Source organism: Bacillus sp. FSL K6-3176, from assembly GCF_038003325.1.
Taxonomy (GTDB): Bacteria; Bacillota; Bacilli; order Bacillales; family Bacillaceae; genus Bacillus; species Bacillus altitudinis.
The window spans coordinates 980,418-1,038,088 of record NZ_JBBOOX010000001.1; the positions used below are offsets into that span (position 1 = coordinate 980,418).

At 41.0% G+C, this 57,671-nt stretch carries 51 protein-coding genes and 1 pseudogene (1 of these 52 only partly in view); 35 read left to right on the top strand and 17 right to left on the bottom strand.

Annotated features, from left to right (window positions below):
* Positions 1-36: 36 nt before the first annotated feature.
* Both serC and MHB38_RS05015 read right to left on the bottom strand, forming a co-directional pair.
* A complete protein-coding gene (serC, locus tag MHB38_RS05010) occupies positions 37-1,116 on the bottom strand; it encodes a 3-phosphoserine/phosphohydroxythreonine transaminase (RefSeq protein ID WP_007497164.1) in 1,080 nt (359 codons plus the stop codon).
* A gap of 158 nt (positions 1,117-1,274) precedes the next feature.
* Positions 1,275-1,703 carry an HIT family protein gene (locus tag MHB38_RS05015; RefSeq protein WP_008348883.1) on the bottom strand — a complete coding sequence of 143 codons (429 nt, stop codon included), beginning with the start codon at positions 1,701-1,703 and terminating at the stop codon, positions 1,275-1,277.
* A 487-nt stretch (positions 1,704-2,190) separates the two neighbouring features.
* Between MHB38_RS05015 and MHB38_RS05020 the strand changes: the two genes are divergently transcribed.
* From MHB38_RS05020 to MHB38_RS05030, 3 genes are read left to right on the top strand one after another with little or no spacing between them, the layout of a single operon-like run.
* Complete coding sequence (locus tag MHB38_RS05020; protein WP_008348877.1) at positions 2,191-2,931, top strand: ABC transporter ATP-binding protein; 741 nt, start codon at positions 2,191-2,193, stop codon at positions 2,929-2,931.
* Positions 2,924-4,144 carry an ABC transporter permease gene (locus MHB38_RS05025; RefSeq protein WP_046527139.1) on the top strand — a complete coding sequence of 407 codons (1,221 nt, stop codon included), beginning with the start codon at positions 2,924-2,926 and terminating at the stop codon, positions 4,142-4,144. Before MHB38_RS05020 ends, MHB38_RS05025 begins: the two co-directional genes overlap by 8 nt.
* A gap of 54 nt (positions 4,145-4,198) precedes the next feature.
* Entirely contained in the window at positions 4,199-4,906 is a 708-nt protein-coding gene (locus tag MHB38_RS05030; RefSeq protein ID WP_202734593.1) for an EcsC family protein, read from the top strand.
* Positions 4,907-4,934: 28 nt separating this feature from the next.
* Here MHB38_RS05030 and MHB38_RS05035 read toward each other — a convergent pair whose 3' ends face one another.
* Entirely contained in the window at positions 4,935-6,122 is a 1,188-nt protein-coding gene (locus tag MHB38_RS05035; protein WP_017360310.1) for a M20 family metallopeptidase, read from the bottom strand.
* 143 nt (positions 6,123-6,265) lie between these two features.
* Here MHB38_RS05035 and MHB38_RS05040 point away from each other — a divergent pair, with 143 nt between their 5' ends.
* Positions 6,266-6,559, top strand: coding sequence for a hypothetical protein (locus MHB38_RS05040; protein ID WP_224562986.1), 294 nt, complete (start codon positions 6,266-6,268; stop codon positions 6,557-6,559).
* A gap of 58 nt (positions 6,560-6,617) precedes the next feature.
* Here the strand turns inward: MHB38_RS05040 and MHB38_RS05045 are convergent, their stop codons facing one another.
* The gene (locus MHB38_RS05045; RefSeq protein ID WP_202734591.1) at positions 6,618-7,103 is read right to left on the bottom strand and encodes an antibiotic biosynthesis monooxygenase family protein; all 486 of its coding nucleotides are present in this window, start codon (positions 7,101-7,103) and stop codon (positions 6,618-6,620) included.
* A 127-nt stretch (positions 7,104-7,230) separates the two neighbouring features.
* Here MHB38_RS05045 and MHB38_RS05050 point away from each other — a divergent pair, with 127 nt between their 5' ends.
* The 7 genes from MHB38_RS05050 to MHB38_RS05080 all read left to right on the top strand — a co-directional run bounded on the left by MHB38_RS05050 (position 7,231) and on the right by MHB38_RS05080 (position 17,481).
* Positions 7,231-9,366, top strand: coding sequence for a transglycosylase domain-containing protein (locus MHB38_RS05050; RefSeq protein ID WP_007497179.1), 2,136 nt, complete (start codon positions 7,231-7,233; stop codon positions 9,364-9,366).
* A 124-nt stretch (positions 9,367-9,490) separates the two neighbouring features.
* Positions 9,491-10,549, top strand: coding sequence for a uroporphyrinogen decarboxylase (gene hemE, locus MHB38_RS05055; protein WP_007497181.1), 1,059 nt, complete (start codon positions 9,491-9,493; stop codon positions 10,547-10,549).
* A 32-nt stretch (positions 10,550-10,581) separates the two neighbouring features.
* Complete coding sequence (gene hemH / locus MHB38_RS05060; RefSeq protein ID WP_045034863.1) at positions 10,582-11,520, top strand: ferrochelatase; 939 nt, start codon at positions 10,582-10,584, stop codon at positions 11,518-11,520.
* 22 nt (positions 11,521-11,542) lie between these two features.
* Complete coding sequence (gene hemY, locus MHB38_RS05065) at positions 11,543-12,955, top strand: protoporphyrinogen oxidase (protein WP_025207039.1); 1,413 nt, start codon at positions 11,543-11,545, stop codon at positions 12,953-12,955.
* Positions 12,956-13,130: 175 nt separating this feature from the next.
* Entirely contained in the window at positions 13,131-13,709 is a 579-nt protein-coding gene (locus MHB38_RS05070) for a TetR/AcrR family transcriptional regulator (RefSeq protein WP_026050070.1), read from the top strand.
* Positions 13,710-13,773: 64 nt separating this feature from the next.
* A complete protein-coding gene (locus MHB38_RS05075; protein WP_341002637.1) occupies positions 13,774-16,083 on the top strand; it encodes a YhgE/Pip domain-containing protein in 2,310 nt (769 codons plus the stop codon).
* Positions 16,084-16,431: 348 nt separating this feature from the next.
* Positions 16,432-17,481 (top strand): M42 family metallopeptidase, encoded by a 1,050-nt coding sequence (locus tag MHB38_RS05080; protein ID WP_052321050.1) that lies wholly within the window; start codon positions 16,432-16,434, stop codon positions 17,479-17,481.
* Between the two features lie 32 nt (positions 17,482-17,513).
* On the opposite strand, the gene MHB38_RS05085 is transcribed toward MHB38_RS05080, so the two are convergent.
* Positions 17,514-18,803 carry a cation:dicarboxylate symporter family transporter gene (locus MHB38_RS05085; protein ID WP_008348850.1) on the bottom strand — a complete coding sequence of 430 codons (1,290 nt, stop codon included), beginning with the start codon at positions 18,801-18,803 and terminating at the stop codon, positions 17,514-17,516.
* Positions 18,804-19,142: 339 nt separating this feature from the next.
* Positions 19,143-19,280 carry a protein YhfH gene (gene yhfH, locus MHB38_RS05090; protein ID WP_206116117.1) on the bottom strand — a complete coding sequence of 46 codons (138 nt, stop codon included), beginning with the start codon at positions 19,278-19,280 and terminating at the stop codon, positions 19,143-19,145.
* A 155-nt stretch (positions 19,281-19,435) separates the two neighbouring features.
* Between yhfH and MHB38_RS05095 the strand changes: the two genes are divergently transcribed.
* The 3 genes from MHB38_RS05095 to MHB38_RS05105 all read left to right on the top strand — a co-directional run bounded on the left by MHB38_RS05095 (position 19,436) and on the right by MHB38_RS05105 (position 22,897).
* The gene (locus tag MHB38_RS05095; protein ID WP_029575465.1) at positions 19,436-20,179 is read left to right on the top strand and encodes an MBL fold metallo-hydrolase; all 744 of its coding nucleotides are present in this window, start codon (positions 19,436-19,438) and stop codon (positions 20,177-20,179) included.
* Positions 20,180-20,181: 2 nt separating this feature from the next.
* The gene (locus MHB38_RS05100) at positions 20,182-21,171 is read left to right on the top strand and encodes a lipoate--protein ligase (RefSeq protein ID WP_008348846.1); all 990 of its coding nucleotides are present in this window, start codon (positions 20,182-20,184) and stop codon (positions 21,169-21,171) included.
* 172 nt (positions 21,172-21,343) lie between these two features.
* On the top strand, positions 21,344-22,897 hold the full coding sequence (locus MHB38_RS05105; protein WP_025207044.1) for a fatty acid--CoA ligase family protein: 1,554 nt from the start codon (positions 21,344-21,346) through the stop codon (positions 22,895-22,897).
* A gap of 210 nt (positions 22,898-23,107) precedes the next feature.
* Here MHB38_RS05105 and MHB38_RS05110 read toward each other — a convergent pair whose 3' ends face one another.
* Positions 23,108-23,524, bottom strand: coding sequence for a hypothetical protein (locus MHB38_RS05110; protein WP_052320801.1), 417 nt, complete (start codon positions 23,522-23,524; stop codon positions 23,108-23,110).
* A gap of 177 nt (positions 23,525-23,701) precedes the next feature.
* Here MHB38_RS05110 and MHB38_RS05115 point away from each other — a divergent pair, with 177 nt between their 5' ends.
* Entirely contained in the window at positions 23,702-24,985 is a 1,284-nt protein-coding gene (locus MHB38_RS05115) for a M48 family metallopeptidase (protein ID WP_025207046.1), read from the top strand.
* A gap of 46 nt (positions 24,986-25,031) precedes the next feature.
* Here MHB38_RS05115 and MHB38_RS05120 read toward each other — a convergent pair whose 3' ends face one another.
* The 4 genes and pseudogenes from MHB38_RS05120 to MHB38_RS05135 all read right to left on the bottom strand — a co-directional run bounded on the left by MHB38_RS05120 (position 25,032) and on the right by MHB38_RS05135 (position 30,129).
* The gene (locus MHB38_RS05120) at positions 25,032-26,177 is read right to left on the bottom strand and encodes a serine alkaline protease SapB (RefSeq protein ID WP_008348814.1); all 1,146 of its coding nucleotides are present in this window, start codon (positions 26,175-26,177) and stop codon (positions 25,032-25,034) included.
* Positions 26,178-26,563: 386 nt separating this feature from the next.
* Positions 26,564-27,148: a histidine phosphatase family protein gene (locus MHB38_RS05125; RefSeq protein ID WP_144716554.1), complete on the bottom strand. Its 585-nt coding sequence runs from the start codon at positions 27,146-27,148 to the stop codon at positions 26,564-26,566.
* A 61-nt stretch (positions 27,149-27,209) separates the two neighbouring features.
* A pseudogene (locus MHB38_RS05130) lies at positions 27,210-28,517 on the bottom strand (globin-coupled sensor protein); the annotation flags it as partial.
* Positions 28,518-28,596: 79 nt separating this feature from the next.
* The gene (locus MHB38_RS05135; RefSeq protein ID WP_341002645.1) at positions 28,597-30,129 is read right to left on the bottom strand and encodes an FAD-dependent oxidoreductase; all 1,533 of its coding nucleotides are present in this window, start codon (positions 30,127-30,129) and stop codon (positions 28,597-28,599) included.
* Positions 30,130-30,271: 142 nt separating this feature from the next.
* Between MHB38_RS05135 and MHB38_RS05140 the strand changes: the two genes are divergently transcribed.
* Positions 30,272-31,132: an SDR family oxidoreductase gene (locus MHB38_RS05140; RefSeq protein ID WP_046343106.1), complete on the top strand. Its 861-nt coding sequence runs from the start codon at positions 30,272-30,274 to the stop codon at positions 31,130-31,132.
* A 58-nt stretch (positions 31,133-31,190) separates the two neighbouring features.
* On the opposite strand, the gene MHB38_RS05145 is transcribed toward MHB38_RS05140, so the two are convergent.
* Positions 31,191-31,427: an IDEAL domain-containing protein gene (locus MHB38_RS05145; RefSeq protein WP_008348804.1), complete on the bottom strand. Its 237-nt coding sequence runs from the start codon at positions 31,425-31,427 to the stop codon at positions 31,191-31,193.
* 289 nt (positions 31,428-31,716) lie between these two features.
* On the opposite strand from MHB38_RS05145, the gene MHB38_RS05150 reads away from it, so the two are divergent.
* The 3 genes from MHB38_RS05150 to MHB38_RS05160 all read left to right on the top strand — a co-directional run bounded on the left by MHB38_RS05150 (position 31,717) and on the right by MHB38_RS05160 (position 34,329).
* Positions 31,717-32,295: a competence protein ComK gene (locus MHB38_RS05150; RefSeq protein ID WP_017366958.1), complete on the top strand. Its 579-nt coding sequence runs from the start codon at positions 31,717-31,719 to the stop codon at positions 32,293-32,295.
* Between the two features lie 143 nt (positions 32,296-32,438).
* Entirely contained in the window at positions 32,439-33,545 is a 1,107-nt protein-coding gene (locus MHB38_RS05155; RefSeq protein ID WP_080995747.1) for an alanine racemase, read from the top strand.
* 301 nt (positions 33,546-33,846) lie between these two features.
* Complete coding sequence (locus MHB38_RS05160) at positions 33,847-34,329, top strand: hypothetical protein (RefSeq protein WP_007499155.1); 483 nt, start codon at positions 33,847-33,849, stop codon at positions 34,327-34,329.
* Positions 34,330-34,359: 30 nt separating this feature from the next.
* Here MHB38_RS05160 and pdxR read toward each other — a convergent pair whose 3' ends face one another.
* Positions 34,360-35,799, bottom strand: coding sequence for a MocR-like pyridoxine biosynthesis transcription factor PdxR (pdxR, locus tag MHB38_RS05165; protein WP_172673030.1), 1,440 nt, complete (start codon positions 35,797-35,799; stop codon positions 34,360-34,362).
* Between the two features lie 143 nt (positions 35,800-35,942).
* On the opposite strand from pdxR, the gene MHB38_RS05170 reads away from it, so the two are divergent.
* The 7 genes from MHB38_RS05170 to MHB38_RS05200 all read left to right on the top strand — a co-directional run bounded on the left by MHB38_RS05170 (position 35,943) and on the right by MHB38_RS05200 (position 42,317).
* The gene (locus MHB38_RS05170) at positions 35,943-37,112 is read left to right on the top strand and encodes an MFS transporter (protein WP_052320886.1); all 1,170 of its coding nucleotides are present in this window, start codon (positions 35,943-35,945) and stop codon (positions 37,110-37,112) included.
* Between the two features lie 62 nt (positions 37,113-37,174).
* Positions 37,175-37,453, top strand: coding sequence for a barstar family protein (locus MHB38_RS05175; RefSeq protein WP_025207101.1), 279 nt, complete (start codon positions 37,175-37,177; stop codon positions 37,451-37,453).
* Between the two features lie 158 nt (positions 37,454-37,611).
* Positions 37,612-38,562, top strand: a complete 951-nt coding sequence (locus MHB38_RS05180) for an ABC transporter permease (RefSeq protein WP_017366964.1) — start codon at positions 37,612-37,614, stop codon at positions 38,560-38,562.
* Positions 38,555-39,505 carry an iron chelate uptake ABC transporter family permease subunit gene (locus MHB38_RS05185; protein WP_008348643.1) on the top strand — a complete coding sequence of 317 codons (951 nt, stop codon included), beginning with the start codon at positions 38,555-38,557 and terminating at the stop codon, positions 39,503-39,505. Before MHB38_RS05180 ends, MHB38_RS05185 begins: the two co-directional genes overlap by 8 nt.
* Positions 39,496-40,254, top strand: coding sequence for an iron ABC transporter ATP-binding protein (locus MHB38_RS05190; RefSeq protein ID WP_052320885.1), 759 nt, complete (start codon positions 39,496-39,498; stop codon positions 40,252-40,254). Before MHB38_RS05185 ends, MHB38_RS05190 begins: the two co-directional genes overlap by 10 nt.
* Before the next feature lie 22 nt (positions 40,255-40,276).
* Positions 40,277-41,221: a siderophore ABC transporter substrate-binding protein gene (locus MHB38_RS05195; protein ID WP_052320884.1), complete on the top strand. Its 945-nt coding sequence runs from the start codon at positions 40,277-40,279 to the stop codon at positions 41,219-41,221.
* Positions 41,222-41,360: 139 nt separating this feature from the next.
* Complete coding sequence (locus tag MHB38_RS05200) at positions 41,361-42,317, top strand: LCP family protein (RefSeq protein WP_008348636.1); 957 nt, start codon at positions 41,361-41,363, stop codon at positions 42,315-42,317.
* A 35-nt stretch (positions 42,318-42,352) separates the two neighbouring features.
* On the opposite strand, the gene MHB38_RS05205 is transcribed toward MHB38_RS05200, so the two are convergent.
* Both MHB38_RS05205 and MHB38_RS05210 read right to left on the bottom strand, forming a co-directional pair.
* Positions 42,353-42,787 (bottom strand): hypothetical protein, encoded by a 435-nt coding sequence (locus tag MHB38_RS05205; protein ID WP_039167431.1) that lies wholly within the window; start codon positions 42,785-42,787, stop codon positions 42,353-42,355.
* An 85-nt stretch (positions 42,788-42,872) separates the two neighbouring features.
* Positions 42,873-43,235: a hypothetical protein gene (locus MHB38_RS05210; RefSeq protein WP_008348633.1), complete on the bottom strand. Its 363-nt coding sequence runs from the start codon at positions 43,233-43,235 to the stop codon at positions 42,873-42,875.
* 158 nt (positions 43,236-43,393) lie between these two features.
* Between MHB38_RS05210 and MHB38_RS05215 the strand changes: the two genes are divergently transcribed.
* Both MHB38_RS05215 and lepB read left to right on the top strand, forming a co-directional pair.
* Positions 43,394-44,011 (top strand): TVP38/TMEM64 family protein, encoded by a 618-nt coding sequence (locus MHB38_RS05215; protein ID WP_017360223.1) that lies wholly within the window; start codon positions 43,394-43,396, stop codon positions 44,009-44,011.
* Positions 44,011-44,523 (top strand): signal peptidase I, encoded by a 513-nt coding sequence (gene lepB / locus MHB38_RS05220; RefSeq protein ID WP_007499139.1) that lies wholly within the window; start codon positions 44,011-44,013, stop codon positions 44,521-44,523. The genes MHB38_RS05215 and lepB overlap by 1 nt, the downstream gene beginning before the upstream one ends.
* 239 nt (positions 44,524-44,762) lie before the next feature.
* On the opposite strand, the gene MHB38_RS05225 is transcribed toward lepB, so the two are convergent.
* Positions 44,763-45,905 (bottom strand): AbrB family transcriptional regulator, encoded by a 1,143-nt coding sequence (locus MHB38_RS05225; RefSeq protein WP_019743342.1) that lies wholly within the window; start codon positions 45,903-45,905, stop codon positions 44,763-44,765.
* Between the two features lie 276 nt (positions 45,906-46,181).
* On the opposite strand from MHB38_RS05225, the gene MHB38_RS05230 reads away from it, so the two are divergent.
* From MHB38_RS05230 to MHB38_RS05240, 3 genes are read left to right on the top strand one after another with little or no spacing between them, the layout of a single operon-like run.
* Positions 46,182-46,604 (top strand): BlaI/MecI/CopY family transcriptional regulator, encoded by a 423-nt coding sequence (locus tag MHB38_RS05230; protein ID WP_007499135.1) that lies wholly within the window; start codon positions 46,182-46,184, stop codon positions 46,602-46,604.
* On the top strand, positions 46,597-47,436 hold the full coding sequence (locus tag MHB38_RS05235; RefSeq protein ID WP_224559573.1) for a M56 family metallopeptidase: 840 nt from the start codon (positions 46,597-46,599) through the stop codon (positions 47,434-47,436). Before MHB38_RS05230 ends, MHB38_RS05235 begins: the two co-directional genes overlap by 8 nt.
* 57 nt (positions 47,437-47,493) lie before the next feature.
* On the top strand, positions 47,494-47,904 hold the full coding sequence (locus MHB38_RS05240; RefSeq protein WP_008348626.1) for a DoxX family protein: 411 nt from the start codon (positions 47,494-47,496) through the stop codon (positions 47,902-47,904).
* Between the two features lie 191 nt (positions 47,905-48,095).
* Here MHB38_RS05240 and MHB38_RS05245 read toward each other — a convergent pair whose 3' ends face one another.
* Positions 48,096-48,542: a ferritin-like domain-containing protein gene (locus tag MHB38_RS05245; protein WP_007499129.1), complete on the bottom strand. Its 447-nt coding sequence runs from the start codon at positions 48,540-48,542 to the stop codon at positions 48,096-48,098.
* 166 nt (positions 48,543-48,708) lie between these two features.
* Between MHB38_RS05245 and addB the strand changes: the two genes are divergently transcribed.
* The 4 genes in view from addB to sbcC are tightly spaced (at most 25 nt apart) and all read left to right on the top strand, a layout consistent with a single transcriptional unit that may run on beyond the window.
* Entirely contained in the window at positions 48,709-52,218 is a 3,510-nt protein-coding gene (addB, locus tag MHB38_RS05250; protein ID WP_341002670.1) for a helicase-exonuclease AddAB subunit AddB, read from the top strand.
* Positions 52,196-55,900 (top strand): helicase-exonuclease AddAB subunit AddA, encoded by a 3,705-nt coding sequence (gene addA / locus MHB38_RS05255; protein WP_341002673.1) that lies wholly within the window; start codon positions 52,196-52,198, stop codon positions 55,898-55,900. The genes addB and addA overlap by 23 nt, the downstream gene beginning before the upstream one ends.
* Positions 55,901-55,925: 25 nt before the next feature.
* Complete coding sequence (gene sbcD, locus MHB38_RS05260) at positions 55,926-57,101, top strand: exonuclease subunit SbcD (protein ID WP_341002676.1); 1,176 nt, start codon at positions 55,926-55,928, stop codon at positions 57,099-57,101.
* Positions 57,098-57,671 carry the beginning of an exonuclease subunit SbcC gene (sbcC, locus tag MHB38_RS05265; RefSeq protein WP_202734578.1) on the top strand. It continues 2,822 nt past the right edge of the window, so 574 of the gene's 3,396 nt are visible here — the first part of the coding sequence; the start codon lies at positions 57,098-57,100; its stop codon lies off the right edge, out of view. Before sbcD ends, sbcC begins: the two co-directional genes overlap by 4 nt.

The window sequence follows — 57,671 nt, forward strand, 5'->3', positions numbered from 1 at the left end:
ATTATAACAAATTTATTTCACGATAGAAAAGCCTTTTTACTCATTTTCTTGCTGGAACTTTTTCATAAAGTCCGCAAGCTTTTGGCAGTCTTCTATAGAGACGGCGTTGTAAATCGAGGCTCTGCATCCGCCAACAGAACGATGGCCGGCGAGTCCAACCATTTGTTCTTGTTTTGCTTTCTCCACAAAGGATGCAGTGAGTGCATCATCACGCAGGGTAAACGTGACATTCATATGCGAACGGCTGTCAGCACGTGCATGTCCTTTGTAAAAACCGCCGCTTTGATCAATCGTATCATACAGAAGTGCTGCTTTTTGTTCATTGCGTTTTTCTGCTGCTTCTACACCGCCCGCCTGTTTCACATGCTCCAGGACAAGGGACAGCATATAAATCGCAAAAGTCGGTGGTGTGTGATAAAGAGAATTGGCTTTGGCATGTGTTGAATATTTTAAAATTTTAGGTGTGCCGCTTTTTTCTTTCTCTAATAAACGTTTGCGCGCGATCACAATCGTGATACCAGAAGGCCCTAGATTTTTTTGTGCCCCGGCATAAATGAAATCAAATGAAGACACGTCTATTTTTTTGCTGAGAATATCACTGGACATGTCGGCAATAAGCGGGAGTGACGTGTTCGGGAACGTTTTCCACTGAGTACCGAAAATGGTATTGTTCGATGTGATGTGCAAGTAAGCCCCGTCATTTAAAACGGACGCATCCACATCTGGAATATACGAATAGTTGTCGTCTTCACTTGAGGCAAACACTGATGTTTCACCAAACCCTTTTGCTTCTGACAAGGCTTTCTCTGACCAAGCACCTGTTTGGATGAAATGAGCCGTTTCGCCTTCATGTAAGAAGTTCATCGGAATCATTGCAAATTGAAGACTTGCCCCGCCTTGTAAAAAGAGGACCTCATAATCTTCTGGAATGTCCATCAATTCTACCAAGAGTGCTTTCGCTTTATTGTGGACTTCTTCATACTCACCGCTGCGATGAGAAAGTTCCATCACAGACATCCCGGTTTGTTTAAAATCAACAAGTTCTTCCTGTGCTTTTTGAAGCACTTCTAGCGGCAACGCCGCCGGACCAGCATTAAAATTCGTCGTTCGCTTCATCACAATCTCTCCCTATTTCTCGCGTTAATGGATCAAAAGATAAAACCATCCTATCACAAATTTGAAGCATTTGGACAAAAAATTTGAATCGTCCTAAATATCTTACGATTCAGAGGATAAGCACAGAAAAGAGGTGGAAAAAAGGAAAACCTCATCCATTAAGATGAGGTAAGGCGCGTATGGATGGCAGAAGAAATGTCTTTTAAATCCTCTGATGTATATTGATCTTGGTGAGATTTCCATACGGCACCAAAACCGTCGCCTTTGCCATAACGCGGAATGATGTGCATATGGTAATGGAACACAGATTGTCCGGCTTTTTCACCGTTGTTGTTTAGAAGGTTTAAACCAATTGGTTCAAATTCTTGTTTGATGGCTCTAGCGATTTTTGGAATCGCTTGGAAGTAATGATTAGACACTTCTGGTGTCATGTCATAAATGTTTTCTTTATGTATTTTCGGGATTACTAGGGTATGTCCTTTCGTTACTTGGCTAATATCAAGAAAAGCCAATACATGCTCGTCTTCATATACTTTTGCACATGGAATGTCTCCATCAATGATCTTGCAAAAAATACAGTCGCTCACGCCATGTCACTCCTCATTATTTTTCCTTTATCGTATCACAAAAAGAAGCAAAAAAGAAAACAGGACAAGCGAACTCCTTTGGTCGCTCATCCTGCTCCTGCAGAAGAAATGCTGATGCTTTCATTTGATATGCCTTTTGAATTCTCTATTTACTGAAATAAAGAATTCATATGCCTGCTATTTCTGCCGTAAACACCTCATTTGACGTTTTGGTTCGTCGTATACATATTTGTATAGGACACAAAAATCAAGAATCAGTGAAGCAAAACAGAAGCTAAGGTTTTTAGATGAAAAACCAATTTGTCATGCGGTTATTGCCTTTAACAAACACCTCATTTACGTATTGGTCATCAAGTTCATTTCTTCTACATACATTATGATGACCAGTATGCCTATGTTTTATTCATGAGTTGTCTATAGGTAAACATTTCAAATTGTCTTTCGTTTTTGGTACTATAAAGGAAAAAAGAAAGAAAGGAACGAACTGATGTCCCTTCTAACTGTAAAAGATGTAACGGGTGGATATACAAAGAATCCCGTTCTGAAAAATATTTCATTTGAATTAGAAAGAAACCAAATCGTTGGTCTCATTGGCTTAAACGGGGCGGGAAAAAGTACAACCATTCGTCATATTATTGGATTAATGAAACCTCATAAAGGGGTCATTGAGCTGAACGGACGAACCCTTCAAGAAGATCAAGAGGCGTATCGTTCACAATTTACGTTTATTCCAGAGACACCTGTCTTATATGAAGAATTAACGTTAAAAGAGCATTTAGAGCTGACAGCGATGGCTTACGGCCTTTCAAAAGAACAATTAGAAGAACGTCTGCCGTCTTTGCTGAAGGAATTCCGAATGGAGAAGCGATTGAAATGGTTCCCTGCTCATTTTTCTAAAGGGATGAAGCAGAAGGTGATGATTATGTGTGCGTTTCTTGTGGAGCCAGAGTTGTATATTATCGATGAGCCGTTTTTAGGGCTTGATCCGCTTGCGATCAACGCACTATTAGAACGTATGAATGCGGCGAAACAAAATGGCGCAAGTGTTCTGATGTCAACGCATATTTTAGCCACAGCGGAACGTTATTGTGATTCCTTTATTATTTTGCATGAAGGGGAAATTAGAGCGAAAGGAACACTGACAGAACTAAGAGAGCAGTTCAACATGAGAGATGCGACACTCGATGATCTTTATTTGGAATTAACAAAGGAAGAAAGCTATGAGTAAAACAACGCAAACCATTTGGAAATCACGATTAGAAGAACACGTACAAGAAACAAGAAAATATTTAAAATATATGTTCAACGATCATCTTGTGATTGTGCTCATTTTTTTCCTTGCAGGCGGGGCGAGCTGGTACAGTAATTGGCTGAAGCATATTCCAGCTCACTTCCCATCCTATTGGGTGATGGCAGTTGTTTTCTCATTGGTACTGACTAGTTCTTACGTGCGAACGTTGATCAAAGAGGCAGATCTTGTGTTTATGCTTCCTTTGGAAGCTAAGATGGACCCTTATTTAAAACAAGCGTTTAACTTTAGCTTCATTTCTCAGTTATTTCCTTTGATTGCCGTGTCCATTATTGCACTTCCGCTATATTCGGCTGTCTCCTCAGGCGATCTGATGCTATATGTGCTCATTTTGGCGCAAATGATCTTAATAAAAGGTCTGAATACAGCAATTCAATGGAGAATCACTTATTTTCAAGGGAAACATGTCAGATGGATTGATGCAGTGATTCGTTTTCTGCTCAATACAATGTTAATGTATACCGTTTTACAAGCAGCTTATGCCATTGCCATTGTTTTTTATCTTTTATATGCTGTCTATCTCATTTATCTAACAAATGCAGTAAAAAAACAGCCCTTTCAATGGGAATTGCATATTTCTGATGAGTTAAAACGAAAACAGCGTTTTTACCGCTTGGCAAACTTATTTACGGATGTCCCTCATCTAAAGAAACAAGTGAAAAGAAGGGCGTATATGGACTGGGTCTTGCAGTTTGTCCCTTATGAACAGAGTAAAGCTTTTTCTTATATGTATGTGAGGGCGTTTTTACGTTCAAATGACTATTTTGGTCTTGTGTTTAGGTTAACGGTCGTGTTTGTGCTCATCCTCTTGTATACGGGTGCAGCAGGCTGGGTGGGTGCATTACTTGTCTTGTTTACGGTCTTTATCACAGGTGTACAGCTTGTCCCGTTAACAAAGCACTTTGCTCATCTGTCGTTACAGGCACTTTATCCTGTGTCTCAGCAAGAAAAAGATCGAAGCTTTTTTGTTCTCGTACGAAATGTACTCATCATCCAGTCAATTGTACTGAGCTCCGCCGTTTTCCCAGCAGGTGGATGGAAGGGAAGCGGACTTGCTCTTCTCATTTCATTGGTATTTGTGCTTGTCCTATTCAAGCCTTACGTACAAAGCAGATTAAAAAAGATGAGATAAGCGGAGAATTGTTTTTTACAGCGAGCGTATGATGTCACCAAGGAGGGAACTGGGATGAATGCAGCTGAACGGGAACTGTATGAAGAGGCCATTTTTTTTCAAATGCGTTTTTTAAGAAAACCATCCAAGATCGAGCGGTTTTCAAAAGGTGTTCAGCAGCAAGTGAATCGCCGAATCCCTGCTCGATTTCATCAAGTCATCACAAGTGCGGTGAAAACAATGGTTGAATCCACCGTATCAGGAAGCCATTTTACTTCATTTACAGTCATTGATGAACAATTGTCTATTGTAGAGCGAAATGAGCTGGCAAAGGAAAAGGTGACATATTATCAAAAGGCCGCTGCGATTGAAGGAATTGGCACAGGTGCGGGTGGATTGTTTCTCGGAATGGCGGATTTCCCTCTACTTTTGAGTATTAAAATGAAATGTCTATATGAACTTGCTTGTATATATGGATTTGACTTGTCTCAAAAAGAGGAAAGGCTCTTTTTGCTTTGTATTTTTCAACTCGCCTTTTCAAGCAGTGCACACCGTCAAAAAATGATGAAACTCATTGAAGAATGGGAAACAACCCGGGAAGAAATTGATTGGTATAGCTTTCAGCAGGAATATCGAGATTATATTGATCTTGTGAAGCTGTTTCAATTAATGCCTGTGGTCGGTGCCGCTGTTGGCGGGGTGGCAAATCATCAGCTGACAGGACAGCTTGGTGAAGTCGCACGCCATGTGTTTCACTTGCGTGTGTTGAAAGAATTGAAATAGAAAAGCCGCTGGTGGCAGCGGCTTTTTTTCATTCATCGTAGGAAAGGACGGCATGAGCGAGTACCTTTGCTGCGACAGGCATTGCGTTTTCGTTAATATCAAATTTCGGATGGTGATGTGGATACACATCTTGGCTGTTTTCTGGCATAGCGCCTGTGTAGAAGAAAGTACCAGGAACATGCTGAAGGTAGTAAGCAAAGTCTTCTCCGCCCATTTGGGTTTCTGCTTCTTTTACTTCTGTGACTCCTTCTGTCTGTTTGGCTATTTCTGCTATATATTCAGTTGGTGCAGGGTGATTTTTGACTGCAGGATAGCCTCTTACATATTCATAAGTATAAGAGGCATCGTGCATGTGGCAGACACCTTTCACCACCTGTTCAATTTCACGTTCAATGATATGGCGTGCACTCTCTTCAAAGGAACGTGCAGTACCTGTTAGCACGGCCGAATCTGCAATGACGTTAAAGGCATTTTCAGCGACAAATCCCCCTACAGATACCACCGCAGAATCAATCGGGTTGACTTTACGGGCCACGACCTGCTGAAGATTGGCTACAATTTGTGAACCGATGAGTACGGCATCTTTCGTCAGGTGCGGCTGTGCGCCATGTCCGCCTTTCCCTTGCACTTGAATAGAGAAACGATCGGCGGCTGCCATAAAGTTCCCGCTTTTATAAAGAACAGTGCCGCATGGCTCTGAGGACCAAAGGTGGGTGCCGAAAATGACGTCAACACCGTCTAAACAGCCATCTTCAATCATTGGTTTCGCACCGCCGGGGGCATATTCTTCAGCGTGTTGATGAATGAGGACGATTTTTCCTTTTAATTGATCTCGGTGCTCATGTAAGATCTTCGCTAAGACGAGAAGTGTTGCTGTGTGGCCATCATGACCGCATGCGTGCATGACGCCAGGTTTTGTTGAACGGTAAGGTACATCCTTTTCATCATGAATGGGAAGTGCATCAAAATCAGCTCTCAGTGCAATGGTCGGTCCAGGGGAAGCTCCTTCAATAAAAGCGAGTACACCATGTCCGCCTACATGTGTGCGTGTTGGGATATGTAATCTGTCATAATATTGAGCGATGTAAGCAGCTGTTTCCTCTTCCTGAAAAGAAAGTTCTGGATTCATATGGAGATAGCGTCTAATTTCAACCATTTCCTCATAATGTTCATCAAGACGTTCATTGATCCTTTTGTGTAAAGTGGATACTGTCATTGATCCGAAAACCTCCTTTAGGCTCTTTTACTGATTGTATGGTAATTGTTAGAATCTTTCAACAGAAGAGGATGTCGAGAATGATAGAAAAGGTCATTTTACATAAAAGTCGAAGGTTAAGTATGAAGCTTGAAAAAGGGGGAGTGGCATTGGGAAGCTGTCCAAATTGTTCAAAAGCATTTTCTTTCGTCGAAAAATTTCATTTATCGCATACGAGAATGATGCTTTGTCCAAGCTGCCGGCATCAAATCAAAGAAACGTTCGTTTCAAAGATGAGCTTTTTGATGATTTGTTTGATTCCACTGTTGGTACTACTTATTCAGATGAAAGGTGCTTCACCTATGCTCAAATGGCCCATCTTATTAGGATGGATCTTGCTGAATTTTTATGTACTTCAGCCAATCATTCATCGGTACGAGCTTAGAGATAAGCGTTGAAAGCCCAGCAGAAGGGCTTTTTTTTATGAAAAAAAGAAGTGCGAAGAGTAGCACTTCCTTAATGGTCTATGACGGCATGATAGGATGTCAGATAGGCAGGACGAGAGAAGATGGAGCCAGTATCCTCGTGCGGCTGAAAGAACGCTTCTGACTCTTGAAAGTCTTGAAATAAGTCTTCAGATTCCCAAAGGGTCAATATCAAGTACACTTCTTCATCCTTTTTTGGTCTTAACACACGAAGCGCCTGAAAGCCGCGCTGGTGCTCTGACAGGTTTGTTTTTTTCTGAAAGGTGGATTCAAAAAGTGCTCTGCTTTCGAGCTTTACAGGGATATGATTCAGCGTGACAAAGCCAGATTGGACGAGCTCACCTTTTGTATAAATCACATCATAGGCATGGGGGGCTTTAAAGACTGTCTCACCCTCCGTTTCATGAAAAAGAGCCGCTTGTTCCTTACCGACCGTATAAAGCAGATTTTCAAGATGATGTTTTTTTGCGATTTTTTGCAAAAAGTCTGCTGTTCCATATGTAATATAGAAATTCATCTAAACCGCCTCCTGCTTGATAGTATAACAAAAGAATGATATATAATTCTTTGGTAGTCAATCCATAAAACATATTATGAAGCAATACATCCCATACTATCCGTATAAAGGAATGAGGTGACCTAATTTGAAGAAAAAGAAGATAATCATTCCATTAGTCATTGCAGGAAGTACAATCGTGCTTTCATTTATTGGCTATCTGACCATTTTATTTTTAGGACATTATGTCATAGATGAGAAGAAGCTCGTTTTTCACGCTTCCTCGAAAATCATTGATCAGAATGGAAAAGAACTCACAAGCATGTATTCAGAAAATCGGGACCCTGTGTCATTAAAAGAGGTCCCAGATAAAGTGGCGAAAGCTTTTGTTGCTGTAGAGGACAAGCGCTTTTATGAGCACCACGGAATTGATGCACAATCGATTTCAAGGGCGGTTTATCGAGATATATTAGCAGGTGGAAAGGTAGAAGGCGGCAGTACCATCACCCAGCAGCTCGCCAAAAATATCTTTCTCACAAATGATAAAACGTTTCTTCGAAAAACAAAAGAAGTCATTATTGCGATCAATTTAGAAAGAGATTATTCAAAGGACAAGCTGCTTGAAATGTATTTAAATCAGCTTTACTTTGGTCATGGCGTCTATGGAATCCAAGCAGCGGCCAATTACTATTTTAGTAAAGATGTAAAAGATCTCACTGTCAGTGAAGGAGCTACACTTGCTGCCATGCCAAAGGCACCTTCAACGTATTCCCCTGTTCTACACCCAGATAAAAATAAACAAAGACGGGATACCATCCTGAATTTAATGAATGAACAAGGATATTTGTCTTCTACAGAAACAGTTGAAGCAAAAGGAAGAACACTAGGTATTCATTTAAAAAAGAAATCAGAAACCCCTTGGGTGGACAGTTATGTAGATCTCATGATTAAAGAAGCAGAATCACAGTATTCGATTTCGCATGAACAATTGCTTCAAGGCGGCTATACCATTACGGTACCAATCGATATGAATTTGCAAAAAGTTGCCTATGATGCAATGAAAAACAATCGTTATTTCCCGGGAAAAAGCGGGTCACCTGAAGGCAGCGCTGTGTTTATTGACAACGCATCTGGTGGTGTAAAAGCAGCAATAGGCGGACGAGAATATCAGGCAAGAGGCTATAACAGAGTCACAGCTGTTAGACAGCCTGGTTCTGTCTTTAAGCCGATCGCAGTATATGGTCCAGCGATGCAGGAGAAAAAATTCAGACCGTATTCACTGCTTGAGGACAAGGAAAAAAGCTATGACGGCTATTCTCCAAAGAACTACGATGGACAGTACGAGGGCAGGGTCACGATGGTAGATGCTCTCATGAAAAGTAAAAATACATCTGCCGTATGGACGTTAAGCCAGCTTGGCATCGATACGTCTAAATCCTATCTTGAGAAAATGGGGATGGATATTTCGGATAAAGGACTTGCCATAGCGCTTGGTGGTTTAGAAAAAGGGGTTTCTCCATTGCAGATAGCTGGAGCATTTCATACATTTGCAAATGAAGGCGTCTATAAAAAGCCGTTCTTCATTCAGAAAATCACGAATGATGATGGAGAAACCGTTGAAAAAAATCGAAACAAAGAAGAACGAGTGTTTAGCGTACAAAATGCTTGGAATATGACAAGAATGCTTCAACAGGTCGTCAAAGGCGGAACCGCTCAGAGCGGATCATACGCTGGAGATTTGGCTGGTAAAACAGGTACAACTACGTATTCCGGTGTCAAAGGGGCAACGAAAGATGCTTGGTTTGCTGGCTACACGCCTAGTACAACAGGGGCAATCTGGATGGGGTATGACAAAACGGATAACAGTCATTATTTAACTGGCGGCAGTCAGTATCCAGTGCAGTTAATGAAAGATATTTTAACGACAGCCCAAATAACCAATGAAACATTCCAAAAACCAGAGGGAATTAAAGAACTTCAATCGCCAATCCATTTAGAAGGACTGTCAGGCTTTGAAGCACGTTATGCATTTAAAATCAAAGGGCTCTTTACATTGGAGCTGTCATGGGATGAACAGGAAGACAAACGCGTTGAATATCGTATTTATGAAAAGAGAAATGGAAGCGAGACCCTGATCGATTCTGTAACAGGAACAAACAGCTACACAATGCCGTATGCAAATGTGTTTTCAGATGCGCAGTATAAGGTTGTTCCATACAATACTCAAACACAAGAAGAAGGCGAAGGTAGTGCTTATATCAAGCCAGAGGCTTTTGGACGTTAATATTCGGCGATTTTTTGAACATTGAGCCGCTTTAGTATACCGAGCCCTGAAAAAGCGGTATAGTAAAAGCAGTGTTTGAGCCTTATACAAAGAGAGTGTGAGGCGAAAGGTGGAATGAAAGGTAATGGGAAAAACGAAGGCTTTTAATGACACGTTCTTAAAGGCGTGCAAAGGGGAAAAAACAGACCATGTACCAGTTTGGTATATGAGACAGGCAGGACGCTCGCAGCCTGAATATCGTGCCCTTAAAGAAAAATACGGGCTATTTGAAATTACGCATCAGCCAGAGCTATGTGCTTACGTAACAAGACTTCCTGTAGAACAATATGGTGTAGATGCCGCTATTTTATATAAAGATATTATGACTCCGCTTCCAGCTATTGGTGTGGATGTTGAAATTAAAAATGGAATTGGACCAGTGATTGACTCGCCTATTCGGACAAAGGCAGATATCCAGCGTCTTGGAGAGCTTCATCCTGAAGAAGACCTGCCGTATGTGCTTGATACGATCAAGCTGTTAACAGAGGAGCAGTTGAATGTTCCGCTGATTGGTTTCGCAGGTGCACCTTTTACGATGGCAAGCTATATGATCGAAGGCGGTCCATCTAAAAATTATCATAAAACAAAGGCGCTCATGTACAGTGAGCCAGAGACATGGATGCTTTTGATGAATAAATTAGCCGATATGACGATCACATACATACGCGCTCAGGTAAAAGCAGGCGTCCGAGCATTTCAAATCTTCGACTCTTGGGTTGGCGCTTTAAATGCAGCAGATTACCGGACCTTCATTAAGCCTGTCATGCAGCGTATTTTCACAGAGCTGAAGTCTGAAAACGTACCAATGATTATGTATGGTGTCGGTGCGAGCCATCTGGCGAAAGATTGGCATGACTTGCCGCTTGATGTTGTTGGACTGGATTGGCGTATGAGTATAGACGAAGCGCGAAAAGAAGGCTTAACAAAAACGTTACAAGGAAACCTTGATCCAACGATTTTACTTTCTCCTTGGGAAGTGATTGAAGAAAGAGCAAAAGCGATTTTAGATCAAGGAATGAAATCAGATCAATTCATCTTTAACTTAGGTCACGGGGTATTTCCTGATGTCTCACCAGACACGTTAAAGAAGCTGACTGATTTTATTCACGATTATTCAGCTAAACATAAAAAGACATCCATCTAAATGATTTCAAATGATCTGAAGGAGTGTTGGTTGTGGAGAAAAAGAAAATGGGGCTACTTGTCATGGCATATGGCACCCCATATAAAGAAGAAGACATTGAACGTTACTATACACATATCCGCAGAGGCAGAAAGCCAGAGCCGGAGATGCTGCAAGATTTAAAGGACCGCTACAAGGCAATTGGCGGCATTTCTCCTTTATCAAAAATTACAGAACAGCAGGCAAATGGTTTGTGTGAACATTTGAATGAGATCCAAGACGAGATTGAATTTCATGTATACATTGGGTTAAAACATATTGAGCCTTTCATTGAAGATGCAGTCGCTGACATGCACCGAGATGGCATCACAGAAGCGGTGAGTATTGTCCTTGCACCGCACTTCTCCACATTTAGTGTGAAATCGTATAACAAACGTGCACAAGATGAAGCAGAAAAGCTTGGCCATCTGAACATTACTTCTGTTGAAAGCTGGTACGATGAACCGAAGTTTGTGGACTATTGGGTGAAACAAGTGAAAGAGACGTATGCATCCATGAGTCAGGAAGAAAGAGATTCAGCAGTGCTGATTGTGTCTGCACACAGTCTTCCTGAAAAAATTATTGCAGCAGGGGACCCATACCCTGAACAGCTTGCACAATCTGCAAAAATGATTGCTGAAGGTGCAGGAATTGAGCATTATGAAATTGGCTGGCAAAGTGAAGGCAATACGCCTGATCCGTGGCTTGGACCAGACGTACAGGATCTCACGCGTGACCTATTTGAGCAAAAAGGCTATAAAACTTTTGTATACGTGCCTGTTGGATTTGTCGCTGATCACCTTGAAGTGTTATACGACAATGATTATGAATGTAAAGTCGTCACGGATGAAATTGGTGCAGCCTACTATCGTCCAGAAATGCCAAATGCGAAACCAGCATTTATTGATGCACTGGCAACAGTCGTATTAAAGAAGCTTAATGAAAGCAAGTAATCATATAAAAGAAGGCGATCCTATGCATGACAATCAAAAACACCTTGTCATCATTGGCGGTGGCATCACGGGTTTGGCCGCCGCCTTCTATTTGGAAAAGGAAATTGAAGAAAAAGGCCTTCCTATCCAAATATCTCTTATTGAAGCGAGTCCTAGGCTAGGTGGAAAAATTCAAACATTATATAAAGACGGTTATATCATTGAACGTGGACCCGATTCATTTTTAGAAAGAAAGGTCAGTGGACCCCAGCTGGCAAAAGATGTTGGCCTATCTGATCAGCTCGTCAATAATGAAACAGGGCAAGCGTATGTATTAGTCAATGAAACCCTTCATCCGATGCCAAAGGGGGCTGTCATGGGCATTCCAACTCAAATCAGTCCTTTCATTACAACTGGGCTTTTTTCAGTTGCCGGAAAAGCACGTGCAGCGATGGATTTCGTTTTACCAAAAAGCAAACAGACAGAAGATCAGTCTCTGGGGGAATTTTTTAGAAGACGTGTGGGTGATGAAGTGGTGGAGAATTTAATTGAACCGCTACTATCAGGCATTTATGCTGGTGACATTGATCGCCTGAGCTTAATGTCTACCTTCCCGCAGTTCTATCAAACAGAACAGAAGCATCGCAGTTTGATTCTTGGGATGAAAAAATCACAGCAGCATGCAAAAGCGCAACAAGTGACAGCGAAAAAGCAAGGACAGTTCCAGACAATCAATCAAGGGCTGCAAGCACTTGTTGAAGCGGTCGAAAGTAAACTCAAGCTGACGAAGATTTACAAAGGGACAAAAGTGACCCAGATCGAAAAAGCAGAGGGAGGCTATGGCGTTCAATTAGACAGCGGTCAAACGCTTTTTGCAGATTCTGCCATTGTGACAACTCCTCACCAATCGATCTATTCCATGTTTCCAAAAGAAGCAGGGCTTGAGTACTTGCATGACATGACATCGACTTCTGTTGCAACAGTTGCACTCGGATTCAAAGAAGAGGATGTTCACAATGAATATGATGGTACTGGTTTTGTCATCTCAAGAAATAGTGATTTCTCCATTACAGCATGTACGTGGACAAATAAGAAATGGCCTCACACTGCACCTAAAGGAAAAACATTGCTCCGTGCATACGTTGGGAAAGCTGGCGATGAATCAATTGTTGAACAGTCTGATCATCAAATCGTGAGCATCGTGCTGGAGGATTTGAAGAAGATCATGGATATTAAAGCAGATCCAGAGCTGACGACAGTGACTCGCTGGAAAACAAGCATGCCGCAATATCATGTGGGTCATCAAAAAGAGATTTCGACGATGAGAGAAACGTTTAAGCAATCATATCCTGGTATTTATATCACGGGTGCTGCATTTGAAGGTGTTGGAATTCCTGATTGTATTGATCAAGGAAAAGCTGCCATCTCAGAAGCTGTATCTTATCTATTTTCATAAAAAACAAACTCCCTTTTCTGTCATGGAAAGGGAGTTTTTCATGTTCGTATGTTTAGAAAAGAGTGGTGAATAATAAAATTGAACAAAGTTGTTGCATCTGAGGAAAAGGATGTGGTATATTACTTTCTGTACTTAATGACCGAAACGTTCAAATAGTCATTTTGGGAGTGAGATCATGAGTGTTGATAGGAGACAAATGATTTTAGATGGAGCAACAAAGGCATTTACCCAGTTCGGGTATAAAGCCACGACAATGGACCTTGTAGCAAAGCTTGCCAACGTCGGAAAAGGAACGATTTATACCTTTTTTAAAAACAAAGAAGAGCTGTTCGATGAAATTTTCACATCACTGTTAATGGAGATGAAGAAAATTGCAGATGAAGCAATAGATGAGAAGAATAGTTTCTCTGAAAACCTTCACTTAGCACTCTTTGCAATATTAGAATTTCGAAAAAACCACCAGCTTACAATTAAAATCTTTCAGGAAAATGCGGAGCTTGGCACATCAGCAGTGAAAGAAATGATTGAAAAAATGGAGCAGATGATCATTCGCTATATTAAAACAAAAGTAAAAGAAGCGATTGAAAAAGGCGACATTAAGCCCTGTGATCCTGAATTGACGGCATTTGTGATGGTGAAACTATATATTGCACTTATTTTTGACTGGGAAAAGCGATATGAGCCTTTAACAAAAGAAGAGGTCGCTGAATCGCTCGAGCTTTATGTACTAAAAGGACTGTCTGCAACAACATAATTTTTTTTGAGTTCAAATGACCGAATTCTTAATTTAGTCATTCATCAATGGGAGGAAAACAGCAATGAATGTAATTCGGAATCAATGGAAAGACATTGTGACGAGCAAAAAACTACTGATCCCGATTTTAGCTGTCTTATTTATTCCACTGATTTATAGTGGTGTATTTTTAAAAGCTTACTGGGATCCATATGGTACAGTTGATCAATTACCTGTAGCGGTTGTCAACTTGGATGAAGGCAGTCATTATGACGGCAAAACCCTTCAAGTGGGCGATGATTTAGTGAAGGAATTGAAGAAAAACGATAGTTTTAAATGGCATTTTGTTGATAGTGAAGAAAAGGCCATCAATGGGTTAAATAACGAAGACTATTATCTCGTCGTCGAGATTCCGAAAGATTTCTCGAAAAATGCGAGTACAGTACTAGACAAACATCCGAAAAAATCGAATCTGAAATATTATACGAATCCAGGCGCAAACTATGCTGCGTCTCAAATTGCGAATAACGCCATTATCAAATTAAAAGATTCGGTTTCAAAGGAAGTCACAGAAAATTATGCAGAGGTCATCTTTGATAACTTCAAAACGATTGCAAAAGGATTAGATCAAGCAAGCGATGGAGCGAAGAAAATTGATGACGGAACAAAAAGCGCAAAAGACGGTAGCCAAAAGTTAAAAGACAATTTGGCGAAATTGGCAGAAGGAACGTTAACGTATAGCGAAGGTGTTCATCAGTTTGCAGGAAAAATGGGTGAACTGAACACTGGAATTCAATCTCTTGATAGCGGTCTTGGTCAGCTCTTAACAGGCTATCAAACGATTGATCAGAAATTTGGTGAACTTGGCACAGGAATTGATACATTGACCGAAGGGTTAAACACAAGCCGTGAAGGACATGAGCGGCTTTCTTCTAAAATGCCGCAATTCACAGCAGGCATTGAGCAGCTGAACAATAAAGCACAGTCATTTTCAGAAAAAATCGCTGCTGTGGAGAAAGTATTGTCTTCACCTGAATTAGCGAATCTTGAAAAGATGGCGCCTAAGATTGATCAGGTGAAAAAAGATGCAAAAACGTTTAGTACCAAACTTGCTTCTTTAAAAGAAGCATTATCTAATCGAGATGCAAAAGTAAAAAGTATTATTCAAAACAGCTCGATGACAGATGAAGAGAAAAAGGCGGCAATGGATCAACTAGACAGTCTTCCTACAATCGAACTGCCTGATTTGTCTGGGCTTGAGCAAAGTTTAGCGGCGCTGCAGGAACTGCCTGACGCAAGTGAAGTTCAGTCTGCGGTTGCATCTGCAAAAGCACAGCTACAGCAAGTCAAGCAGCTGCCAGAGAAAACAGAACAGCTGTATACATCAACAGTCGCCATACAAAATGCGATTGATCAAATGACATCCGGTACGAATAAATTGTATCAAGGTGCACTGAAGCTTCAAACGGGTCAAGGGAAATTACAAGATGGCCTGCAAACAGCAAATGGAAAGCTTGATACAGCGAAAAGTGGTGCGGATAAACTGGCAAACGGATCAAGCCAGCTTAGTGCAACATTGAATAAACTAGAAAGTGGATCAGCGAGTATCCAAAGCAACTCATCTAAACTGGCTGAAGGGTCAAAATCCCTTGATAAAGGATTAGGTGAATTAAAAAGTGGAACTGGAAAGCTTTCTGATAAGCTAAAAAGCGCTGCAGATGAAACAGGAGAGATTGATGCGAGGCAGGACAATTACAATATGATTGCAAGCCCAGTCAAAACAGAGAATGATACAGCGAAAAAAATTGATAACTATGGAACAGGGCTCACACCATATATTTTATCAATGGGACTCTTTGTTGGAGCTCTTATGCTAACTGTTGTATTCCCAATGAAAGATCCTGCTGGACGCCCTAGAAATGCGTTTGAATGGTTTGTCAGCAAATATAGTGTGCTTCTCTTAGTCGGTATCTTGCAGGCAGTGATTGCAAGCTCCATGCTGATCTTTGGACTTGGACTTGAAGTGGAAAGCCTCTGGCGCTTCTATCTCTTTGCAATCATCGTCAGTCTGACATTCCTAGCGATCATTCAGCTTCTTGCGACGACGATGGGGAATCCAGGACGCTTCATTGCCGTCATTATCTTGGTTCTTCAGCTTGCAGCAAGTGCGGGTACATTCCCGCTTGAGCTTGTACCAAAATTCTTCCAAGTCATTCACAGTCTGCTTCCAATGACGTATACCATCAACGGATTTAGAACGATCATTGCAAGCGGTGATAACAGTTATTTATGGCACCAAGCAGCGATTCTTGGAACAGTAGCCATCATCATGATGGCTGCAACAACAGCATACTTTGCTTGGAACATAAGAAAAATGAAACAAGAAGAAGCATAATCAAAAAAACCTTTCTCTTCCATGAGAAAGGTTTTCAGCGTGTAGACAAACCCTCGCATGCGGTGTCAGTCCTGCGCTTCGGTGCTCACGAATGTTAAATTCGCTCCGCCCCGATGCTCGTCCTTCCTAGCATGCAAAGGTTTTCTATCACGCTGAAAAGAAGACAAAGGGCTAAAATCAAGTTCATTTTAGCCCTTTGTCAACAATCTGAAACCTTTCTCTTCCATGAGAAAGGTTTTTTTGATTAGAAATTAGACATCAGGAACCCGAAGCGATATATTTTAAGAAGGATGCTGAAAAAAGGCATGCTTGGAAAGAATTTCTTTTAGATGAAGGAGGATATGCCGAATGACAACGGAAGTAAATGAAACGGTTCAGCTTATTCAAAAGCTTGTGTCGATCCCAAGTCCATCAGGAAATACTGAGAAAGTGATTGGCTTTGTCGAACGTTTTTTACAAGATTTAAATATTGAAACGAAGCGAAATCGAAAAGGTGGATTAATTGCCACCCTAAAAGGAACAGATGACAAGGAACACCGCATGCTGACAGCACATGTCGATACGCTCGGTGCGATGGTCAAAGAAATTAAATCAAATGGCCGGCTGCGTCTTGCACTCATTGGAGGCTTTCAATATAACTCGATAGAAGGCGAGTATTGTGAAATTGAAACAGTAACAGGCCGTACATACACAGGTACCATTCTGATGCATCAAACGTCCGTTCACGTATATGAGGATGCTGGAAAAGCGAAGCGAAATCAAGAAAATATGGAGATTCGCTTAGATGAGAAAGTGAAAAATGCAGACGATGTGCAAGCACTTGGCATTCAAGTAGGAGACTTTATCTCATTTGATCCTAGAGTGGAAGTGACATCTTCAGGTTTTATTAAATCAAGACACCTTGATGATAAGGCAAGTGTGGCGTTGTTGCTGAGATTGATTCACCGCATTCAAACAGAGAACATCACATTGCCGCATACGACACATTTCTTAATTTCAAATAATGAAGAAATCGGATACGGTGGGAACTCGAATATCCCGAAAGAAACGGTGGAATATTTGGCTGTTGATATGGGAGCTATCGGTGACGGTCAATCAACCGATGAATACAGTGTGTCAATATGTGTGAAGGATTCTAGCGGTCCTTATCACTATGGTCTGCGCAAACATTTAGCAGCATTAGCTGAGGCAAATAAGATCGATTACCGCCTTGATATATACCCTTATTATGGTTCAGATGCGTCAGCAGCGATTCGAGCAGGGCATGATATCATTCATGGACTGATTGGACCTGGCATTGACTCTTCGCATGCCTTTGAAAGAACCCATGAAGACTCATTGATTCATACAGCCAATCTTCTGTACCACTATGTTCAAAGCAAATTAATCACAGTATAAAAAAAGAACCCCGATCGCGGGGTTCTTTTTGATTAGCTTGAAAGTTGTGTTGGCTCAGGTACATCTTGTCCAGTCATCACGCGGTGTCCTTTTTCAGGGTCATATTGCCCTTCCCATTTAGACATCACGACAGCTGCAAGTGCATTACCAGTTAAGTTGACAACGGTTCTTGCCATATCCATGATACGATCAACACCTGCAATAAAGGCTAGACCTTCAGCAGGAACACCGATCGTTCCAAGTGTTGCAAGTAATACAACAAAGGATGTACCAGGAACGGCAGCCATTCCTTTTGATGTCACCATCAATACAAGGATTAGTGTGAGCTGCTGTACGATCGTGAGGTCAATGCCATATACCTGCGCTAAGAAAAGCGCCGCAATGGCTTGATACAAGACGGAGCCGTCCAGATTAAACGTATAACCAATTGGGATAACAAAAGAAACAATTCCTTTTGGACACCCGATGCGCTCCATTTTATCCATGACTCTCGGTAAAACTGTTTCAGAGCTGGATGTACTAAAGGCGAGAAGCATTTCGTCTTTCATGTAAGCAAGAAATCTGAAAATATTGACGCCAATCATCTTTCCAATAATTCCGAATACAACGATAAGGAAGAGAGCGAGCGCAAAATAAACAAGACCTACGAGCTTACCTAATGAAACGAGAGATTCAAGACCAAATTTTGATACTGTCACACCAATGAGTGCGAACACACCAAATGGTGCAGCTTTCATCACAACATTGACGACATGGAACATCGCATGTGACACACCTTCAAAGAAGGCGAGCACTGGTTTGCCGCGTTCACCAATCGCTGAAACGCCAAGTGCGAATAATACAGTGAAGAAAATAATCGCAAGCAAATCACCTTCCGCCAATGATTGGAAGAAGTTCGTCGGAACGATATGAAGGAACGTATCAGCAACTGATTTACTGCTTTGTTCTTTTTCCGTTTCAACATACTGGCTAATATCCTGTTTTTCTGTATGTCCAAAGTCAACGCCTGCACCTGGTTGAACAAAGTTCGCAAGCACAAGACCAAGGATGATCGCAAACGTTGTGATAATTTCAAAATAAAGAATGGTTCTAAAACCAAGCTTCCCTACTTTTTTACCATCACCCGCACCTGCAACACCTAAAATTAAGCTAGATACGACAATCGGAATGACAATCATCTTAATGAGTCGTAAGAAGAAGTCTCCAATTGGTTTTAAATATGTCTCAACACCAGGGTTACCGAAAAAGATCGCACCAACCACGACACCGAGAATAAGACCGATTAGGATTTGAGTTGCTAATCCAAATTTTAATTTTTTCATAGATTTCCTCCCTAACATATTCATTAAAGGAATATTCCCATTATATTAAGTTTTAATATATGAATTAAAGTATAACTAAAATTAAAGAGGTTCGTCCACGATTAAATTATATTAAGAAAATACAAAATTATTTGAAAAAATGGACACTTCGAACCCCCTTCGTTGTTTTAAGTCAATAAAAAGTGCCTTCCGAACTAAAAGTCATCATATGAAAATACTAAAAAACCCTTCTGTACCAAGGGTTTTACCTTTTTACCTATTTTTCAGAAAAAATAAAAAGCACTTTTGACTCCAACTGACGAAGGAGGAAAAAAGTGCTTTTTTATTCTATTTATTTCCTTATTTAAGATAACTTACTTGTGAGCATTCCTCACATTCATTACCGTAACACTCGTGCTGTTCCATTAAATCATTTCCACATTTTATGCATTTTTTTGAAGGCAAATTTCTAAAAAACTCAGTGATTTTTCCTAGCATTTGTCATCCTCCAATACGTTTTATTGCTATCATTGTATTATAACAGATTTATAATTGTCAATCTGTTTTGTAACAATAGGCAAGAAGAATGCTTTTTTTATGAAAAATGGGTATATTGTAAGAAGGGGATTTTTTGAAAAGGAGGAAATATGACGATGAAATTAACCGTGATTGGCTGCTACGGAGGATTTCCAGCAGCTGGTGAAGCCACATCAGGTTATCTTTTTGAATCAGATGGTTTTCGTCTGCTTGTCGACTGCGGGAGCGGAGTTCTGTCAAAGCTTCAGCAATACATTGATATAGAAGAACTAGATGCTGTACTCCTTTCTCATTATCATCACGATCATATTGCAGATATCGGACCTCTCCAATATGCGAAGCTAGTGGGTTATCATTTAGGAAAAAGCAGTGGTCCGCTGACGATCTACGGACATACCGGGGATCAAGCAGCATTTCAGCGGCTCTCTGATGATGTACATACAAAGACAAAACCTTATCACCCAGAAGAGGGCATTCAAATCGGACCATTTCAAATTGATTTTTTGAAAACGGTTCATCCGGCAGAATGCTATGCGATGAGAATTCAGGCACATGAGGCTGTGGTGGTGTATACAGCCGACTCCAGCTATCAAGATGCATTTATCCCTTTTAGCAAGGATGCAGACTTACTTATTGCCGAAAGCAACTTTTACGCCGGACAAGACGGATCGGGTGCAGGACATATGAACAGTACTGAAGTAGGGAAGCTGGCCAGTGAAGCAAATGTTGGGGAGCTCATCATCACCCATCTGCCTCATTTCGGTCGGCATAAAGACCTAGTCAATGAAGCACAGGCGTTATATACTGGCAATATACAGCTTGCCCATTCAGGGCTTAGATGGAACAAGGAAGGAAGATAGAGATGCTGTTTATCGATAACGAGCAACATTATGATCCAATGATTAATTTAGCAATTGAAGAGTATTGCTTAAAATATTTAGATCCAGAAGAAACGTATTTGCTGTTTTACATCAACCAGCCGTCTATTATTATTGGAAAGAACCAAAATACAATAGAAGAAATCAACACAAAATATGTGGAAGACAATGGCATCAAAGTCGTTCGCAGGTTATCTGGCGGTGGTGCAGTTTACCATGACAAAGGAAACTTGAACTTCAGTTTTATTACAAAAGACGATGGGGACAGCTTTCATAACTTTAAAAAATTCACCGAGCCAGTCATCAAAGCGCTTGAAAAGCTTGGCGTCAAAGCGGAATTAAGCGGCAGAAATGACATCATGGCAGATGGGCGTAAAATTTCGGGGAATGCTCAATTTGCTACACGAGGACGTATCTTCAGTCACGGCACCCTATTATTTGATTCAGAAATCGAACATGTTGTCTCGGCATTAAATGTGAAGAAAGAAAAGATCGAATCAAAAGGCATCAAATCCATTAGAAGCAGGGTTGCGAATATTAGTGAACTGATGGATCAAAAGATGACAACAGAAGAATTTAGAAAAATTCTTTTAAGCTATATTTTTGACACGAACGGAGACGTGCCTGAGTATCAGCTGACAGAAAAGGATTGGGAGAAGATTCATGAGATTTCTCGTGATCGATACCAAAAATGGGAATGGAACTACGGCCGTTCACCTAAGTTTAACTTGCAGCACTCTAAGCGTTTTCCAGCTGGATCGATTGATCTTCGATTAGAAGTGAAAAAAGGCATCATTCAAGACTGCAAAATTTTTGGTGACTTCTTCGGTGTAGGGGATATTGCTGATATTGAGAAACGACTCATTGGGCAGCAATATGATCGCAAAACCATTAGTGATGTATTAGAAGACATGGATATGCGCCATTATTTTGGTAACGTATCAAAAGAAGATTTTCTGGATTTGATTTATTAAGCAAGGACAAGCACGGCTAGAGATAGCGGTGCTTTTTCTAATGAAAGAGATGAAAGCGGTTTACATTTGATCTTGTGAATTTTTTCGATTGTCTATTATAATAGAAAGGAGGAATGTTTGGTCATAAAATGAATGGCTATTCATTCATTGATGAAGTATAAGGGGTGGGAGAATGGATTTGATCAAAAATCTTGAGCAGACTGCGATGACCAAGGGAGAGAACGTCGCACTGATCTTTGAAGGGAACAAGTGGACCTATCAAGAACTGATGACAAGTATCGAACGTTTCGCAGATGGTTTAGTGAGCGAAGGGTTTCAAGCGGGAGATCATATCGCGCTGATTTTAGGAAATTCACCGCATTTTGTGATTTCATTTTTTGGTGCATTAAAGGCAGGGCTTGTTGTTGTACCTGTCAATCCAACATATACGCCAAGTGAAATCGGCTACATGCTGGTCACTGGTGATGTAAAAGGGATTGTTGCACCGGATCAGCTTCTGCCGATATACGAGCAGGTGTATGAACAGCTTCCAGCGATTGAACGAGTCATTATTTGTGCTCAAAATGAATCTGCGTGCAGGTCAAGTTTAAAAGAAGTATCTGATCGTCTTGTTTTCTTCGGAAAGCTTGTGTCTGGAGATGCACCAGAAGCTGAGCATCCTGCCATACAACCTGACGATACGGCCGTTATTTTATTTACATCTGGCACAACAGGAAAACCAAAAGGGGCAATGCTCACTCATGTTAACCTTTATTCAAATGCAAGAGACATTGCGGAGTACCTGTCAATTGATGAGAAGGACAAGGTGATTGCTGCTTTGCCGATGTTCCATGTGTTTTGTTTGACCGTCTGTATGAATGCCCCCTTGATTCATGGAGCGACCATCTATGTCCTGCCGCATTTCAGCCCATCAGAGCTTTTACGAATGATGGAGAAAGAAAAACCAACGCTATTTGTTGGTGTTCCAACCATGTATAACTATTTATACCGCCAGGACGGTCATGAGGAAGCGATGAAGTCGGTGAGGATTTGTATATCAGGCGGTGCGTCCATGCCTGTTGCTTTACTTCACGGTTTTGAAGAAAAGTTCGGTGTCACGGTGCTAGAGGGTTACGGATTATCAGAGGCTTCCCCAGTGACGGCATTCAATCCCCTTGATGGAAAAAGAAAACCAGGCTCGGTCGGCACTGATATTATGAATGTGAAAAATAAGATTGTGAATGAACTTGGAGAGGAAGTTGGACCAAACGAAGTCGGAGAACTCATCGCAAAAGGGCCAAACATTATGAAAGGCTATTATCAAATGCCAGAAGACACAGAGGCGGCCCTGAAAGACGGCTGGCTGTACACAGGAGATTTGGCGAGAAGAGATGAAGACGGATATATTTATATCGTCGATCGAAAAAAGGATATGATTCTCGTTGGTGGGTATAATGTCTATCCAAGAGAAGTAGAAGAAGTGCTTTATCAACATGAAGCTGTAGCAGAAGCCGTTGTCATCGGTGTGCCAGATCCAAACACAGGAGAGGCTGTTGTCTGTTACATTTCCCCTAAGAAACATGCTCACATCAATCAAGAAGACATCATCACACATTGTTCACGCTATTTGGCGAAATATAAGCAGCCCCAAACGATCCATTTCATTGATGATATTCCAAAAAACACGACTGGTAAAATTTTAAGAAGAGCGCTAAAAGACAAGTACCAAGCAGAAACAAGTAAATAAAAAGGGAGCCTCTTGAAGAGGCTCCTCAGATTGTTGACAAAGGGCTAAAATGTTGTTTATTTTAGCCCTTTGTCTTCTTTTCAGTGTGATAGAAAACCTTTGAAGTTTAGGAAGGACGAGTACTGGCGCGGAGCGAATTTCACATTCGTGAGCACCAGCACGCAGGACTGACAAAGAATGCGAGGGTTTGTCTACACGCTGGGGAGTCTCCTATGAAGAGTCTCCTTTTTGAATCGCTTCTTGTACCTGTTTTCGAAAGGAATTTGACTGTTTTTGATTTAATTCATAATAGGTGCCGTCTACTAAAAAAACAACTTGAGAGCGGTTGGTCCATAGCTGAAAAGAAGTGCCATTTGTCTGTCCGAACATGACCTTGGCGATATAATCTGGCTTCTTTACATTCTTTTTGAGATGGCTGCTTGTTTGTTTCCCTTTGTTTAATTGTTCAATTAGATCCTCAGTTGTATCTTTATCATCTATTTCATAAGAAATAGACTGGTTCGTCGGTGAAAGCAATAATTTCTCTGCTCGATTTTCATCGAAGATGTCACTTGTCCGGCTGAACACATAAAAGAAGGTAATCAGTAAAAGCCCAAAGATCACAATTCCTGCAAGGATTTTCTTCATGATGAACCTCCAACTCACTTTTTTATGGTTAGTTTCTCCGATTTTTGAACAGCATAATCATTTTTTTCACTCAAGCTTTTTCAGATAGGGCATGCTATGATGGAGCCACATGAGACAGGTTCTAAACAAAAACGTGCGTGATTACAATAGAGAGAGAAATGGAAAGGAGGCTGACCAGTGCGAGTACGCAAATGGGTAGCTCTTGCAACGGTAGCATACATATTGTACGGTCTTTTTATTTATTCTTACTTATTTCTAATGGGGGATTCATCTGTCCCTGACAGTGTGAAAGGGACAAGTGCAGACCCGCATACATTTATGACAAGCCATGAGCTTTTGATCAGTGGAAATTACTCGAACATTCGTAACCTGTTGTACTTTATGACAATTCCTTTAGATTGGTATGTCTTTTTCCTTTTGCTCATTTCAGGGTTTTCAAGGAAATTAGCAGATTGGAGCTTGGCAGCAGCTCGTTTTGACCTTTTGAGCAAACTTGTGTATGTGTTTGTGCTGTCATTTTTGACGATGCTGATCACATTGCCGGTCAAGTGGGTGAGCTACCAGTTGTCCTTGAACTACGGTGTTTCAGCACAAAGCACGGCAAGTTGGCTAAAAGACCAAACGCTTGATTTTTGGATTCAATATCCACTGCTTGTTCTATGCGCGATTGTGTTCTTTTGGCTCATTCAAAAGAAAAGGAAGTATTGGTGGCTGTATGCTTGGTGTTTAACCGTTCCAGTTACTCTATTTCTCTTCTTTATACAGCCGGTCGTTATTGATCCACTCTACAATGATTTTTACCCATTGAAGGATCAAGCGCTTGAGAAAAAGATATTAACTCTTGCAGAGAAAGCACACATTCCAGCAGATCATGTATATGAAGTCAACATGTCAGAGAAAACAAACACGATGAATGCTTACGTCACAGGAATTGGTGAAAATAAGCGTATTGTTTTGTGGGATACGACACTTCAAAAGCTGAAAGACCGTGAAATCTTATTTATCATGGCGCATGAGATGGGACATTACGTGATGAAGCATGTGTATATCGGTTTAGCAGGATATTTAGTGCTGTCTCTGGTTGGATTTTTTGCCATTGACCGTCTTTATTTTTACCTTTACCAAAAAGGCGCTTCTCCATTTCGTCTGAAGGCACCACATGACGTTGCTGCTCTTCCGCTTCTGTTGATCATTGTATCTATGCTGTCATTTGTTGCTTCTCCTTTTACAAATGCTGTGTCAAGGCATCAAGAACGTGCAGCTGATGAATACGCCGTGAACTTGACGAAAGATGGAGAGGCGGGGGTGACGTCATTTCAAAAGCTTGCAAAATCAGGGCTTTCCCAAGTCAATCCGCCACTTTTAGTGAAAATCTTCCGCTATGGACACCCGACGATGATGGAGAGAATCTTCGATATGGAAAAAGCCGCAAAAAAAGAGGAAACATCGAAAAAGCAATAAATAAAAAATCCGGCTCAGTTCGCCGGATTTTTTTGTCACACTTATTTTAGTTAGAAGCCGCTTGAACGTTAATTAATCCTTTTCCATAATAGAACGAATTACCAAGCGGTGTTGCCGTATTTTCTAAGCGCTGACGAACCTGAGACGTTGATAGATTCGGATACTTAGAAAGGATAAGCGCTGCTGCTCCTGCTACATGAGGAGATGCCATTGATGTTCCCGTATAAGATGTATATCCACTGCTTGGTACTGTACTTAAAATCGATGTACCAGGTGCAGAAACATCTAATTCAGGACCTGCGCTAGAAGATGAGTTTCTGACATTGTTGCTGTTCACGTTGGCAACAGCAATCGTAGAGTCGTATTTTGCAGGATAGCCTACGGTGCTAGTAGAGCCAGTGGAACCTGAATTCCCTGCTGCGGCAACGACAACTACTCCGCGATTATTCGCTGTGTCTACAGCATTTTTAAGCGCTGTGGAGCCGTTTGGTCCGCCTAAGCTCATATTGATGACATCCATGTTATTGGCAACAGCCCATTCAATACCACTGATAATCCAGCTGTATTGTCCATCGCCGTAACGATCTAACACTTTAACGGCATACAAGGAGGCGCTTGGCGCAACCCCAAGAACACCAATCGTGTTATCAAGGGCAGCAATGGTTCCGGCTACGTGAGTTCCGTGTGATTGAAAGTCTTGTGTGGCATTTGGCTCTGAAGGGACGAAGCTAGCACCGCCTGCAACATTTAAGTCAGGGTGTGCGGCGTGGATACCAGTATCAAGGACAGCTACTTTGACGTTAGCACCTTTATAACCTTGAGCGTGTACGGCTGGAGCTTTGATTTGAGGGATACCATAAGGGACGGTTTGTGCATATGCTTCTGCTTTGTGGTCTTCTTCTACATAAGCAATGCTAGGGTCGTGTTCAAGTTTTTTTGCGGCTTGTTCAGACATCTTCACTTGTGCAGCATTAATGAGGCGGTATTGTTTTTCTAATTTCCCACCATTTTGTGTCACTGCTTGTTTCTTAGAGCTGTTTGTGGTGGCAGAAGCTTTAAAGCCAACGATATAGCTTTTTTCACTTTCTGACTTTGAGGCAGTCTCGGCATTTGCCATCGAGCCTCCAAACCCTGCTGAAAACAGAAGAGGGACAGCCAATAAAACACTTGTCATCACATTTTTCTTTTTCACGCACATTCCACATCCCTTTTTCTTATTTCAGAATAATCATCCGTAGTCTATTAGAATGATCCGTTTGATTATTCTGTATTTTCAGTTTAATAGAGATAGGCAAATAAGAGTAGACCCGAATTTTTGTGGAAGTCCTAGCGAAAAATAGGGAATTAAGTCGCTTGGAAATGATGGTAAAATATGTTTATTCTGTATTTCCAACGGTTTTCTATTAAAAAGGAATCGTGCTTTTTTTCTCATGATCCATTTGAGGATAAACATTCGATACCCGAAATGCCATAAAATAGGTAGAAAAGGCTATCATCTATTTCGAATTTCGATATAAAAAAATATTATTTTATCATTATTTTTGACATGAAAAAGAACCTGTTATGAAAACAGGTTCTTTAAGAAGGGGCAGATTGTGTTAAATGGCTGACCACGTTGTAATCGTTCACCTTCCATTCACCATCTGTCCATTCCACATAATTTAAGCAGGCATTGACAAGTCTAGTGTCCTGAATACCCATCTGTTCGTCAGCTAGTGAGGTGAGTAAGGCATGGATGGCAGCACCGTGTGCTACGATTAGTACCCGTTGATCTGGGTAGGATGCTCTCACTTTTTCGATACCTTCTAGCATTCGATCTTGAAGTGCCGATAGTGGTTCCATATTTGGATACTGTTTATTTGGAAACAGTTTCTGACGTTCCTCAAATGACATGCCTTCAGCGTCGCCATAGTCACGTTCAATAAAATCGTCCATGATCACGAGAGGTGCATGTACATGCTGTAAAATCAAATGAGCTGTTTCTTTTGCCCTTGATAGCGGACTGGAAATGACAACATCCCAGTGGGCATCTTTTAAGTAAAGACCGGTTTGTTCCGCTTGCCATTTACCAGTGTCATTTAAAGGGATATCTGTTCGTCCTTGAATTCGTTTTGCTGCATTCCAATCGGTTTCTCCGTGTCTGACTAGGCAAATTGCTGTCAATCAAATCCCGCCTTTTCTATCTTTTCTTCTATTATACTAAAACAGAAGAAGAATGACTGGATCAGTGATTTGTCAGACTCGTTAAGGACTCGACCGAACTTGCCACTTGGGACACTGTTTGTTTGACTTCTTTCAATTCGTTTAGGAATGTTTGCAAATCTATTTCAATTTTTCCGTTTTGGTTTTTGCTTAAGTTCATGCTGCTGACGATATCATCGAATAGCGAGTTGATTTGGGTCATTTTTTCTTTACTGTCTGTCACAAGTAAATTCACATCAGCAATATGCTGTGACACAATGGCGATTTGTGAATTTGTGTTGTTGACGAGCTCAGATACAGTTGAAACCGTTTTCTTTGTATCCTCTGATAATTTGCGAACCTCGTTTGCAACGACAGCAAAGCCTTTGCCATGTTCACCTGCTCGAGCTGATTCGATTGAAGCGTTTAAAGATAGTAAATTCGTTTGCTCCGCAATACCTGTGACGATCCCAAAAATTTGTTCAATTTGTTTTGCAATTTCTTCTAAGCGTTTAATTTCTGTTTCAATCTTTGTCATACTGCCGTCAATTTGGTTCATTTGCGTCTGCTGAATTTCTAACTCTTTTTTACCGCCAATTGATTTCTCTTCAACTTGTGCTGAAATCTTTGTGCCAGCCTGTGACATATCCGCCATCTCATCAGATTTTGATACAAGTTTGTCCACTGCATTTGTTGTGTTTGAGAAGAGAGAAGCAAGTGAATTAGATGTTTCTGTAATTTTTGTATGAAGCTCTTTTTGCTGTAGTTCTGCTTCATCACGAACTTTAGAGTATTCATTTTGGAACGTATCTAGGACAAGCTGTTGCTCTAGATTTAAAATTTTCGTCGTCGCCTTCACTGCCGTCTGATATTCTTTGAAATCTTGGATATGCTGGGCAAATAAATCCATTATGGATAGCAATAGGTCTTGGAAGGCTGCCATATACCATTTAGGTTGAAGTCCAATTCTTAAATGAACTTGTGCAATTTTAATTCTTTTGGCCACATAAGATTCGTCAATCACACCGGCAAACATTTCACTAATATGAATGCGTAGTGTTTTCTTTAGACGCTCGACTGAGCTGTTATCTTGAATGATGTGCATCAAGGAAGACTCGACTTCTAGGTTTTTATAAAATTTATCGACGATATGTTCAATTTCATCTTGAACGATTGGATTCAGCTGTTTCAAGATAAAAAGGTCTTGCTGCGTCAAATCAATCATTTTAATTTGTTTGGCAATGTCCGTATTCTCCGGAAAATTGATTCGTTTTATCCCATCATCCTGCTGTGTGAAAAAAGCAGTGTTTTTCTTTTTACTCTCTTTTTTAAATAACAATGTGTTTGTCCCCCCATGATCATCACAAATATCAGACTTTATGTTTTTTATCGGATAATATTGGATTTTTTAAAGGGGAAACAGTGAAATTTTACTGTTCTTTATATGACCTTTTTAGTGGTTTTTTCGCCGGACCTTCTACTACTTCTCCCGTAATGGAGAAACGAGACCCGTGACAAGGACAGTCCCACGTGCGGTCACTATTATTCCACGCGACTTCACAGCCTAAATGAGTACAGGTTGTATCGACAAGAAAGATATCGCCGTCCTCTGACTTAAAAGCGCCACATTTTTTATGCTCATAAGACACAATCCCGCCTTCACCCGGTTTTAAATCATCAATTGTTTGATCAGCTCGCTTTAATTTACCGCTGATCAGCTTCGCTGCAACATTGGTGTTTTCTTTGATAAAGTCTTTTACGAATGCGTCTGACACGAGTCTTGATGGAGTAAAGATGGATTCGTAAGGATTCGATTTTCCTTCGATCAAATCTCCGATCAGTGTTGCTGCTACGTGGCTAGTGGTCATGCCCCATTTTCTAAAGCCTGTTGCCACAAAAATATTCGAATGATGTGATGTCAGGCGGCCAATGTATGGGATTTGATCCATTGTGACCATATCATGCGTGGACCAGCGGTAAAGGACTTCCGTTATGCCAAGGGTCGCTTTACCAAACTTTTCTAGTGCTTCATAGTGTGCGGATTCATCTCCGCCTTGTCCGGTTTTATGGCCTTGTCCACCGATGAGCACGACGTCTTCTCCATGGAATTTTGCTGTTCTTAATGAATGGGCAGGCTGATCAATTCCTAAGTACATGCCGTCTGGAAGCGGTTTTTTTGTTTTGGCTGCGACGACATAAGATTGCTCAGGATGGATTCGCGTGAAATACAGTCCTTTGCCATCGTAAAAAGGAAAGTGTGAGCATGAAATGATAGAGCGCCCCATCAGATGATGGCCACTTTTTGTGATGACAGCAGGGTGTTTTCCTTCTTTTACATCGACTGCCGTTGTCTGTTCAAATATGCGCACGCCTCGGTCAATGAGCTGATCGATCAGTGCATGAAGATAATGAAGAGGATGAAATTGTGCCTGCTGCGTCATGGCGAGGGCTGCCTTGATGCCAGCATCAAACGGGAGCTCTGTTTTCCATTCGCGATCGATACCGAGCTGTTTGTACGCATCTAATTCCTTCTTTAACTTTTTGACGCCGTTTTCTTCTGTTGCATAAAGGTAAGCATCTTTTACCTCAAGATGACAATCAATGTCATACTCTTTCACACGTGCTTGGATGAGTTCCTTTGCTTTTTCATTTGCTTCTACATATAAACGGGCTTTCGGCATACCTATATGCTGAATCAGCTCATGATAGTACACATCATGCTGGGAGGTAATTTTCGCTGTCGTATGTCCGGTGGTTCCTTGCAATACTTGATCAGCATCTATGATGATGACATTCAGTCCGCGTTCTGTCATTTCAAATGCAGTAGCGATACCGGTAATACCGGCACCGACAATGATGACATCTGCTGTAAGATCTTCGCTGACAGTAGGAAAAGAGGGCTTCTCACTATCAGCTAGCCATAACGACTTTGCTTGTTCCGATCCTTTATGTTCTTGTTCCATGTTGTCGCCTCCAGTCACTTGTTGTGTATAATTTTTCCACGATGCTGAAAATCATACATTTTAATGGAAACAAGAGCGAAATACATAAAAAAATGAGCAACACATAAAAATAAACGAGATAAAAAGGAAGGAGTGGACTGACGTGTCAACAAAGCAGCCAAAGAAAACGTTACCGCCTCAGCATCAGAACGAACGTCCAGGACTTGAATATAAAATGAACCCTAGACCTATCTTTGATCGAGAGGTGCAAGGCAAAAAGCTGACAGGGAAAACGGCGATTGTCACAGGTGGAGACAGCGGGATTGGAAGAGCAGTATCTGTCTTATTTGCGAAAGAAGGAGCCAATGTAGCAATTGTTTATTTGAATGAACATCGTGATGCGGAAGAAACGAAGGACTATATTGAAAAGATGGGAGGACGCGTCATTTTAATAGCAGGTGACCTAGGGGATGAAGCTTTTTCACACGAGGTCGTGAAACAAACAAAAGATGCTTTCGGTTCGATTGATATTTTGGTCAACAACGCAGGTGAACAGCATCCGCAAAAAAGCATTGAACAGATTACTTCTCACCAGCTTCTTCGGACATTTCAAACGAATATATTTGCCATGTTCTATTTAACAAAAGCGGTGCTCCCTCATTTAAAGAAAGGAAGCAGTATTATTAATACAGCATCGGTCACTGCTTATAAAGGTCATGAAACCTTAATTGATTATTCATCGACAAAAGGGGCGGTTGTAACGTTTACAAGATCATTATCTCTATCTCTTATCAAACAAGGGATTCGGGTAAATGGGGTAGCGCCTGGACCGATTTGGACACCGCTGATTCCATCCACATTTACGGAAAAGGAAGTGTCTGAATTTGGTGGAGATGTCCCAATGGAGCGGCCTGGTGAACCAGTAGAGTTAGCGCCGAGTTATTTATTTTTAGCGAGCGAAGACTCTTCTTATATGAATGGACAAATGATTCATGTGAATGGCGGAACCATATTAAATGGATAAAAACAAAAAACTTGCGGTAAAGAGACAAGTTTCTGTCTCTCTGCCGCAAGTAAAATCATCATGATTGATGTAAGCAATGTTCTGCATATTGAGCTGACAGGTCATTAAAACGCTTTTCATCACGCTGATCTAGAGCCTTGTCAATCTCTTCTCTAAGGAAGGTTAAGCGCTGTTTATAAAGCGCCTCATCTAAAACCATTTGAATATAAATGTCTAAAATAGTAACGCCATTCTCTTCGGTTTTTTGGGTGTTGCGGGACTTCATGAGCTCAGCATACGTTTTTTTCTCTTTCATAAAGAATCCCCCCGATGCCTTTTTTATAGTATATGGATTGGCGGAGAAAAAATCAACAAGAATTTATAATTTTTAGACAATTTATTTTTGAGCCATATCGACACCCCTTGTCCAGTCGACAAGATACGATATTTCTTTAAAAATGGCTTTTAGATAGATCGAATGTACTAAAAAATATGATAAAAAGATGATTTTAAATAAATATTGAAAAAATCCTGTCGTTTCTTATACGTTGGTGATAGATTAATAGTATCTAAAATAACCAAAAATTAACACAGGAGGAAATGAAGTGTCAGGAATTAGTGAAACACCATTAGATTCATACGTCATTAATCAAACAACAATGGCGGTCCTTCCGGTTGAAGAAGGAAAACGAGTATATTCAAAAGTGATCGAAAGAGAGACAAGCTTTTACGTTGAATTAAAGCCGCTGCAAATTATAGAACGCAGTTGCAGGTTCTTTGGCTCAAGCTATGCAGGCAGAAAAGCGGGAACATATGAAGTAACAGGTATTTCCCACAAGCCTCCCATCGTGATTGACTCATCCAATCATCTGTATTTCTTCCCAACCTATTCATCCAACCGCCCTCAATGCGGATGGATCTCCCACAAATACATTCATATCTTTCAGGAATCATCCCTCGGAGACACGGTTGTTACTTTTACAAATGAGCAATCGGTCAAACTAGATGTCTCATATAAGTCATTTGAGAGTCAGGTACACCGAACAGCGTACCTCCGAACGAAATTTCAAGATCGACTTGATGGAGGTCTTCCTAAGAAACAAGAATTTATGCTGTATCCAAAGGAACAGCAGCTCAACCTTGTGTATGATTTTATCTTAAGAGAACTTCGTAATCGTTATTAGTGAGAGACCAGCGGCAGACAGCCGCTGGACTGCTTACTCATCGTCATCACTTTTTTGCAGAAAAAACCATTGATTATCGTATAAAAAAATATATAATTTATCTATATCATATAATTTTTTATATAACGAAAGGGGTCATGGGGATGATGTATGAAGAACTGGATACGCCGGCACTACTCATTGATAAAAGGGTGATGATGGAGAATGTAGTGGCGATGCAGCAATACGCAGACCGTCAGCATGTCAAATTGCGCCCTCATACGAAAACTCATAAAGCGCCTGCACTTGCCAAGCTGCAGGAAGAGAAAGGTGCATCTGGCATTACGGTGGCGAAAGTAGGAGAGGCTGAAGTAATGGCAGCCCATGGGCTCAAGGATATTTTTATCGCCAATCAAATTGTAGGTGAGATTAAACTCAAGCGGATTCGTAAACTGGCAGAGTTGATACAGATTTCATTCGGTATAGATTGTGTTGAGCATGTGAAGCAGATTGAGCAAGTCTTTTGTGAATCAGAGAAAAAAGCGGAGGTTTTAATTGAGATAGAGGTTGGAGAGGGAAGGTCTGGTGTCATTGAAGAACATGATTTCTGCCACATATTAGAGGCGATTCAAACAAGTGATGCCGTTCATTTAAAGGGGATTTTTTCTCATGATGGTCATACGTATCAAGCCGAAAGTAAAGCACATTGCCAGACATTATACAATGAGGCTGTAAATCGAACGCTCCGTTTTGCGCACATTGCAGAAGAAGCTGGTATGCCGCTAGAGGTCGTCAGTATTGGATCAACACCGCCATTTTTATTTCAATTTGATATTCCAAAAGGAGTCACAGAAATACGGCCAGGCACATACATCTTGATGGATGCTTCCCAGTCCAATGTAATCGGCACATATTCACATTGTGCAGCATCTGTGCTGACGACGGTCATTAGTAAACCGACAGAGCGCCGGGTGATTACAGATGTAGGGGCCAAGGGGCTGACGGCACAAACACGTACAAAAGGGCTGACGAAAACAGAGGGTTTAGGCAAAGTGAAAGAATATGATGATGTATTTGTTTCAAGCGTATTTGACGAGCATGCCATTATCTATCATGAAGGCTTTCGTCAAAGTGTACAGATCGGTGAGAAGGTGCAAATTATTCCGAATCACATCTGTCCTGCTGTGAATCTTCATGAAAAAGCATACCTCATTCAAGATGGCAAGGTGGTAGAAGAGCTGGAGATTGCTTGTAAAGGAAAGCTGCAATAAATGGGTAGGATCATAAAAGGCGCCGAAAGGGGTCTTTTTTATTGGAGAAAAAATGGCGAAGATGAATTAGATTGAAACCAAATGTGCCTTTCTCGTCGTCTATTGACTGTATCATCATGAAATGGCAGGGAAATGTGAACCATTAGAAGGATTTTCATTCATTTCCGCATAAATCACAGAAGTGATACATGCGGTCTGTTACAATAAAAATAAGTCATTTCTTGCAAGGTGTTCGTATGAGGTAAAAGTTGATCATATTTGACCGATATGAACAAATGGGAAAGAGAAATGGGGGCCGTGTATGAAAAAACGATGGCATTTGATGCTGCTATTTACCGTGACAGTGACACTACTCACAGCCTGCAATCAAGCAGGTCAGCCGCCTTCAAAACAAAACACAAAAGAAGCTGCGTATGAACAATGGGTTCAGCGTTATATGGATGAGTTAAATGAAGCATATGAAAACATGACCGATCAATTTATTTCAGATGGACACGGAAAAATTCAAGTGAATGAAAAATTGACAAAAGCGACGAAAGCATTCGACCGTGTCATTCAAAAAGGGCTTACTCATCAAGAAGTGCCAGCTGTGTATCAAAAGGCAGACAAACAATTAAAGACAGGTCTTGCTTCATTTGAAAAAGGAATGAGCAAGGTAGAGCAGCTGTTAAAGCGTCCTGATCAAGAAAAGCTGTTCATGTCAGCAACTCAACATTTTCAAGATGGATTGCAAGAGACAGCCTCTTTCATTGAAGAAGTAGGAAACGTTCAGCAATCACAATGAAAAGCCTGGAAGAGAGACTTCCAGGCTTTTTTAGATGTGCAGTGTTTGCTTTAATCGGCGTACACCTTCTTGAATCATGGCTTCATCCGTACAGGCAAAACCAAGCAGCAACCCTTTCCTTTTGCTTTCATAACAATAGGGGCTTAATGGATAAATGCCGACACCTGCCGCTTTTGCGGCCTCAATCGTACCTTGTTCATCAAAGTCTGATGTTCCTTCCAAAAAGACGTGAAGGCCTGTATCGGTTCCATATAAACGGAAGTGTTTGTCAAAGTGATGTGTCAAAAGAGCATCCATCATCGCTGCCTGCCGTTTTTTATACACCTGTCTCATCCGCCTAACATATCGCGTAAACTCTCCTTCTCTGAAAAAAGAGGCAAGGGTGATTTGCTCCATGATCGGCAGCTGTCTTTGAATAAGTGATTGCAGTGCAGCGATTTCTTTGATGACTGCTTTGGAGCCGATGATGGCAGCAAGGCGGATGCCTGGAGCAAGTACCTTGGAAAAACTGACAATATAGATCACATGATCGGGTGCTTCTGAAAATAAAGAAGGAAGCGGTCCGCCATGATAACGATAATCCCCATCAAAATCATCTTCTAATATGTAAGATTGAGCCTTCGCAGCAAACTGCAGCAGCTCCCGTCTTCTATTGACGCTCATACAGACTCCGGTTGGCCGCTGATGAGAGGGCGTTACAGCGATCAGTTTTGTACGTTCTGGCAATGTATTCACCATCATTCCTTCTTCATCGACTGGTGCGGGGTAAATAGTCATTTCGCGATGTAAAAAGGACAACCTAGCTCCAGGAAAACCAGGATCTTCAACTGCTACTGTATCTCCTTTTTTGAGCATGACTTGTGAAATTAAGTCAATGGCTTGCTGTGTGCCCCCTGTTAACACCATTTGGTCTTCTTCTATATCAATGCCGCGTTCAACCGATAAGTATTGGCGAATTTCTGAACGCACTTCCCATAATCCATGCGGAGAAGAATAGCCCCAATCTTTCATATTTAAGCGCTGTAATGCTTTTAGAAGCGAGCGTTTCCATATGTTTTGAAAATGGTCGTCGATGGCTGGTTCTTGATGGCGGAAATCAATCTCAAGTGTGTCATGAAATTGATTGGCCGAGAGCCAGTGATCCATTTGTTTTTCAGCCTCGTCAAAGTGAGGTCTTATCGGAAGTGCAAAAGGCGGTTCGTTTTGATGTGGGGGAGAAGCAGCATAGTGATTACTTGAAATGACCTTTGTCCCGCCTCTTCTAGAGGTGCTGACATAGCCTCTTGCCAGCAGTTCATCATAGGCAAGCTGTACGGTGGATCGAGATACGTTGAGCTCTTGTGCTAATACTCTTGTCGGAGTCAACTGATCATCAGGATTCAGTGTGTTTGTATGAATTTTTTGAATGATGCCATTGACGATTTGCTGCCAGAGCGGGGTAGAGCTGGAACGGTCTAAATGAATGTACACAGTGCACCTTCTTTCCTTTGTCATGTCATCATTGATGATGACATGGAATTATGGACTGGTCAATAGCTTCATTTTTGGATGTGGGAAGAAATCCAAATGATGTGTACACTGGTTCATATCATTTACACAGAGGAGAGAGTCCCATGATTCCTGCATCAAAAGAAGAAACAGCACAGCTATCCATGATTCCGTTTGTGTTCGTTTTATTTAGCCTTTTTATGATTACAACAGCAGTGAACCTGCAAGTCCCTCTTTATACGGAATATGCAGAGCAGGCAGGATACGGAAAGGCGTCAACAGCCCTTGTGTTTGCTGCGTATGTTTTCGGACTGATTCCAGTATTACTGTTACTTGGCGGCATGTCTGACCGGGCTGGACGAAAACCGATTTTATTGATCGCACTTTGCTTTTCATTATGTGCCACCCTGCTCATGATCGTGCATCCGACCATCCAAATGCTCTTTGTCGCCCGGCTGCTGCAAGGAGTGGGACTTGGGTTAAGTGTTGGCACATGTACTGCCTACTTGATTGCTTTATATCCAGAGAAATCGGGCTGGATCCCAACGTTTATCGCATTATGCAGTTCAATTGGATTTGGGGGAGGTGCTCTTTTTACAGCGATTCTTTCTTTTGAGCAAGTGTCACTGACGCCTCTTAGCTATTGGATTGTGTTGGTCTTGATTATGTTGACGATTGTTGCTGTATTCTTTTTGGTGCCGCCTGTACAAGGGGAGGCAAGTAAACCGCTCATGAACATGCCGAGGTTTCCAAAAGGGACAATGCCTGCCAACTTAGCCATTGCTATCGCATGGTCTGTGTGCGGTCTTGTCATTTCGATTTTGCCAGCACAGCTTAAATTAAATGGCTATGAATTGTGGGTAGGCCCGGCGCTGTTTTTTATTAATATGGCAGGTGTTCTGATGCAGCCTTTTGTCCGAAAGATGAATAGCAGTGCAGCGCTTCGTATTGGTTTTATTTGTCTTCCGTGTGGATATGGCCTGCTGTTATTCGGTGCTAATAGCGGGTCCATTTTCCTTGTCCTTGCTGGAACTCTTTTAGCGGGCACAGCTTGCTATGGATTTACTTACTTAGGCGGTCTCCAGCTGATTGTTGAGAAAGGGAAGAAGGAAGCGGCTAGAGCCGTTGCTGGATATTACTTGTTTGCGTATCTAGGTCTTGGCATACCAAGTGTGTTCGTTGGTCTCTTTGCTGATATGTACGGTACTCAGACAGTGTTAACGCTCTTTTTCATGCTCGTGCTGGCAGCCTGTCTGATCTTGTTTAGTTTAAGTTTCAGAGAGAGGCAAAAGTGAAATGGATTCTTTCTCTTTCCTCTCCAATTCGTTTAAAATAAAGACAGAAGAGGGGGAGGAAAATGAAAAAAGTACAGCTAAATGGAGCGATGTGCAGATCACAAGAGGAGCTTCATGATCAACTAAAAACAGTGTTACAACTTCCTGATCATTACGGGAAAAATCTTGATGCCCTTTGGGACTGTTTAACAGGAGAAGTGAGCTTGCCTGTAGAGCTTACATGGATTCATTATCAAGCAAGCAAAGACGAGCTTGGTGATTATGCAGAGAATTTGCGGCAGTTATTTCAAGAGGCTGAAGAGGAACTGCAAGGGCAGTTTCAATTGAATATTGAAGTGTAAAAAAGCAGCTGATCCTAAAAGCTGTTTTTTTATGCAGTTTTCACCCTTTCTCATTCTACTATTGAATATTTCACTAAATATGATAATATATGAACTGCCGTTAATTGATAATGATAATCATTTGTGGCAGAGAGCTTGATAGAAAGTGTGAACCCTGTATGAAGTTGTACCAATTAAGTTTGTTGTTTGTGTGTTTGGCATGTGCGTCGCTGTTTGTCGGAGTACAGGACCTGTCTCTTTTACAGTTGTTTCATCTATCAGATGAACAAATGAACACCTTATTTTCAAGTCGCATCCCGCGGCTGATGAGTATTGTGCTTGCTGGCATGAGCCTGAGCTTATGCGGTTTTATCATGCAAAGCATGACGAGAAATAAATTTGTCTCTCCAACGACTGCAGGAACAATGGATTGGGCCAAGCTGGGTATTTTAACCGCCATGCTTGTTTTTACACAGGCAAGCCCGCTGATGAAAATGGCGATTGCGTTTTTATTTACGTTAGCTGGCAATCTATTATTCTTAAAAATTCTACGCCATATTAAGGTGAACGATACGATCTACGTACCGTTAGTCGGCTTAATGTTTGGCGGAATTGTTAGTTCAATTTCCACGTTTATAGCCTATAAATATGATTTGATCCAAAACGTATCCGCATGGCTGCAAGGGGATTTTTCTCTTATTGTTCAGGGGCGTTATGAACTGCTCTATGTGAGTGTTCCTCTATTGATCATCGCGTATTTATATGCTGACCGCTTTACAGTGGCTGGTATGGGTGAGAGCTTTGCCGTCAATTTAGGTTTAACGTATAAACGTGTCATGGCAGTTGGTTTGGTGATTGTTTCGATGATTACTTCTGTAACGATTTTGACTGTTGGCATGCTACCTTTCCTCGGCTTAATCATTCCGAATATTGTATCGATCTACCGAGGGGATCACTTGAAAAAGAGCCTTCCGCATACGGCTTTATTAGGGGCCATTTTTGTGCTCATATGTGACGTGCTCGGACGAGTGATCATTTATCCATATGAAATATCTGTCGGGCTTATGGTCGGCATCATTGGAAGTGCGATCTTCCTGTACATGTTATTAAGGAGGAAGCGCTATGCATAAGAAACGAACATTATTTCTCATTGCAGCCATTGCAGTCGTATTCGTTGTCATCTTCGTCACCTTTCAAATGGGGTACTGGGAGTACACAGTGCCGAGCCGTTTAAAAAAGGTGCTTGCCATGACTTTGACAGGAGGCGCGATTGCCTTTTCCTCTGTTGTGTTTCAAACATTGACCAATAACCGAATCTTAACGCCAAGCATTTTAGGGTTAGACGCGCTTTACTTGTTTTTGCAAACGGCAATTATTTATCTTTTTGGATCGACCAATTTGATGATCGCGAATAAGAACCTGAATTTCTTTCTCTGCGTTGGATTAATGATTCTGTTTTCTGTGCTGCTCTATACGGTCATGTTCAAGCGCAAAAACAAGCATATTTTCTTACTCCTGCTTGTCGGGATTGTGTTTGGAACATTGTTCAAAAGTCTTTCTTCCTTTATGGAAATGCTCATTGACCCGAATGAATACCAAGTCGTACAGGACAAGTCCTTTGCCAGCTTTAATCACATGAACACAGATATTTTACTCTTCGCTTCTCTTTTATTTGCGGCACTTTGTCTTTATATATGGACCTTCCGCGCGAAATTAGATGTCATGTCGTTAGGAAAGGAACAGGCTGTGAATCTCGGGATTGACTATGACAGGATCACAAAAAAGATGCTGATCGTCATTGCCGTCCTTGTTTCTATTGCGACGGCCCTCGTCGGCCCGATTACGTTTCTTGGCTTACTCGTTGTGAATGTGGCAAGAGAGCTGTTTCGTACATATCGGCACACGTACTTGCTATTAGGCTCGTTTTTCATTAGTGTCATTGCGCTTGTAGGCGGGGAATTTCTTGTGGAAAAGGTATTTACGTTTCAAACACCGCTTAGTGTGCTAATTGATTTAGTCGGCGGACTGTATTTTATTTATCTACTTTTAAAGGAGAGTCGTTCATGGTCGTGATGAAGGGAGTCAGTAAGACATATAACGGAAAAACAGTGCTTCACGAAACAACTGTCAGTGTAAAAAAAGGACAGCTGACCTCTCTCATTGGTCCAAATGGCGCAGGCAAAAGTACGCTTTTGTCCATCATGAGCCGCCTGATTCAACCTGATACTGGGGAAGCTTATTTAGAGGACAAACCTTATCGTACGTACTCTCCTCAGGAGCTTGCGAAAAAAATGAGCATCTTGAAGCAGTCGAACCACATGAGTGTGCGCCTGACCGTTCGCGAGCTTGTCAGCTTTGGCCGCTTTCCTTACTCTCAAGGCCGCTTGACAAAAGAAGATGAGAACATGATTGATGTGTCGCTTCAATACATGAGACTCGTCGAAATCCAGCATCAATATTTAGATGAACTAAGCGGCGGACAAAGGCAGAGAGCCTTTATTGCCATGGTGCTGGCTCAGGATACGGATTATATTTTCTTAGATGAGCCTTTAAATAATTTAGATATGAACCATTCAGTTGAAATGATGAAGCTGTTTCAGCAGCTCGTAAAAGATCTTGGAAAAACGATTGTTGTTGTTCTCCATGATATTAACTTTGCATCTGTCTATTCAGATCACATCGTCGCCTTAAAAGAGGGTCAGGTAATCAAAGAAGGAAGCGTTGATGAAGTGATTCAAACAGAAGCACTTGAACACATTTATGACATGCGCATACCGATCGAAATCATTCGTGGTGAGCGTATTTGCTTATATTTTTCTTGAAAAAATAAAGAGGTGATCAATCATGAAAAAATGGATTTGGATGATAACAGTATTAACAGCGATTGCTGTCCTTGCTGCCTGTGGTAACCAAGGAAAAACAGCGGGAACGAATGAGGAAACCGTAACAGTAAAGGATATGTTGAATAAAGACGGTGTAAAAATCAAGAAAAACCCGAAAAAAGTCGTCGTCTTTGATATGGGAAGTCTTGATACACTTGATAAGCTTGGTGTCAACGTGACAGCCTTACCAAAACAAGTGATTCCTCACTATTTATCTAAATATGAAAGTGACAAATATGAGAATGTCGGCGGCTTAAAAGAGCCAAACTTTGAGAAAATTGCAGAAATCAAGCCTGACTTGATCATTATTCAGCACCGTCAAGCAGATGCATTTGATGAATTTTCTAAAATTGCTCCGACGATTTATATGGATGTAGATAACGCAAACTATATGGAATCATTTAAAAAGAATGCTGAAACATTAGGAAAGATTTTTGATAAGGAAGACAAAGTCAAAAAAGAACTTTCTGCCATTGACCAAAAAGTGGCTTCATTAAAGAAACAAGCCAAAGAGTTAAAGAAAAATGGACTCGTCATTATGGCGAACGACAGCAAAATGACGGCATTTGGTCCTAAGTCAAGATATGGTCTGATTCATGATGTATTTGGGATTACACCAGCAGATCAAAAGCTAGAGCCATCTGATAAACATGGACAAAGCATTTCGTATGAGTATATGGTCAAAACGAACCCAGATTACTTATTTGTCGTGGATCGCGGTGCGGCGATTGGAGAAGAAACGTCTGCGAAACAGCTTGTTGAAAATGATTATGTGAAATCAGTCAAAGCGGTTAAAAACAATCATGTGGTATATTTAAACTCTGACATGTGGTATTTAGCAGGCGGCGGCCTTGAATCATTGAATGCGATGATTGATGAAGTGAAAAAAGGAATTGAACAAAAGTAATGGATGAAAAGCTGCTCCTATCGAGCAGCTTTTTTATTGTGGATACATAAAAATATGTTGCGTGCAGGAAACTTTCATCAAAATATGTTATAGTGGAACCTACATTGTGAGACTAAGATAGAGTGAGGGTTCGGAAAGGATGAAGGAGAAAACAAGATCAAAAAGAAGGCTAAGACCTTGGGTGAAAGTCGTGCTGTTTATCATGGCATTTGTCATGGTTATGGCTGTATCTGTCACAGGATACGCATACTATAAAATTTCAAAAGCGTCGAATAAAGCGCAAGTATCTTTAGAAAGAGGAGAGACCTCGCAAAAGCGTGTGAAAGCTTTTGATCCAGGAAAGGATAGCTTTTCGGTGCTGCTCTTAGGGATTGACAGCCGTCCAGGTGAAACGGTAGACGAAGCAAGAAGTGATGCGGTCTTACTGGCGACGGTGAATCGAACAGACAAAACGATCAAGCTCCTAAGTATTCCTCGTGATTCTTATGTTGATATACCGGGGAGAGGATATGATAAAATTGCTCATGCCCATGCGTTTGGGAGTGCAGATTTATCAGTCAAAACGGTAGAGAATTTGTTAAACATCCCGGTAGACTATGTGATTGCAGGAAACTTTAAGGCGTTTCAAGACATTGTCGATGAGCTAAATGGAATTGACGTAACGATTGAAGATGAAGGCATTGCAAAACAAATGGAAAAGGATTCAAAAGGAAAAGTTCATGTGGAAACAGGCACGCATACGCTCAGTGGTGAAGAAGCATTAGCGTTTGTGAGAACGAGAAAGGCAGATAGTGATCTCATGCGCGGAAAGCGCCAAATGGAAGCACTTCAAGCCATCTTTGAAAAATCAAAATCCATTTCTTCCATACCGTCTTATGACAACATCATTGATACACTTGGGGATAACGTCTCCACCAATTTATCCATGAAACAGTTGATCGGTCTATTCCCTTTACTGAGTTCATTAAAATCAGTGGATACCATCCAATTAAAAGGGCACGATTACCAGCCTGGGAATGTGTATTACTTTGAGTTAGATGGACCAGGATTAGAAGAAGTGAGACAAGAGCTGAGAAAACAGCTCGAATTATCATAATGGAGAAAGAGCCTGCCGCTATGGCAGGCTTTTTATTAATAGTAGAGGGTTGCAGGCATCGTTGGGTACCACACACCATTTAAAGCAAGCGCCCAGCCATACACCTTTTGACCTGATTCAATCTTGTCCTTTACCGAAGTGAGCGCTTCGTATGAAAAGACTTGATAAGCCTGTCCGGTTTTTTTAGCGACAATGACCGATAGAATATTGTCATTGAATACACTTGGCTCTTCGTCCGTACTCGTCCAAGCAATTCGATTATAGTAATTCATGTTAAAAGGATTTTCGAGTGCTTTCACTTCAAACTTCACTCGTTTTCCAACGATAGAAACCGTTGTATAGGCTACACTTGTTATTTGTGCAGATGCTGCTGGGGCTTGTTTTCCTGTTTGCAGTGGTTCTAATGCCGAAACGGTACTTGGCACAAGTAATCCTGCTGCTAAGGTAAGTGCTGTTATTTTTTTGAACATGAGTTGAAACCTCCTAATTTTTGGTATAACAATCAATTCGCCAAAAACTAAAGAGTTCCTTCTGTAAATGTAAAATATAACCATATTATTTTCCTGAATGGAGAAAATAATGGGTGAGCATTTCCTCTACACGATGACGTATACGAGGATTAAAATATTTATGCTTTTCTTCATAGCCATTTATCAGAAATAAATATGTCGTAAATCCTTCATCGTGTTCAATTTGCTGTACGTTCATTTTTTCTTTACGTAACTGTTGTTTCAGTTGATAAAGGGCTTTTTGTGCTTCTTTTAATGAAGAGGTGACTAGCTGAATATATGGTTCATTTAGTTTGAATGTTTGATGTTTTTTAAGGTGCGTCAAATCACGATTGAGGATGGAGATGACCATTGGAAGAAAGATGGCTTGTTCCATCATCTGAAGTTGTACGCTTGATAATCTCGTCATGTCCATGCCTGCTTTCTTTATATATAGAACACTTGTTCTTGTTTATTATATCGGATGAGTTGAAAAATCTCAAGGGGGGCTGAGAGGGATTCATTTGTATATTTTTATGTTTTCCATGTAAAATGAAAGATAGACAAACCTTGAAGGAGTCAAACAAGTTGCCATCATTTCTTGCTATATTTACTCATGAAAATATCACATCATTTTTTGAAAGCTACAAGGCTTTTGGACCCATTGTGGCTATATTACTCCCTTTAATAGAAGCATTTCTACCGTTTTTACCTCTCGTGGCATTTGCGGTGGCCAATGCAAATGCTTTTGGGCTATGGGAAGGCTTTTTATTGACCTGGATTGGTGCAAGTGCAGGGTCTATCCTTGTCTTTTTACTGATCAGAAAATTTGGACAGATGAGGATGTTGAACTTTATTAGCAGACACCCTTCTATTCAAAAGCTAATGCTTTGGGTTGAAAAGCGGGGATTTGGTCCGTTGTTTATTTTACTCTGCTTTCCTTTTACACCTTCTGCTGCCGTTAATGTCGTAGCAGGTCTATCAAGAATCAGCGTCTGGCAGTTCTCATTAGCTGCTTTATCAGGGAAGTGTGTCATGCTCTTTATTATTAGTTTTATCGGCTATGACATTTCAGCTTTAGTAAAGAATCCGTTAAGAAGTGTTTTTGCGGTTCTAGTCATTGCTTTATTATGGTATGTTGGAAAGAGAGTAGAAAATAGGTTGAATATTCGGATGAGTCAGCGTGAGGACAAAGGAGGCTCTTAATGAAAAAGAAGCCATTGCTATGGTTCATGATTATTACATGCATCGTCTTGTTGTTCCAAGTAAAGAATTTCATGTTTGTCACGTACAAAGTAGAAGGGGTTAGTATGGACCCGACATTTACAGATGGAACAGAATTATTAATTAACAAGTTCTCGCCAAAACTCACGAAAATTAGCCGGTTTGACTATGTATTATTTCATGGCCCTAAAAATCAAATCTTGATCAAACGGGTCATTGGGCTTCCAGGAGAAACAATCAAATATGAAGATGATCAACTGTTTGTTGATGGTGTAAAGTGGAAAGAGCCGTATTTAAAAGAGCAGAAAAAACATAAAATGGGCAACGTCCTAACAGGTGATTTTCAGCTGAAAGCCATCACCGGTCGTCAGAACATACAAAACAATCATTACTTCGTGATCGGAGATAATCGAATACATAGCTTTGACAGCCGGCATTTTGGAACGATCTCAAAGGATCAAGTAGTCGGTGTAAAAAGGAATCATGATGAATAAAAAAGAGCCGCTCTGCTTATGCAAAGCGGCTCAGCGTGTAGACAAACCCTCGCATTCGTTGTCATGTCTGCGCTCCAGTGCTCACGAATGTCAAATTCGCTCCGCTCTGGTGCTCGACCTTCCTAGACTTCAAAGGTTTTCTATCACGCTGAAAAGAAGACAACGGGCTAAAATCAACATCATTTTAGCCCGTTGTCAGACAATCTGAAAGCCGCTCTGCTTATGCAAAGCGGCTCTTTTTATTTAGCGGTTTTATAATCAGTCTGTCTTTTTGCCCAGACATGATGTAAGAAACGAAAAAACGGTGGCAGCATGGCGATGACCAAAATAATTCTAACGACTTGTACAGCCACAACAAAGGTGGAATCCTCATGAAGTGTAACAGCTGTTGTTGCCATTTCTGCAATACCGCCAGGCGAAAAAGCAAGAATGGCCGTAATGACAGAAATACCTGTTATTTCTGCAATGGCAATTGAACTGAGAACGGTCGCGGCAATCAATCCGGCTGAGCTGACGACGGCCACAATCAAGGTATTTTTTAGCCCGACAAACATTTGTTTATTCATTTTTGACCCGATGGTTGCCCCTAGAAATACCTGTGACGCAATGTTCGCTTGGGCTGGCCAGTAAGGAATCAAATCATGACCTGTCAAGGCGCCTGCCCCTACTTGGAGAGCTGCTACACCTAACATACTGCCGATGAGCCAAGGGGCAGGAAAGTGAAGACGCACGGCTAGGCGTGACATCAGCCATGCCCCTAAAATGAGTGCAGCAGTCCAAGAAATGTTTGATATTGTGAAAACGCCTGATGAGAAGGCGCTGCCTTGGGCGACTACCGCATCTGATTGGCTTTTTGTATTTAAATAAAATACCGTAAATGGAATGGTCAGTACGACCATTAACACACGTATCGTTTGTACGAGACTCACTACAGCTGTATTTGCTCCAACCTCTTGGGCGATGCCCGGCATAGCGGAAAGACCGCCGGGGGCAGTGCCAACAAAGCTGGTCAGCATATCTGTTTTGCTCAGCTTCCATAAAACAAACCCGGAGAGCATGGCTAATAAAATAGAAAAGACGAGCATGAAACTCACGGGAAGCCAATTTTCAGCGAAAATGTGAAGGACTTTCATGTTCATTTTTTGTCCTAGTTCGATTCCGAGAATGAATTGACCAAGGAGTAGCCATCTACTGTGAATACGTAAGGTATTCTTTCCTTTACGCTGAAACAGGGCGGGACGGCGCAGGGCAATAAATGCAGCTGTCATTAATGTGCCAATCATCCAGCCGATAGACATCCCTGTTAGAGACAAAAGGAATCCACCTAAACCGCTTACCGCAATCAAAATGAGATCGGTTCGAAGGCTGTTTCCTTGCTTCATCACATATAAACCTTCTTCCTGTATATTTGTTCAGTAAGTGAAATGTTGTTATCTTCACTATAATACAAAAGTCTCTATAAATAAAATACGAATTTTTTTAGTATTTTCATAAGATTATCTTATGGTTAACTCTGTTAGAAAAAAGATTGTTTTTGATATAAATGACATATAATTTTTGCCAAAAACAAATACAATATACAACGATTTTCCCCTATTTTTGTTATCAGTTGACTATCATTTTCAATTACACTACAATGCTTAGTGTGAGGTGATGACATGAAAATTCCTTCTTTTAAATATAATGAAAAGGGATTGAACCGCTTTTTCGGTCCTTTAGAAGGAAGGATTATGGAGATCCTTTATCAAGGTGAGGATATGCCGATTAAAGAGGTACAGCAGAAGCTGTCAGATGAGAAGCCAATTAATTTCAACACGGTCATGACGGTACTCAATCGATTAACCGAAAAAGGAATTGTGGAAAAGAAAACGAAAGGGCGTTCATCTATCTATAACCCTGTTTTAACAAAAGAAGAATTTCTAAATGAGCAAACGAAATGGATTACTCAAGGACTGATGGATGATTTCGGCCCTCTTGCAGTCAATCATATGGTGGACGCAATTGAAAGTGCTGATCCTGAATTACTGAAGGTACTTGAAGCAAGGCTTGCATCCAAAAAAGAGGAGAAACGACATGATTAAAATGAAGTCGAGTCTGCTGTTTTTAGGCGGTATATTGATTGGCTTAGTGATCTTTTACCAGATGGGCTATTATGTACTCTCAAGCTTTTTTGGCTGGAATCAAGCATATAACCTGATCCATGTATGCCAATCTGTTCTCGAATTTTATGGATTCACTCCTTTAAAATATTTTCTGGATGTTTTAGTTTTGTATACGCTAGGTTTTGCCGTTTTCTATATGACGAAGCAGGTCAGAAAGTATATTCATTTTAAAAGAAATATGATGATGGCAGTCGATCAACATTCAACGCAAAGTCTATCAGACAAGTATAGAAATGAGATCATTGTGTTTCATTGCCATGAACCGCTTGCTTTCGCGATGGGGATGCTTCGTCCAAAAGTGTATCTCTCAACAGCGCTTATAGATATGCTGGATGAAGGGGAAATCGATGCGGTTGTCTATCACGAATTACATCACAAATACAGCTACGACCCTTTAAAGACTTTCACTTTCTCTTTGCTCACAAAAGTGATTTGGTATATTCCTGTGTTAAAGCATATGAGACAAAGTTACTCCGTTTTTCGTGAGGTCATTGCAGATGACTATGCCATTCAGCAGACAGGGACTGAGCTTGGAGTAGGGCAAGCCCTTTTGAAACTCATTAAAAATAGAACCCAGTTTCAAAAACAAACGAAATTTGCCGTGTCCTTTGGAGACCGAGCATTGAATTTAAGAATCCAAAAAATCTTAAACCCAACATACAACATACCTTTCAATGTACCACTTATCCCAATTGTGACATCAACCATCCTCATGGTGGTCTTAATGATTATGCTCAACTTAAATTACTAATTTTTTTTACAAATGAACATTACATGATGTAGTGTAAAAATGGGAGGAAATCACTATATGAAAACAAATCAAGAAATAGGAACACTTTTTGTACGCGTCATCTTAGGCATTATTTTCTTTTTACATGGACTTCAAGCATATCAAGGTGGACTAGGAGGCACTGCTGCATTTTTTGGTCAAATTGGTGTTCCTGAATTTATGGCCTATATTGTCAAAACAATTGAACTGGTTGGTGGAATTGCCCTGATTCTAGGTTTAGGCACACGTCTTTTCGCAGCTTTATTTGTGCCAATTATGGCTGTAGCCATTATCACAGTTGGTTTTGCAAGAGGATTTGTGGGCGGTTATGAATTTGAACTTTCTTTAATGGTCATGGCGCTTTACTTGACACTTAGTGGCAGCAAGATGCTATCGATTGATGGATTGTTAAAACAACAGCAGCAAAGCAATGAAGCAAAATTTCATTAAATAACAAAAAACTCCTTCTGCGATTTGTAGCAGAGGAGTTTTTTTATGGTCAAAAGGTCGTTTTATCATTAAAAAAGGAAAAGCGAAGAGGCGTTTTGATGATGACAGCCCTTTATTTCACATATTGAATGAGCAAAAAAGCAATTTCATTTTTTGACGGAACATACGATCTCCTATTAAAATAGGGTTATCTAAGAAACATGGTGCGTTAAAAGATATAGAAACCAGACAGCATGCTGCTGTTCATCTTGAGCAATACGCTTCATTAATTCCTTTGTTCCTTGATCACGGACATAGTCTGATACCGTTAAGTAAAAATCGACTGTTTTTTGTTCGTCTTTAAAGGCAAATAAGAGACCTTCCCTAAATTGGTCTGGACAAGGCTCTGTTATGCTTGGTTTGTGGTTTTTACCAGTCAAAGAATAGTATAGCTTTGTAAATAGCTGATAATGTCTGACTTCATCCTGACGTATTTCTTGAATGATTTTTTTCGCTTCAGGATTTTTTGCTTTTTGTGCAAGTTTTTCATAGCATTGGATCGCAGAATATTCGCCATTGATGGCCTTTTCAAGGTCTGCAATGATCCTTGTGTTTTGGCGCATGTCATATGGCGAGTAGTCATAATAACCGTAATACATGATATTGCCAGCCTCCTTTTAGATCATGATGGTTTATGATATGAAAAGAGTCGGGAAAGGTGCCTATTTTCTTTTCAATCGGAGGAGAAAGGGAAGGTGATAGGAAAATAGCTATTTACCTTTATTTTCGCTAGAATATGAGTACATAAGAAAGGTGTTGTGGAACGTGGAGATTCAGTTTTTAGCAGGCAGATCGGGGAGTGGAAAAACGACTGCAATTCTAGAAGAAATCAAAGAACAACTTCGGCTTGATCCGCTGGGTCCGCCAATCATTTTTTTAGTCCCGGATCAAATGACATTTTTAATGGAATATGAGCTTGCAAAAACATCTGAAGCTGGTGGAATGATCAGGGCCAAAGTCTTTAGTTTTACTCGGCTTGCCTGGTCTATATTACAGCAGACTGGAGGTGCGAACCGTCAATTTGTCACAAGCACAGGGATTCAAATGCTCTTAAGAAAAGTAATAGAAGAACAGAAAGACAAGTTTAAGGTATTCAAAAAGGCGAGTGATAAACCGGGATTTGTTGAGCAAATAGAAAAGACGATGGCTGAATTCAAAAGGTACTGTATGATGCCAGAGGATATTGAAAAAATCTCGGCATCCAGCATGCATTCAGAGTATACAGAAGAAAGACGTGCGGCGGAAAAATTGCATGATCTTCATGTTCTTTATCAGCAGATGGAGCAGCATCTGCAAGATGAGTATGTGCATTCAGAGGATTACTTGACACTTCTGGCTCAGCAAATTCCTTTATCAGAAGAATTGAGAGGGGCACACATTTATATAGATGGTTTTTATCAGTTTACCCCCCAACAGCTTCTTGTCATTGAACAGCTTTTGCTACATGCAGAAAAAATAACAGCTGCATTCACAGTGGATCGTTCCTATCATGACACGCAGCCAAATGAACTTGATTTATTTCGCATGACAGGTAAGACATATTCCCAGCTTTATCAGCTGGCCAAAGAGTGCGGAGCGGCTATTTCTGAGAACATTTTGGAGAGAAATAAGCGGCATCTTCATACCCCAGATCTAGCTTATTTAGAAAATCAATATGAACAGAGACCTTTGCAGCCGTATCAAGAAGAAACGCCTCACCTTACCGTATCGAAAAGTGCAAATAAACGAGCTGAAATTGAGGGAGTAGCGAAAGATATTCTTGATTTAGTAAGAGGGGAAGGTCTTAGGTTACGAGACATCTCAATTGTTGCAAGACATGTAGACGACTATAAAGATACGTTAAAAGAGGTGTTTCGAGATTACGATATTCCTTTCTTTATTGATGGAAATGAATCGATGCAGTATCATCCGCTCATTGAGTTCATTCGTTCGAGCCTCGATGTCATAAAAGGGAACTGGCGGTATGAGGCGGTGTTTCGCTGTGTGAAAACGGAGTTCTTATTTCCGCTTGAACTCGCCAAAAACAAAGCAAGAGAACAGGCAGATCAGCTTGAAAACTATTGTATTGCTTACGGTGTAAAAGGTGAACGCTGGACGAATGGTTCACGCTTTCATTATCGCCGCTTTCAATCATTAGATGAAGATTTTGGACAAACCGATCAAGAAATAGAAATGGAGCAAATGCTGAATGATGTAAAAGAATGGATTGTTCCGCCTCTCTTTCAATTGCAAAAAAGATTGAAAAAAGCGCAAAAGCTAAGAGACATGGTGGAGGCAGTGTATGTCTTTCTAGAAGAAGCCCAAGTGCCAGAAAAGCTTGAAAAGGCAAGGCTTGAGGCAGAAGAAGCAAGCAGGTTAGCTGAAGCGATGCAGCATGGGCAAGTATGGGATGCTGTCATTCAATTAATGGATGAATTTGTTGAAATGCTGGGCGAGGAGGAGCTCTCATTTCCATTATTTCAACAGATGATGGATACAGGATTGGCCTCTCTCAAGTTCGCTTTGATTCCCCCTTCACTTGATCAAGTCTTTATTGGAAGTATGGATTTATCCAGAATGTATCAAGTAAAGTGTACGTTTCTCATTGGAGTAAATGATGGGGTTATACCTGCGCGGCCCTCTGATGAAAGTGTATTGTCTGAGGACGACCGGGAATGGTTAAAACGTGCAGGAGCAGAGCTGGCAGAGACAGGGAAGGAACGGCTGCTGGATGAACAATTTTTGATTTATCAAGCGCTGTCCAGTCCATCGCACTACCTGTATTTATCCTATTCAGCTTCAGATACGGAAGGGCGGTCTCTTTTGCCTTCGACCCTCATCAAGTATTGTGAGGAACTGATGCCAAACCATCAGCAAGCCCTCTATGTGTTAGATCCAGAGCAGTTGGATGACCAGGAGCAATTAAAATTTGTAACAAACGAGCATGTCTCGTTATCCTATACCGTTTCGCAGCTGCAACAATGGCTCAATCAATATCCGATCAGCGGCGTATGGTGGAGTGTATATAATCATTTGATGACCTCGTCCAACCGCGACGTATCAAAAAAAATCATGTCCAGCTTGTTCTTTACAAATAGAGCGAAACGTTTAAAGCCGAATGTCACAAAAGAACTTTACGGTGACCATATTCAGGGCAGTGTTTCAAGAATGGAGAAATTCAATGCATGTGCATTTTCTCATTTTGCTTCCCACGGGCTAAAACTAAAAGATCGACAATTTTACAAATTAGAAGCACCTGATATCGGCCAGCTCTTTCACTCGGCTTTAAAACTGATTTCAGATACGCTTGTTGAACAAAAAAAGGATTGGAAAAACTTAACGAAGGAAGATTGTGTGACCTACTCAAGGCATGCAATCGAACAGCTGGCTCCACGTCTGCAAAAAGAAATTTTATTAAGCTCTAATCGGCATGCTTATATAAAAGAAAAGCTCCAAAAAATCCTCATCAGGGTGTCTTCTATATTAAGCGAACATGCAAAAGTGAGCGGATTCTCTCCGGTTGGACTTGAGTTAGGTTTTGGAGGTCAAGGACCTCTGCCACCGTTTACTTTTCAATTAAAAAACGGCTGCACGATGGAGCTTGTTGGAAGGATTGACCGAGTGGATAAAGCAGAAGGATCAAAAGGACTTCTTTTAAGAATTGTCGACTATAAGTCCAGTGAGAAGGGGCTTGATCTAGCAGAAGTTTACTACGGTTTAGCCTTGCAAATGCTCACATATTTAGACCTGACCATTACGTATTCTAAAGAATGGCTTGGCATGGAAGCGACACCGGCAGGAATTTTATACTTCCATATTCATGACCCGCTGATTCAAGCGCCTATTCCGCTTGGAGAAGATGCAATTGAGCAGGAAATATTGAAGAAATTTAAAATGAAGGGTCTATTGCTCGAAGATGTGGAAGCAGTGAAGTTGATGGATCAAACACTCGAATCAGGAAGGTCACAAGTCATCCAAGCTGGTTTGAAAAAGGATGGTTCTTTCCGATCTGACTCTGCGGTATTAAGTGAAGATCATTTTCACATTCTCACTAAACACGTTCGGCGAACCTTTGAAGAGGCAGGAGAAAGAATTACAAGCGGTGAGGTAGAGATAAACCCATATAAATTAAAGGATCAAACCCCTTGCCGCTTTTGCTCTTTTAAGTCTATTTGCCAATTTGATGAATCAATAGAAGATAATGAATTTAGGGTGCTCACATCTGAGAAGGATGATGTCATGTTAGACCGGATCAAAAAAGAAGGGGATCAGTATGCAAATACCAAAACCGAATAACAGTACTTGGACAGATGACCAATGGAACGCCATCGTTTCAGAAGGACAAGATATTCTTGTTGCTGCGGCGGCAGGGTCAGGAAAAACAGCGGTCTTGGTTGAACGGCTGATTCGAAAAATGACTCGGCCTGAGCAGCCAGTTGATGTGGACAGGCTGCTCGTAGTGACTTTTACCAATGCTTCAGCAGCAGAAATGAAGCACCGGATCACTGAAGCACTTGAAAAAGAACTATCTAAAAACCCTGGATCACTTCATATGCGGAGACAGCTGTCACTTATGAATCGTGCCAATATTTCTACCTTGCACTCTTTTTGTTTGCAAGTTCTCCGTACCTTTTATTATGAGATTGACCTTGATCCAGGTTTTCGTTTGGCTGATCAAACAGAAGGAGAATTATTAGGAGATGAAGTGTTAGATGAACTGTTTGAGGATGAGTATAAGACTGGAAAGCCGTCATTCTTTGAACTCGTTGATCGTTACACATCTGATCGGCATGATTTAGATCTTCAATGGCTTGTCAAAAGAATTTATGAGTTTTCTAGGTCACATCCAGCGCCCGAACAATGGATGCGGGCATTCCTTTCTCTTTATGATGTGGATACACAGACAAAGGTAGAAGAGTTACCCTTTTATCCATATATCAAAGAGGACCTTTCTCTCGTTTTAAGAAGCTGTCAGGAACTGCTGGAACAAGCGCTCACTTTATCAAAAGAGCCGGGAGGTCCAGCACCGAGAGCAGAAAATTTTATAGATGATTTAGAGCAAGTAAATGAATTAATAAGGCATCAAGATGATTTTGGAACACTTTATGAGCTTTTGCCAAACATCAATTTTAAAAGGTTAAAGACTTGCAAAGGGGATGACTATGACCCAGCTCTGTTAGAAAAAGCAACAGATGCACGCAATCAAGCCAAAAAACAATTAGAAAAGCTAAAAGATGAATACTTTATGCGCAGTCCCGATCAGCATTTAAAAAGCTTGGCTGAAATGAAGCCAGTTGTAGAAACACTTGTAGAGCTTGTGATTCAATATGGAGAGCGTTTCGAGAGAGCAAAACAAGAAAAATCAATCGTAGACTTTTCGGATCTAGAACATTATTGTTTGCGCATTTTAGCGAAGCAGGACGCAGAAGGAAATCTCATTGAAACAGAAGCGGCTAAATACTATCAACAGCAATTTGAAGAAGTACTCGTGGATGAATACCAGGATACAAACCTTGTCCAAGAAACGATTTTAAAGCTCGTGTCTAAAGGAAAACATCCTGCCGAAGGCAACCGCTTTATGGTTGGTGATGTGAAGCAGTCCATTTATCGCTTTAGACTTGCAGAGCCGATGCTCTTTTTAAATAAATATAAACAATTCAAAGCAGACAGCAATGAAACAGGTAAAAGAATTGATCTAAATAAAAACTTCCGTAGCCGGGCTGATGTTTTAGACAGTACCAACTTTCTGTTCAAACAGCTGATGGGAGAAACGGTTGGAGAAATTGAATATGACGAACAAGCTGAATTAAAGCTTGGAGCGAGTTATCCGCAAAGCGAAGACACGACGACAGAAATGCTTCTTGTTCATTTAGATCAGCACGACACAGAAAGCGATGAAGAACGAGAAGAGCTAGAGACGGTTCAATTTGAGGCGAGAGTGATTGCAAAGAAAATAAAAGAATTGGTAGAACAGCCTTTTCAAGTGTACGATGCAAAACAGCAATTGACCCGCAACTTGCAGTATCGAGACATTGTGATCTTGCTTCGCTCAATGCCGTGGGCTCCGCAAATGATGGAAGAGTTGAAGAAGCAGGGAATCCCTGTTTATGCGAATCTTTCCTCAGGCTATTTTGAAGCTACAGAGGTATCTGTCATTCTTTCTTTGTTAAAAGTGATTGATAATCCATATCAAGATATTCCGCTCGCTGCTGTTTTAAGGTCACCTATTGTTCATTTAGACGAAAATGAGATGGCACTGATTAGAACCAGTGATAAAAAAGGTACTTATTATGATGCTGTGAAGGCATTTATGAGTGTGACACACTCTGATCATCCAACATGCAGAAAGCTGGAGCGTTTCTTCCTTCAATTACGCAAATGGCGTGATTTTTCTATTCAGCATTCGGTAGCAGAACTGATTTGGGAAGTGTACCGAGATACACAATATCTAGATTATGTCGGCGGGATGCCAGGAGGCAAGCAAAGACAGGCAAACCTTCGGGCTTTATATGATCGAGCAAAACAGTATGAAAAGGCTACTTTTAGAGGGCTGTTTCGATTTCTTCGATTTATTGAAAGAATGCAAGAGCGTGGAGATGATCTTGGAGCGGCAAAAACGTTCAGTGAAACAGAGGATGTTGTCCGCATGATGACCATTCATAGCAGTAAAGGGCTCGAGTTCCCTGTTGTATTTACTGCAGGACTTGGCAGGAACTTTAATATGATGGATCTAAATCAGTCCTACTTGCTCGATAAAGAACTAGGTTTTGGCAGCAAATATATTCATCCTGAGCTGAGAATTAGTTATGCAACATTACCGCTGATCGCGATGAAAAAAAAGATGAGAAAAGAGTTATTATCTGAAGAACTGAGGGTTCTATATGTGGCGCTCACAAGGGCGAAGGAAAAATTATTTTTAGTCGGCTCTGTCAAAAATCAAGTGAAAGCTTTAAGCAAGTGGCAAAATGCCGCAAACGGAGACGACTGGCTCCTCCCTGATTTTGAACGTTATCAAGCGAGAACATACTTAGATTTTATTGGCCCTGCTCTTATCCGTCATCAAGCGATGTCATCTCTTTTAGAAGAATCGAGAGAAGTCGTTCTCTCTCATCCATCATCATTTTCTATCACCTTTCATCAAGCGTCCGATCTTCTAAAAGAAGACATGTTACTTGAAAAACAAAAACAAGACGAAGTGGTACAAGCATTAATGGAAGGGGTGCCTGTTCAAGGATATGGCGATTACGAGGAGGAAGTAAAAGAAAGACTTTCATGGCGATATCCATATTTAGCGGCCTCCCAAGTAGGGACAAAGCAGTCAGTTTCTGAGATCAAAAGAATGAAAGAAATACAGGATGAATACAGTGTGCCTTCTTCCGTTCGAAAAGCTCGTGCGACATTGTACGAACGACCGGCTTTTATGAAGAAAAAAACACTCACAGCCGCAGAACAAGGGACGGCCATGCATACAGTCATGCAGCATATCCCTCTTCCTTCAAATGAATCATATGATGAATCTCGTGTAGAAGAGCTGCTCCATTCTTTAAAAGAGAAAGACTTACTAACAGATGAACAAATCCAGTCCATCAATCGAGAAGGAATTGTGGCCTTCTTTTCTACTGCTATTGGTCAAAAACTGCGGAAAGCGGACTGGGTGAAACGAGAAGTATCGTTTAGTATGGTTTTACCGGTTAAAGAGGTATACAGCCATATTGATGCAGAAGGTGAACCTGTGCTCATTCAAGGAATGATTGATTGTTTATTTGAAGCAGATGGCAAGCTCTATTTACTTGATTATAAAACAGATCGAGTGACTGGCAGATTCTCAGGTGGATTAGAGGAAGCTGAGGCGATGTTAAAAAAACGCTATGAAACGCAAATATCGTTGTATACAGCAGCGGTAGAGCGTTTAACAAACAGAACATTAGAGGAGAAAATCCTTTATTTCTTTGATGGAAATCTAGAAATTTCTTTATAGGTGGAATGAATGAGAGGTGAATCACATGAGGATTCTGCATACAGCGGATTGGCATCTAGGGAAAACCCTTGAAGGCCGAAGCCGGCTTGAGGAGCAAGCTGAGTTTTTAGATGAATTAAATCAAATCGTCAAGGATGAACACATTGATGTCGTTGTGATGGCTGGAGATGCCTTTGATACAGTGAACCCTCCTGCTCGCGCAGAACAGCTTTTTTATGAAAGTCTGTCTGCATTATCTGATAAAGGAAAGCGTCAGGTGGTTGTGATCTCTGGCAACCATGATAACCCAGACCGTTTATCAGCCGCATCTCCTTTAACGAATGAGCAGGGGATTCATTTAATTGGATATCCGACAAATGATTTAATTCATGTCGATGTTCCTTCTGCAAGTGAACGTCTATCTATTGCAGCACTCGCTTACCCGTCCGAAGCAAGGCTCAACGAAGTGCTGGCTGAAACATTTGAAGAGAAACTGCTCCGTGATCAGTACAATTTAAAAATACAACAAATGTTTCAACATTTAAGCAGCCAATTTCAGGCGGATACGGTTAATATCGCAACAAGTCATATTTATGTGGCAGGTGGCAGTCAAACGGATTCGGAAAGGCCGATTGAAGTGGGAGGCGCATATACCGTTGCGGCCGAAAGTCTGCCTGAGGCGGCTTGTTATGTCGCACTGGGGCATTTGCATCGACCACAAACCATTAAACGCGCCAAAACGATTGCCCGCTATTCTGGATCTCCACTTGCATACAGCTTTTCTGAAGCAGGCTACGCCAAATCAGTCACCATTGTGGATGCAAAACCGAATGAAACAGCAAGCTGGAAAGAAGTGTTTTTATCAAGCGGTAAACCACTTATGAAGTGGAAGGCGACTGAAGGACTGAGCCAAGTACACAGTTGGCTGGATGAAAAGCGGGATCTTCAAGCCTGGATTGATTTAGAGATTCACTTAACAGATCAGCTGTCGATCGAACAAATTCATCAGCTTAGAAAACAGCATAGTGGATTTGTCCATATTAGACCAAAGTTTAAAGAGTTACAGCAAAAAGAAGAACAAAAACAAGTGGAAAAGCTCTCGATTGAAGAGCGGTTCGTGAAATTTTATGAGCGTCAGACAGGTGGAGGTATACCTGATGAAAAAACCGTCAAGCTATTTTTAGAGCTTGCCAATGACATGCAAGAGGAGGAAGCGAATTGAAGCCGATCACGCTAACCATTAAAGGACTTCATAGCTTCAGAGAAGAGCAAACCATTGACTTTAGCTCCTTATGTGATGCAGGTGTGTTTGGTATTTTTGGACCGACTGGAAGCGGAAAATCGTCCATATTAGATGCCATGACACTCGCACTCTATGGCAAGGTCGAACGTGCACTCAATAATACGCATGGTATTTTGAACCAAGCTGAAGAAAAGCTGTCTGTCTCCTTTACGTTCGCTTTGCAAAGGGAACACCATATTTCTTATAAAGTGGAACGTGCCTTTAAACGGGCAGATGAAATGAAGGTTAGAACGACGTTATGCCGATTGATTGAAATTGGTGATACGCAGACAGTTCTTGCAGATAAAGCAAGTGAGGTCAATCGTAAAATAGAAGAATTACTTGGTTTAACCATTGACGATTTTACGAGAGCGGTTGTTTTACCCCAAGGAAAGTTTGCGGAATTCCTTTCATTGAAAGGAGCCGACAGACGCCAAATGCTGCAGCGCTTGTTTAATTTGGAGAAATATGGTGATCAGCTCGTCAAACGTTTACGCGCAAAGGCTCAAA

Coding starts and splice junctions, on each gene's coding strand:
- serC (WP_007497164.1), bottom strand. CDS start 1,116: ATGAAGCGAACGACGAATTTTAATGCTGGTCCGGCGGCGTTGCCGCTA.
- MHB38_RS05020 (WP_008348877.1), top strand. CDS start 2,191: ATGTCCCTTCTAACTGTAAAAGATGTAACGGGTGGATATACAAAGAAT.
- MHB38_RS05025 (WP_046527139.1), top strand. CDS start 2,924: ATGAGTAAAACAACGCAAACCATTTGGAAATCACGATTAGAAGAACAC.
- MHB38_RS05030 (WP_202734593.1), top strand. CDS start 4,199: ATGAATGCAGCTGAACGGGAACTGTATGAAGAGGCCATTTTTTTTCAA.
- MHB38_RS05035 (WP_017360310.1), bottom strand. CDS start 6,122: ATGACAGTATCCACTTTACACAAAAGGATCAATGAACGTCTTGATGAA.
- MHB38_RS05045 (WP_202734591.1), bottom strand. CDS start 7,103: ATGAATTTCTATATTACATATGGAACAGCAGACTTTTTGCAAAAAATC.
- hemE (WP_007497181.1), top strand. CDS start 9,491: ATGGGAAAAACGAAGGCTTTTAATGACACGTTCTTAAAGGCGTGCAAA.
- hemY (WP_025207039.1), top strand. CDS start 11,543: ATGCATGACAATCAAAAACACCTTGTCATCATTGGCGGTGGCATCACG.
- MHB38_RS05070 (WP_026050070.1), top strand. CDS start 13,131: ATGAGTGTTGATAGGAGACAAATGATTTTAGATGGAGCAACAAAGGCA.
- MHB38_RS05075 (WP_341002637.1), top strand. CDS start 13,774: ATGAATGTAATTCGGAATCAATGGAAAGACATTGTGACGAGCAAAAAA.
- MHB38_RS05080 (WP_052321050.1), top strand. CDS start 16,432: ATGACAACGGAAGTAAATGAAACGGTTCAGCTTATTCAAAAGCTTGTG.
- MHB38_RS05085 (WP_008348850.1), bottom strand. CDS start 18,803: ATGAAAAAATTAAAATTTGGATTAGCAACTCAAATCCTAATCGGTCTT.
- yhfH (WP_206116117.1), bottom strand. CDS start 19,280: ATGCTAGGAAAAATCACTGAGTTTTTTAGAAATTTGCCTTCAAAAAAA.
- MHB38_RS05095 (WP_029575465.1), top strand. CDS start 19,436: ATGAAATTAACCGTGATTGGCTGCTACGGAGGATTTCCAGCAGCTGGT.
- MHB38_RS05100 (WP_008348846.1), top strand. CDS start 20,182: ATGCTGTTTATCGATAACGAGCAACATTATGATCCAATGATTAATTTA.
- MHB38_RS05105 (WP_025207044.1), top strand. CDS start 21,344: ATGGATTTGATCAAAAATCTTGAGCAGACTGCGATGACCAAGGGAGAG.
- MHB38_RS05110 (WP_052320801.1), bottom strand. CDS start 23,524: ATGAAGAAAATCCTTGCAGGAATTGTGATCTTTGGGCTTTTACTGATT.
- MHB38_RS05135 (WP_341002645.1), bottom strand. CDS start 30,129: ATGGAACAAGAACATAAAGGATCGGAACAAGCAAAGTCGTTATGGCTA.
- MHB38_RS05145 (WP_008348804.1), bottom strand. CDS start 31,427: ATGAAAGAGAAAAAAACGTATGCTGAGCTCATGAAGTCCCGCAACACC.
- MHB38_RS05155 (WP_080995747.1), top strand. CDS start 32,439: ATGATGTATGAAGAACTGGATACGCCGGCACTACTCATTGATAAAAGG.
- MHB38_RS05160 (WP_007499155.1), top strand. CDS start 33,847: ATGAAAAAACGATGGCATTTGATGCTGCTATTTACCGTGACAGTGACA.
- MHB38_RS05170 (WP_052320886.1), top strand. CDS start 35,943: ATGATTCCTGCATCAAAAGAAGAAACAGCACAGCTATCCATGATTCCG.
- MHB38_RS05175 (WP_025207101.1), top strand. CDS start 37,175: ATGAAAAAAGTACAGCTAAATGGAGCGATGTGCAGATCACAAGAGGAG.
- MHB38_RS05180 (WP_017366964.1), top strand. CDS start 37,612: ATGAAGTTGTACCAATTAAGTTTGTTGTTTGTGTGTTTGGCATGTGCG.
- MHB38_RS05185 (WP_008348643.1), top strand. CDS start 38,555: ATGCATAAGAAACGAACATTATTTCTCATTGCAGCCATTGCAGTCGTA.
- MHB38_RS05190 (WP_052320885.1), top strand. CDS start 39,496: ATGGTCGTGATGAAGGGAGTCAGTAAGACATATAACGGAAAAACAGTG.
- MHB38_RS05195 (WP_052320884.1), top strand. CDS start 40,277: ATGAAAAAATGGATTTGGATGATAACAGTATTAACAGCGATTGCTGTC.
- MHB38_RS05200 (WP_008348636.1), top strand. CDS start 41,361: ATGAAGGAGAAAACAAGATCAAAAAGAAGGCTAAGACCTTGGGTGAAA.
- MHB38_RS05205 (WP_039167431.1), bottom strand. CDS start 42,787: ATGTTCAAAAAAATAACAGCACTTACCTTAGCAGCAGGATTACTTGTG.
- MHB38_RS05210 (WP_008348633.1), bottom strand. CDS start 43,235: ATGACGAGATTATCAAGCGTACAACTTCAGATGATGGAACAAGCCATC.
- lepB (WP_007499139.1), top strand. CDS start 44,011: ATGAAAAAGAAGCCATTGCTATGGTTCATGATTATTACATGCATCGTC.
- MHB38_RS05225 (WP_019743342.1), bottom strand. CDS start 45,905: ATGAAGCAAGGAAACAGCCTTCGAACCGATCTCATTTTGATTGCGGTA.
- MHB38_RS05230 (WP_007499135.1), top strand. CDS start 46,182: ATGAAAATTCCTTCTTTTAAATATAATGAAAAGGGATTGAACCGCTTT.
- MHB38_RS05235 (WP_224559573.1), top strand. CDS start 46,597: ATGATTAAAATGAAGTCGAGTCTGCTGTTTTTAGGCGGTATATTGATT.
- MHB38_RS05240 (WP_008348626.1), top strand. CDS start 47,494: ATGAAAACAAATCAAGAAATAGGAACACTTTTTGTACGCGTCATCTTA.
- MHB38_RS05245 (WP_007499129.1), bottom strand. CDS start 48,542: ATGTATTACGGTTATTATGACTACTCGCCATATGACATGCGCCAAAAC.
- addA (WP_341002673.1), top strand. CDS start 52,196: ATGCAAATACCAAAACCGAATAACAGTACTTGGACAGATGACCAATGG.
- sbcD (WP_341002676.1), top strand. CDS start 55,926: ATGAGGATTCTGCATACAGCGGATTGGCATCTAGGGAAAACCCTTGAA.